This window comes from uncultured Aquimonas sp., from assembly GCF_937888285.1.
Classification (GTDB): domain Bacteria; phylum Pseudomonadota; class Gammaproteobacteria; order Xanthomonadales; family Xanthomonadaceae; genus Aquimonas.
On the sequence record NZ_CALART010000093.1, the window covers coordinates 1 to 46,600 of the forward strand.

A 46,600-nucleotide genomic window follows, 5' to 3' on the forward strand; every position below is an offset into this window, starting at 1 on the left:
CAAGACCACTGGATCCCCGCCTGCGCGGGGATGACGAATGCCGGTGTCTTCGGAAACCGCTGGCCCGCGCCACGGAGCTGAGAGGGTGGCGGCGTGCAGCCGCACGCAGTGTCGCGCCTGCGGTTGCGCCTGCCTCGGCATCGCGCGCTTCCGCTGTTGCCGTCGCCCCCGCGCAGGCGGGGGCCCAGGAGATGCTCGAGGCAGTCGCTGGAGCACTGGATCCCCGCTTTCGCGGGGATGACGAATACCAGCGTCCTCGGGAGTCGCTGGCCCGCGCCACGGGGCTGAGCGGGTTCCAGCGCGCCGACGTGCGCGCTGTCGCGCCTGCGGTCGGACGCGCGCTGGCGGCGCGTGCTCACGCTTCGCGCTCGCGCATGCGCTGGCTCCAGCGCTGCAGCGGTGGGCCCAGGCGCGTCTGCAGGCGCGGGATTCGGGCCAGGGCTTCGTGCAGGGTGTCGGCGTCTTCGCTGCGCCAGGCGCGCAGCAGCAGACCCAAGCCCACGAACAGCGCGGCGTACAGCACGCCGGCGGCGAAGCGCAGCCAGGGGTCGGCGGTGTGCAGGGCGATCGCGACCGCCGGCAGCGCGGCCAGCACGCCGGCCAGGGCCAGCCGCGACAGCTCGCGCCAGGGCAGGCGCAGGCCAAGCGCGATGCGCGTGCCCAGCACCAGCACGGCCATCAGCAGCAGGCGCGAGGCGGCGTGCGCGGCCAGTGCGCCCATCAGCCCGTAGATGGGAATCCACCACAGGGCCAGGCCGAGCGTGAGCAGGATCGAGCTGCTGGCGATCAGGGCGCGCAGGCGCTGGTGGTCGGTGGTCGACAGCAGGGCACCGAAGGCGCCCTCGCTCAAGGTGAGGCCGCCGATCACCACCATCCAGCGGAACACCTCGGCGACCGGGGCATAGGCGCTGCCGTAGAGCAGCTGCACGGCGAGGTCCGCGGCGAGTGCGGCGCTGCCCGCGAGCAGCAGACCGAAGAACAGGAAGATGCGCACCGCATTGCCGAGCACGCGGCCCACCTGCTCAAGCCCGTGCGCGCCGTAGGCGTGGGCCATCATCGGCATCAGCACGCTGGACAGGCCGGACGAGAGCAGGTCGACGCCGCCGCGGGTCAGCGCAGCGGCGATGGCGAAATAGCCGACCGCCGCGGAACCGGTGAACAGGTTGAGCAGGTAGGTTTCGACCGACTTGTTGCCGAGCGCAGCGGCGATCACCAGGGCGATGGTCCAGTACAGATGCGGGCGCAGGCGCGCCAGCAGCTCGGGCTGCGGGGCGTGGTGCATGCCGCGCACCTCGGCCCGGCGCGCGCCGATCACGCCCAGCACGCCGAAGGCCAGGCTGGTGGCGGTGAACACCAGCAGATAGGCCAGCAGCGAGGCGCCGCGCCAGAACAGCAGGGCCACCGCCAGCGCATTCAGCAGGCCGAGCGCCACGGTGATGCCGGCTTCCAGATCAAAGCGGCCATGCCCCTTGGCCATCGAGATGTAGAAGATGAAGATCGACTTGCCGCTCATGCTGATGAGCGCCAGCGCGGTGAACAGCAGCAGCTGCTCCTGCTGCCAGCCGCTGCGCTCGACGAAAGGCAGGGTCGCGGCATAGCCAAGCGCGACCGCGCCCAGGCACAGCAACTGGCGCCGCCACAGCCAGCCCTGCACGCGCATCGCGCCTTCGCGATCGGCGCGGCCCAGCGATTCCGAAACGAAGCGGATGCCGGTGGTGGTGAGGCCGTTGTTGGCGATGATGCCGAGCATGCCGGACAGCCAAACCAGGTATGCGTAGTGACCGAAGCTCGCGGGGCCGAGGTCGCGCGCGATCAGGGCGCTGACCACGAGGCCCAGCGCGTACACGGCATAGGTCGAGCCGGTCATCATCAGCGCCCCGCGCAGGGCGGCGACGCGGCCGAAGGCGCCGCTCATGCCTGCAGCCTCGCGCACGTCTGCGCCGCCGCGGGCACGCGCGCGCTGTGGAACAATCGCCGCCCGCAGGCGATCGGCCTGCGCCGGCCTGCGAGTGTCTGCGAATGCGCTGCAATGCGTCTGTGGCTCCGCGTCTGCTGCATGTGGTCGATGGGCTCGATACGGGTGGCTTGGAGCGCTTCGTCTGCGACCTGGCGCTGAGCCAGCACGCGGCCGGGCAGTCGGTGGCGGTGTTCAGCCTGAACCGCACGGACGGCTTTCGCGCCGAACTGCAAGCCGGCGGCGTCGAGGTGATCCAGGGCGACAAGCGCGGTGGCTTCGACCGCGCGCTGATCCTGCGGCTGCGCGCGCTGGTGCGCGAGCGCGGCATCGAGCTCGTTCATACGCACAACTTCGTGCCCAACTACTACGCCGCGCTGGCCGTGCTCGGCCTGCGCTGCGCGCTGCTCAACACCTGCCACAACATGGGCACGCGGCTGCGCGAGCGTCGTCTGCGCTGGCTGTTCCGGCTGAGCCTGCTGCGCACCGCACGCATCGCCACCGTGGGTGAAGCAGCGCGCGCGCATCTGGTCGGCGCCGGCCTGCTGCCGGCGGCGCGCACCGTGGCGCTGGACAACGGCATTCCGGTGCAGCGCTTCGCCCGCGGTGAGCGCGCCCGCGCAGCGGCGCGTGAGGTGTTGGGCCTGCCGCTGGATGCGCCGATGCTGGGCTGCGTCGGTCGGCTTGTTGCGCTGAAGAACCATGCGCTTCTGATCGACGTGCTGCCGGATCTTCGCGCGCGCTTCGCCGGTCTGCAGCTGGTGCTGATCGGCGACGGCCCGCTGCGGGCGGAGCTTGAAGAGCAGGTGCGGACGCTGGGTGTTGGCGACTGCGTGAATTTCGCCGGTGACCGCAGCGATGTCGCCCAGCTGCTGTGTGGCTTCGATGTATTCGTGCAGCCCTCGCGCACGGAAGGCCTGTCGATCGCCCTGCTGGAAGCGAGCGCCGCCGGCTGCGCGATCGTCGCCAGCCGCGTGGGTGGCAACCCGGAGATCGTCGCCGAGAGCGAGCGCGGGCGACTGTTCGAGAGCGAGGATGCCGCGGGCCTGCAGGCGGTGCTGGCCGAGCTGCTGTCGGATGCGGCGCAGCGCCGTCGCCTGGGCGATGCCGCGCGCGCCTGGGCCGAGCGCGAAGTCGGCATCGAGCGCGCTCGCGAGCGCTATGCCGCGCTGTATGCGCAGGCGCTTGAAGGCTGAGGGTTGGCGGGAGGTGTGGAGGCGGATGCGCTGACGCGCAGCCGCGGAGTACTTCACTGGGTGCCCGCCCTCGCGGGCACGACGGGCTGAGGGCGCTTCAGGTGCCCGCGACTGCGCAGGCTTTCTTGGAGACGCCTGAGTCGATCCATTTGCGCTCTCTGTAGGAGCCTGCTTGCAGGCGACCGCAGCCTGCGCCCTGCACCCACCCTGCGGGTCGCCAGCAAGCTCGCTCCTACAGACAGCCGGGAGTCGGGAGTCGGGAGTCGGGATTCGTTGGGCGTGCTGCGACGGCTGCGAGACGCTGACGCCGCTCTTTGTAGGAGCCTGCTTGCAGGCGACCGCAGCCTGCGCCCTGCACACACCCTGCGGGTCGCGAGCAAGCTCGCTCCTACATAGAGCCGGGAGTTGGGAGTCGGGATTCGGGATTCGTTGGGCATCGGCGAGCGCGACGCCCCCGCTTGTCGCCCCCGCGCAGGCGGGGGCCCAGGGTGCTGGCCTCGGTGTTGCCTTGTCTTCAAGGCGGCTCACGGTTGTAGCCCAAGGTCGCGACGCAAGGCTTCGCGCAGGGATTCGGAGGTGCTGAAGCCGAGAGCAGGCAGCGCGCTGCGGTAGTCGAAGGCGGTGAACGCGGAGCGCACCTGGAACGGCGTGGGGAAGCTCGCCAGCGGGCCGCGGTGCAGACGGCCCAGGCGCTGAAGCAAACCGCCGAGGCGCGACATCAGAGCCGGACGGATGGGCAGCAGGCGCGGCGCGCGTTTGGCTTCGCGCAGCAGCGCGACGAACTCGCGGCCGCTCAGCATCGGCGCATCCAGCAGGTTGAAGCACTCGCCCTCGAAGCGCGCCGCGCGCTCGATGAAGGCCAGCGCCTGGGCGGCGTGGCGCAGATGGATCATCGGCAGCGGCAAGTCCAGACCGGGCGCCAGCCAGAGGCCGCCCGGCAGCGGCAGCGCAAGTCGACCGGGCAGGCCCAGCGCATCGGGCCCGACCAGGATGCCCGGGCGCGCGATGCAGAGGCTCAGCTGATCGCGGCGCGCGTGATGGAAGACCAGCGCCTCCTGCGCGCACTTGAGATGGGTGTAGGCGTCGCGCTTCCACGGTTCGGGCTCGATTGGCGTGGCTTCATCGACCACGCTGCCGGGCGCGCACTGCGCGGTGGCGTAGACGGCCAGTGAGCTCACGTGCAGCAGGCGCGGCGGCGCGCTGCAGGCGGCGAGCGCATCGAGCACGCAGGTCGTCGAGCCGAGCGTGGCGCGGGCCATGTCTTCGGGGCGGCCGCGCTTGGCGGCGGCCAGCAGGAAGACGGTGGGCGCACCGTCGAACCGCGCGCGCAGGGCTTCGGCATCGTCGAGCGCGTAGCGCTCGATTGCATAGCGCGCGGGGTCGATGCCATCAAGCATCGCGATCAGCGGCGCGGCATCGCTGCTCGGGCGCAGCTGCAGGCGCAGCGGAGCGGCGTCATCGCGCTGAGTCTCCAGCAGGGCGCGCGCCAGATGGCGACCCAGCAGGCCGGAGGCGCCGAGGATCAGGCTGCCGCGCGCGGGTGATGCTGCGACCTCGAGGCTCATGCCGCGCCTCCGTCGTGCGCCGCCCAGGGCATGGGCTCAGGCGCGTCGAAGCGGCTTTCGATCTCGACCACGGCCGGGCCGTCAAGCGCGTTGGAAATCGCCAGCGCGACTTCGGTGATGTGCAGGCAGAAGTGCGCCGACAGCCGCGGTGCGCCGCCCTCGCGGATCGCCCGCGCCAGATCGACCGGACCGAGGCAGAAGTCGACCTTGCGACGACCCTTCGAGGCCGCGATGGCGGCCGCGTCGCCCAGCAGCTTCAGGCGCTGCGCGAAGGGTGCTTCACGCGAGCGGCCCAGCAGTTCGATGCGACCACGCCGACGCACGGGCGAGGTCGGCTTCCAGCAGTCCTCGACCCACAGCGCGCCCTCTTCGCCCGTGATCAGCAGGCGGTGGTCGTGCGGGGCGACGATGCTGCAGGTCAGGCGCGAGACGGCGCCGCCCTCGTGTTCAAGCGCTGCGACCGAGAAGTCCGCGGCCTGGCGCGCCAGCGGTACGTCCATGTTCTTTTCTTGAACGAGTCGCGAAGCGAACGCGGTGACGCGCCTGACCGGGCCAAGCATGGCCACCAGCCAGGTCAGCGCATAGCCGGCGTGCTCCAGGGTGTTGCCGACTTCGAGCTCGTCGACATGCGGCCAGGGCGCGCCGCTGGCGCCGATCCAGCGTCGATAGGCCATGCGGTGCAGCAGGCCGTCGTCCATCTCGGCATAGGCGAGATAGGGCCGACCGATGCGGCCGTCGCGCAGGGCTTTCCACAGCGTCTGCGCGGGCCGGCCGAGCAGGCGGCTGGGCGCACCCGAGAGCAGCAGGCCGCGCGCTTCGGCCAGCGCCACCAGCGCGCGCGCGTCGTCCACGCGCATCGCCAGCGGCTTCTCGGAATAGACGTGCTTGCCGGCCTCAAGACAGGCGCGGCTGACGGCGTAGTGCGCGTGCGGGTTGGTCAGGTTGAGAACGAGCTCGACGCCCGGGTCGGCCAGCAGGCTGGCCAGATCAGGAAAGACCTCGACGCCGTGCCGACGGGTGAACGCAAAGCTGCGTCCGGGGTCGCAGTCGAACACGCCGCGGAGATGCAGCTGCGCGTGTTTGCGCAGGGTTTCGAGGTAGAGATCGGCGACGAAGCCGCAGCCGATGATCGCGATGCCGACCGCCGCCTGCGTGCTCATCGGGGCTTCCAGATGTCCTGTGCCGGCCGGCGCAGGATGTCGATGAAGCCGCGCACCACGCAGAGCTGCATCTGCACGAAGCCGCTGACCAGGCCGGCCAGCGGCAGGCGCTTCAGCGCGGGCACGGCGGGTGTGAGCAGGCCCAGCGCCCAGGCGCCGAGATGCGGCAGCAGCAGCAGGGCCCAGACGTCGCTGTAGCGCGCCAGCATCAGGTGCGAGACCAGGGCGAGCGCGAGCAGCAGCGGCCCGGCGAGACGCAGCAGCTTGTGCCCGACGAAGCGCAGGAACAGCGGATTGGCGACCGGGTTCAGCAGCCGCGGCTCGAGCGCCAGCAGCTGGAAGTTGCCGGCCAGCGTGCGCACCTTGCGCCGACTTTCCTGCTCAAGCTCGGCGCTGGGCCGGTCCCAGGCGATGGCGCCGGCCTCGAACAGCACGCGCTCGCCGGCCATCGCGCGGCGCATCGGAATCAGCACGTCGTCGAGGAGGGTCTGCGGCGGGATCGGCGTGTAGTCGGCGCGGCGCATGACGTAGAGCGCGCCGCTGACGCCGATTACGGAACCGGTGGCCGACTCCAGGCCGCGCACGCGCTTCTCGTAGCGCCAGTAGGCATCGACCGTGTGGCCAAAGCCCTGGGTGCCTTCAGCCTCGAAGGCAAGCTCGCCGCCGACCACACCGACGCCGGGCTGCAGCAGGCGCGCGACCAGCAGACGCGCAGCGCTGGGCTCGATGCGCTGGCGCACATCGCAGAACAGCAGGGCTTCACCCTCGGCCGCGGCCACGGCGTCGTTGAGGCAGGCGGCCTTGCCGCGGCGCTGGGCGAAAGCCAGCACGCGAAGGCGCGGGTCCTCGATCGCGCGCGCGGCGGCTTCAGTGCCGTCGCTGCTGCCGTCGCAGGCCAGCACCACCTGCAGGCGGTCGGCGGGATAGTCCAGGCTGAGAACATTGCGCAGCTTGCGCGCGATCGCGGCCTCTTCGTTGTGGGCGATCAGGATCACGCTGAGCCGCGGCCACTGGCGCGGCTCGGGTGCGGGTGAGGCAGGCTCGGCGCCGCGGGCGCGCAGCCACAGCAGCAGCGGATAGCCGAGCCAGGTCAGCGCGACCAGGCCGGCGCTCGCGAACAGCAGCGCTTTCCAGAGCATCAGGCGGTCTCTTCGACGCGGCGCGGCGCGTAGGCCGGGCGCGCGATGCGGTAGTCGCGGTACTGGCCGGGGTTGCCGGCCTCACCGGCCTCGGCCGCCTTGACGATGTTGTACATCTCGCGCGCCGAGACGTAGTGCAGCTGCCAGCGCTCGCCGTCGTTGTACTCGCGCTCCAGGTGGGCGAAGGCCTCGCGCATCGGCGCGCCGAGCAGGGTGTCGAGATCGCATTCCTGGGTGCCGTGGGTGTGGATCTTGACGAAGATCCATTCCGGCCGGCCTTCGACGTGGACGCCGGTGCGCACCCAGTGGTCGATGCGCGCGGGCTCGGGCGGGCTGACCGCGCGGATGTCCGAGTTCTCGATGCGCGGCAAGAGGCCGAACTTGCGGCGCCGGAAGTTCAGGCCCAGCACGCCCTGGATCAGCATCAGGTCGCCCCAGGGCTTGCCGCCGACGCGCACGCGCTGGCCGCGGTCGTGTGACTTCGGCTGCTGCGGGTCGTCCTTGGCGTAGTAGATGCGGTTGATGGTGCTGGGCTGGGTCGGATCAGGCGCCGAGGGAAAGGTGAAGTCGGCGTAGCAGCCCTCTTCGCGCAGGATGATCAGCTCGTTGTTGATGCCGCAGCCGCGGCCCTCGGGGTGGCTGTTGTCCAGCGCCCAGTTGCCGTGGATGAAGGCCCACTGCGGCTGGCCGGTCGATGGATCGACCGGCAGCGCGTCGTGGCGCTCGACCAGCTGGCGGGTGAAGCGGCGCAGGGTCTCGCGCAGGTTGGCCTCGGTGTCGTTGTCGTGGTGCAGGTGCACCTCGATCTCGCCCAGCCCGAGGCGACACATCTCGACCAGGGCGTCGAGATGTTCGGGGCGGTATTCCTCTTCCGGGTAGAAGAAGGTGTGCACCGGCGGGCGGCCATCGGCGTCACGATGGCCCTCGCAGACCTTGGGGTAGTCGCGGCGCCAGCGCGCCACCCGCGCGCATTCGCTGGCGTAGTCGGCGCGGCCCCACTTCGGCTCGTAGTGGTCGACGAAGCAGAACATCAGGTGGCGGGTCGCGCCCTTCGGCGCAGGCGCGCGCCAGTCCTGCCGCAGCCAGGCGCTGAGCCAGCCCAGCACGTGCTTGCGATGGGCGAGGTAGAGCACCGCGCCGAAGCCGGCAAAGCCGGTCAGCAGCAGCAGGGCGAACAGCAGGGTGAGGCTCATGGGGTCCTCGCTGCGGCAGTGGCCGCGGGCGCTGGGAGTGGGGAGGTGTCGTTCATCCGGTGAAGCGTTCCAGCACGATGAAAGCGTAGACGGCGACGATGCTGCCGAAGGCGGCGACGCCGCTCATCAGCTGCCAGCGTGGCGCCGGCCAGTAGTGGGCTTGCATCCCGGCCGTTGCCGCCTGGCGCGCCGCCCAGGCCGCCGCGATGCACAGGCCGAGCAGCAGATACAGCAGGGGCTGATAGGTGCGCGACAGGAACCAGGCGCAGGCCAGGAAGCCCAGCAGGGCCACGCGCAGGGCTTCGGCCATGCGCGCCTGCGCCGAGCCGGGCTCCGCCAGCTGGGTGACCTGCGACAGCTCGCGCCAGGCCAGCACCAGCAGGGCCACCCAGGGCAGCAGCCCGAACAGGCCCAGCTCGGCGAAGCAGAGCACAAAGCTGTTGTGCGCGGTCAGCGGATGGTGGTCGGTGAAGGCCCCATAGCCGACGCCGAACATCGGGTTCTCGCGGAACATCTGCAGGCCGTCGTACCAGGCGTCGATGCGCTGGCCGGCCGACTGCTCCTGGGTCGAGAACTCGCGCCCCCCGGCGAGACCCAGGCCCATGGCGGCGACCAGTCCCACCGTGCCGAGGATTGCGGTGCGCACATTGCCCAGCCAGCGGCGCAGGCCGAGCAGCACCAGCACGGCGACGCCGAGCACCGCGCCGCGCGAGTGGGTGAGGTAGATCGAGTACAGCATCAGCGCCATCGGCAGGCCGACGATCACGGCATTGCGGATCAGCCGGCGCGGCCGCCAGGCGAGTGCGAGCAGGGGCAGGCACATCACCAGGGCCTGGCTGAAGTCGTTGGGGTCGTTGAGGATGCCGAGCCCGCGCACGCGCCACAGGTTCTGGCCGCTGTCGTCCTCGGCCGGCACGCCGGTGTAGCCCGCCGCCAGCAGGTCGGCCTCGCTCCCGGTGCCCTGGCGAAGCACGAAGTCCTCGGCGCGGTAGCCGGTCTCGAAGGCGTTCACGGTGAACGCTGCCAGCACCAGCATGCACAGGGTCACGGTGGCGAGGGTCCACTGCAGGCGACGCAGGCTGGTGAGGTTCATCGCCGCCAGCAGCAGCAGGAGGACCGAGGCGCTGAAGTCGGAGATCGCCTCGACGGCACCCCCGGCCCAGCCATTGGCGATGCGCGACAGCGCGATCGCGACGATGAAGGCCAGCAGCAGGCCGGCGTGCACCGGCCGTAGGGCGATGCGACGCTGCATCAGGGTCGAGAACACCGCCGCCGCGAAGGCCAGCAGCCACAGCACCAGCATCGGCCGCGCTTCCGCCAGGCCCGGCGCGAACAGCTCGACCGGGCGCAGGAAGGTGAAGGCCACATAGAGCAGGAACAGGGCGAAGGCCATGGGCGGCGGGTCCGACCCTCAGCCGCGACGCGGGGCGAAGGCCGACGCGGCGACCACAGCGGGCGCGCGCGGCCCGGGGCTGGATGCAAGCCGCGGTCGAGTCAGCATCACGTTTCAAACCCCTGTTCTGTGCTTTGCATCGCATTTTCTTTGCAATAGACTGCGATGGCAATCACGATTATCGACGAATCCAAGCCCGATGACCACGAACCCCGTCGCCTCGCCCGCGGCCGTCCAGCGCGTGCTCTACCACCACCGCACCCAGGGCAAGGCCGTGGAGGGCGTGCATATCCGCGGCATCACCGACGCCCTGCGCGCCGAGGGGATCGCCGTGGACATCATCAGCCTGCCCGGCGCCGACCCCTATTCCAGCCCCAAGGCGATGTCGCCGACCCAGCAGGCGCGCAGCTACATGCGCTGGGTGGCCAAGCTGCCGGAGCCGCTGTTCGAGCTGGCCGAGCTCGGCTACAACGCGGTCGCCGGCTGGCGCCTGCTGGCCTATCTGCGGCGCCAGCGCGATGTCGGCCTGATCTACGAGCGCTATTCGCTGTTCATGTGCATCACCGTGCTGATCGCGCGGCTGAAGCGGATCCCGCTGATTCTGGAGGTCAACGATTCGGCGACGGTGCATCGGGTGCGGCCGCTCTTCTTCCAGCGCCTGGCGATGTGGATCGAGCGCTGGGTATTCCGGCGCGCCGACGGCCTGGTCTTCGTGTCCTCGATCTTCCGCGACCGCGCGCGCGCGGCCCACGGCGAGATCGCGCCGGCGATCGTCACTCCGAATGCCGCCAACATCGACAAGTTCAGCTTCACCCAGGCCCAGCGCGACGAAACCCGGCAGCGCTATGGCCTGGAGGGCAGCGTGGTCTGCGGCTATCTCGGCGCCTTCGTGCCCTGGCATGCGATCGACGCCTTCGTGCACCGCATCGCCGACCACCTGGCCGGCGATGCGCAGCTCAAGCTGCTGCTGGTCGGCGACGGCGCGACCTTTCCGGCGCTGAAGGCATTTGTGGAGCAGCGCGGCCTGTCGGATCGGGTGATCCTGACCGGACGCGTGCCGCACGACGCGGTGCCCGGCCTGCTGGCAGCGATGGACATGGCCATCCTGCCCAGCGCCGGCGACTACACCTCGCCGGTGAAGCTGTTCGAGTTCATGGCCTGCGCGATCGCGCCGATCGCGCCGGACTTCGAGCCGATCAAGGAAGTGCTGGTCGAGGACCACACCGGCTGGATGTTCAAGGCCGGCGATCTCGATGCGGCGGTGCAGGCGGTGCTGGAACGCAGCCGCGATCGCGAGGGCCTGCAGCGGGTCGGCCAGGCCGCGCGCGCCTATGTCGCGGCTGAGCGGCAGTGGCGGCACAACATTCTGCAGCTGCTGGAGTTCCGTGGGGCGCTGCTGGCCGGGGAGCAGGCGGCGGCGAGCGCTTGAGCGGTTCGCAGGTCTGACGGGGCGGGCGTTGGCGCGCGACGGGCAGATTCGGTCGGGCGGGGGGCGGGGCGTCGCAGGTTCCGGGGATTCCGCAAGAGTCCTGGTGCGCCACAGGCGCACCCTACTCAAGATGTTTCCGCATCTCGCGAGGGCGTGGTGCGCCACAGGCGCACCCTACTTCACAACATTTGTCGCGGCAGTGGAGCTGCGCTCGCGACGGGACGTTCATTGGCCGCCGCACGACGCGGGACACCCGCGTAGGGTGCGCGTGTCGCGCACCATCGCTCGCCCGTCGGTGCGCCTGCGGCGCACCGACGCCCGCGCATGACCCCCGATCAGCGCGCGGCCGTGGCCAACAGCTCTCGACATACGCCCAACGTATCCATCGCCACATCGTCCCAGCTGCGCCTCAGGCGCGCTGCCATGCCTGCGTGGTCCCAGTCGCGGCCAAGCGCGTCGCGCAGCGCCGCTTCCAGCGCCGCAGCGTTGCGCGGCGGCACCAGCAGGCCGCTGTCGGCATCGACGATCTCGCCGGTGCCGCCGACCGTGGTCGCCACCACCGGACGACCGCAGGCGATCGCCTCGACCACCACGTTGGGATAGCCCTCCGACCAGCTCGGCAGGGTCAGCAGGTCGCAGGCGCCGATCCAGCGCGCCACGCCCTCGGGCTCGAAGGCGCCGGGCAGGTGCACGGCCTTGCGCAGCCCTCGGGCCTCGATCAGGGCGTCAAGCTCGGCGCGCATCACTCCATCGCCGACCAGCACGAGCTGCCGGCGCGGGTCTTCTCGATGCAGGGCTTCGAAGGCGGCGAACAGCTCGCGCATGCCCTTGGCCTCGACGAAGCGGCCGACGTAGAGAATCAGCTTCGCCTGTGGTTCGAGCCCGAGTTCGGCCCGCAGCGCGGCCTGCGCGCGCGGATGGAAGACGCCGGTATCGAAGCCGTTGATCACCGCGCGCGTGCGCTGCGGGTCGGCGCCGTAGTCGGCAATGGCGGTTTCGCGCATGGCGCGGCTGACGGTGAGCAGGCGGTCGCAGCCGCGCACCACGCGGCGGGTCAGCCAGCGGTTCAGGCCGGAGCGCACGTGGATGTCCGAGCCGCGCGCGCCGAGCACGCAGGGCAGGCCGAGCGCACGCGCCGCCGCCAGCGCGCCGGCGCCTTCCGGATACAGCCAGTAGCCAAGCACGAGGTCGGCATCGAAACGCTGGATGCGTGGCTTGAGCGCGCGCCCGCAGACCCAGCCGTTGCTCAGGCGCGAGAGGCCCGGCAGCGCCGGATAGGTCAGGGCTTCGAGATCGATGCCAGGCAGGCGGTAGTCGCTGCCGACCACGCCTTCCAGAAAGCTGCGCGGCTTCAGGCCCGGCAGGCGCGGGTAGTCGGCCTGGGCGAAGAACACCCGGACTTCGGCCAGCTTGGACAGCGCGCGCGCGGTTTCGTGGATGTAGCGACCGCGGGTGGGATCGTGGGGAACCGGCAGGATCGGCGTGACCAGGGCGATGCGGGGCATGGGCGCTCGGCGTCGAAACGGACAGGGCCCGGCGTTGGCCGGGCCCTGCATGTTAAACCGTGAACGGGTTCGCGGTTTATGGGTCGAGAGCGGCTGCCTCAGAGGCCTTCAAAGCCGTGGCCGAAGATCCGCCCGGTCTGTGCGGCGTTCTGCGCCTGCCAGCGACCGAGCAGATCGACGAAGGCCTCGGCGACCTGGGTGCTAGCGGGCTGGCCGGAATGGCTGGCGGTATTGACGCCGTGGCAGCCGTCGCAGGCGCGCACTTCGCCCGGCTGCACGGTGAGCCAATAGCGCTCACGCACCACTGGTTGGCCATTGGGTGCGGTGGTCTGCCAGACCAGGGCGCGGCCGGCAGGGACGAAGGCGGCCACCGAGCCATCGGCGGCGATCCGCACGCTGCCGCCAGGCGCGCCCGGCGCCGGCGGGTTCTGCGCCAGCGCCTCGGCCTCGTGCATGGGCACCGCCAGCACCCGGCGCCCGGGACGCGGGCTGCTGCTGCCCAGGGTCAGGCCGCGGATCTGGTCGGCCTGCAGGAACTGCATGTGGCTGATCGTGTAGACGGTGCCGCTGGCGTTCGGCGGGTTCTGGTGGGTGCTGCCGTCGACGCGGAGATTGAAGGGCTGCTGGCGATCCGCGCGATCGCGGGTGGTGACATCGCGCATCACCACCACGCCGAGATTGCGCTCGCGAAGGAAGTCGCGGAAGGCCTGCAGGTCGACGCCCGCCTGGGCGATGGCGGTCTGCTCGGGGGCTTCCAGGGTCTCGGTCGTCAGCGGTGGCGCGGGGCGCGCCCGCACTTCGACCGCGCCCAGCTCCCACATCGGGCCTTCATAGGTGACCCGCACATCCGGATCCCAGTATTCGACGCGGCGGACGATGCCGGTGCTGCCCAGCAGGGGCGTGGCCGCGGCCGCGAGGCTGCCGTTGCTGGCCACGCTCAGCCGGGTCAGGCGGTACTTGTGGCTGGGGTTGGGGTTGGCCCGCGTGCCGAGCTCGCGGGCCAGCCCGGTGGTGGCCGTGTGCGAGGCGATCACGCTGCCGTCCGACAGCGGCAGCGGATTGCGGTAGTGGCCGCTGTGGTTGGCCGTGCTGACCGTGCCGCCGGTGTCGGGATGGGTCACTGACTGCAGCTGGATCTGGTCGGGGTTGGCGCCCATCGCGCCGTTGAAGCGGAGGATCTGGCCACCGCTCAGGGTGCCGAACTCGGGGGCATTCAGCGCATAGAAGCGCCCCGGCTGGGTCGGGTCTTCGGCCAGGTGCAGCAGGTTCAGCAGGCGATAGCTGTTGCCGCCCGAAGGGATGAAGTCGCGCAGGTTGGCGTCATTGGTGAAGCTGCGCTGGAAGTAGCTGTGCAGCTCGTGGCGGCCGACATGGTTCAGGGTCAGCGCAGCGGTGCCGTCCTGGTTCACCTGCCAGGGAAAGAAGTGGTTGAAGCGCAGGCCCTCGACCTGCGAGCCGGACACGGCGATGCGCGGCTCCGGGAAGTGCTCGGTACGCTCGGTGGTGCGCACCGAACCCACGGCCTCCGAGCTGTAGTTGAAGGCGCCGTAGGGGTTGGAGCTGCCTTCGTTCTGCTGGTCACGCTGCAGATGGTCCCAGCGCGAGAACACCACGCGGCCGGAAGAGTCGACCAGCGGATCGAAGGAGCCCGAGGGCGAGTGCTCCAGCATCTTCAGCTCGCCGCTGGGGCTGAGCTTCCACAGCCCGCTGACAGTCGGGGTGGACTCGTATTCGTCGAGCTGCGGGTACAGATGACGCTCGCCGCTGCGCGGACGGTCCGAGGCGAAAATGATCGCGCCGTCCGAGCCATAGGTCGGCTGGATGTTGTTGAAGTTCTGCGGCTGCTCGGCAACCCGGGTGATGACAGCCGTCTGGCCCTGACCGAGGCCGGTGACCTCGTAGAGCTGCCAGTAGAAGTTGTCGGCGGCGTACTGTTGAGCGGGCGCGCCGACCACCATGCTGAAGACCGCCTTGGTGCCCGACCAGTGCACGGCCGGATCGCGCACGGCGATCGAGTTCGCGCCCTGGAAGCTCGCCGCGGTGCCGAAGCCGGCCTCGCGGGTCAGGTTGCGCAGGCTGCCGTCGGGGTAGCGGATGTACAGATCACCGCCGCGCCCGGTCAGGGCGATGCTGGCGCGGTGGTTGCCGAATACCGAGCCGATCGCCGCGAAGTCGGCCGAGATCGGCATCTGGGTGACGAACAGGATCGGATGCGGCGTGGTCTGCGGGCTGGTCTGGGCGCGCACCGGTGACGGCGCGGCCAGGGCCGAGGCCAGGACGAGGGCGATGCTGCTGAAAAAGGCGGGGAGACGGGTCATGGGCTTGGCACCATTGTTTACAGGGCCAGACTACGGACCCGCCCGACGCCCTTTCGCGGGGCAGTTGGCACAATCGCGAAACAATTCGGTGATGCATTGCGCAGCTTGAAAAATCCGTTTTGCGACGCTTAGTTGCGATCACATGCTGAGTGAGAACTGGAACACGTGGGGCGCGGTCGGCGCGGCCGTTCGCCGAGCCTCGGCGAATCTGGCCCGAGGGTCCGCCAAACCACGGGCTGGCATCGGATCATTTTTGTGGACTGGCGCACATTTTCGTCGCCCGACTGGTATCTTTGCGCCCCTTCGGAGCCCTGCTCCCGGAGCCCTCCATGGTCCGTCCGATCCCACCATCCGCAGGCGCGAATGCCGCGCCGATCCAGAACTCCGGCTCGCTGGTCGCCGCTGCCGGCGCATGCGCCCGCGTGAAAAGGCCCGCGGCATGAGCGCGATCGCGTTCGCGCCCGTCCGGATCCACGGCCTCGACACCTGGCTGGCCGGGCTGCACGCCGCGGCCACGCCGGGCAAGCCCACCGTGCTGGTGGTGCCGCCCTTTCCCCACGAGTGGCAGCGCGGCTACCGGCTGTTCGCCTTGCTGTCGCAGGCACTGGCCGGGCACGGCATCGGCAGCCTGCGCTTCGATGCCAGCGGCTGCGGCGACTCCTGCGGCGACGATGAAGCCTTCAGCCTGGACCAGCTGCAGGCGGATCTGCAGCTGGCCCTGGACTGGCTGCGCGCCTTGGGCGCCGGCCCAATCGTGTTGCTGGGCGTGCGCGCGGGCGCGCTGGCCGCTTCTGCGGTCGCGCAGCGGCAGGGCATGGACTGGATCGGTTGGCAGCCGGTCGCCGTAGGCAGCGACTACCTCGCAGCGCTTGAAGCGCGCGAGGCCCGCGAGCTGCGCAACCGCAGGCGCTTTGGCGCCCGACTGCCGCTTGGCGAGGTCGATCCGCACTGCCTGCTCGGGCATCGTCTGCATCCGGGCCTGCGCGGGCAGCTGCGCTCGGCGCGGGTGGGCCAGCCCGCGCGCTTCAGCGTGGACGCCGAGCTGCCCGCCGCACTCGCCTCGTGGGTTGAGGAGATCGACCTGGCGACGCCGTTTCCACTGCCGCAGGTGCGTGCGCTGGCGGCCGAGCTGGCGCCGCGCCTGGAGGCCCGCGCATGAGCGAGTCGCTGCTTGAGCTGGGTGCGGGTCGCTTCGGCGTACTGCAGGCGCCAGCGTCCCCCGGCGCCGTCGTCTTCGTGCTGCTGAACGCCGGCGCCGTGCACCGTCAGGGCCCCTTCCGGCTCTACGTGCAGCTGGCGCGCCGGCTGGCGGCGAGCGGGTTCGCCAGCTTCCGCTTCGATCAACCCGGCATTGGCGATGCCGTGCTGGCGGGCGAGCAGCCGCAGCTGGACGGTCTGGCCGCTGTGCTGGACCGGCTGGCGGCGCGCACCGGCTGCCGGCGCTTCGTGGTGGGCGGCATCTGCAGCGCCGCGGATGCGGCCTGGCAGCTCGCCCTGCAGGACACCCGGGTGTGCGGGCTGCTGCTGCTGGATGCGGTCGCCTATGCGCCGGGCTGGTATCGGCTCGGCCGCTGGCTGCGGCGACGCTCGCCCTCGGCCATGCTGAGCGCGCTGCTTCGCCGCCTGCGGCCGCAGCGCCATGCCTTGGCGGGCGCGCCCGCGGCCGTCGAGGCGGACTATCGGAACTGGCCGAAGCCGGAGGAAGCGGGGCCGCAGCTGGCCGGGTTCTGCGCGCGCGGGGTCGAAACGCTTGCCCTGTACACCGGCGGCATTGCGCACTACTTCCTGCATCGACGACAGTTCGCGGCCACTTTCGGACCGGCCGCGCAGGATCGCCATGTGCGCTTCGACTACTGGCCCGAAGTCGATCACCTGTTCTATCGGCCGGCGGATCGCGAGCGCCTGATCGAACACATCTGCGGCTGGGCGCGCGAGCGCTTCGCCGGCGACGCGAACGGCCCCCAGCAAGGATCCCCATGAGTCACAGCCCCATCCTGGTCACCGGCGGCGCCGGCTACGTCGGCAGCCATGTGGTGCTGCAGCTGGTCGAGGCCGGCGAGCAGGTCGTCGTGCTCGACAACCTCAGCACCGGCTTCCGCGAGGCGGTGCTCGGCGCGGAGCTCATCGTCGGCGAGGTCGGCGACCGCGACGCAGTCGAGGCGCTGCTGCGCGCGCGCGGCATCCGCACGGTGCTGCACTTCGCCGCACGCACAATCGTGCCCGAATCGGTCGCCGACCCGCTGCGCTACTACGGCAACAACACCTGCGCCACGCGCAATCTGCTGGACGCCTGTGCACGTTCAGGCGTGGAGCATTTCGTGTTCTCGTCGACTGCGGCGGTCTATGGCATCCCGGCCAGCGGCCGCGCCCGCGAGGATGCACCCACCGCGCCGATCAATCCCTACGGCACCAGCAAGCTGATGAGCGAGTGGATGCTGCGCGACCTGTCGGCGGCGAGCGCGCTGCGGCATGTGGCCCTGCGCTACTTCAACGTCGCCGGCTGCGATCCGCAGGGCAGGATCGGCCAGTCGACCGAGCGTGCCACCCTGCTGGTCAAGGTGGCGGCCGAAGCCGCGGTCGGCGCGCGTCCGGCGGTGCAGGTGTTCGGCACCGACTATCCGACGATCGACGGCACCGGCGTGCGCGACTACATCCACGTGGTCGACCTCGCCGCGGCGCATCTGGCCGCCCTGCGCTACCTGCGCGAAGGCGGCGCCTCGGTGACCTTGAATGCGGGCTACGGCCACGGCTACAGCGTGCGCGAGGTGCTGGCGTCGATGTCGCGTGCGGCCGGGACGGCCGTGCCGCAGGTCGATCAGCCGCGTCGTGCAGGGGACCCGCCGGAGCTGGTGGCGGACTGCGCGCGGATCGGCGAGGTGCTGGGCTGGCGGCCAGCGCTGGATGACCTGGATGCGATCTGTGCCAGCGCCCTGGCCTGGGAGCGGCGACTGCATGCCCGGCGCGGATGAGGCCTCGGCGGCCTGGCCACTGGCCCTGTTCGTCGGGCTCAGCCTGCTTGGCCTGATCGGCCTGCTGCTGCCGCTGCCCGAGAGCAGCGCTGGTGTGCGGCTGGCGCTGAACCTCGCCCACCTGCCGCTGTTCGCGCTGTGGAGCGGCCTGCTGCTGCGCCTGCATCTGCAGCTGCGCGGCCCTGACCGGGCGCTGGCGGTGTGCACCGCGATCGCCCTGCTGGTGGCGGTAGGCAGCGAGGCCGCGCAGGCGCTGCAGCCGAGTCGCGAGGTCGATCTGCGCGATGTGTTCAGCAATCTGGCCGGCGTCGGGCTGGGTCTGGCAATCGTGCGATGGCGCTGGCGCGCGCGGTTCGCGGCGGGCTGAACTGGGCTCAGAATGGCGGGCCTTGGAGGCATTTCTCATTGACCGGGCGCATGCGCCCGCAGCGGAGCTGATCCCATGTGTGGAATCGTTGGTGCCGTGGCCGAGCGCGATATCGGTGCGATCCTGATCGCCGGCCTGCATGCGCTGGAATACCGCGGCTATGACTCGGCCGGCTTGGCCGTGCTCGAACAGGGCCAGCTGCAGCGTCGTCGCGCCAAGGGCAAGGTGCGTGATCTCGAACAGCTGCTGGCCGAACAGCCGGTGGCGGCGAGGATCGGCATTGCCCACACCCGCTGGGCCACCCACGGCGTGCCCAGCACCCACAACGCGCACCCGCATGTGTCGGCGGATCGCGTCTCGGTGGTGCATAACGGCATCATCGAGAACCACGCCGAACTGCGCGCCGAGCTGCAGGCGGCCGGCTATGTGTTCACCTCGGAAACCGACACCGAGGTCATCGCTCATCTGGTCGAATCACTGCTGAAGCAGGGCCAGGACCTGCGCGCCGCCGTCGTCACGGCGACCCAGCGCCTGCATGGCGCCTATGCGATCGCGGTGCTGTCCAGCGACGAGCCGGGGCGCCTGATCGGTGCACGCCGCGGCAGTCCGCTGGTGGTCGGCATCGGCATCGGCGAGCACTTCCTGGGCTCGGACGTGCAGGCCCTGCTGCGGGTCACCAACCGCTTCGTCTACCTGCAGGAAGGCGACATCGTCGAGATCCGCCGCGACGGCTATGCGGTGTTCGACGCCAGCGGCATCGCGGTCGAACGCGAGGAGCGGGTGACGGATCTGTCGGCCGATGCGGTCGAGCGCGGCGAGTACCGCCACTACATGCTGAAGGAGATCCACGAGCAGCCGGAAGCGGTGGCGCGCACGCTCGAAGGCAGGATCAGCGGCGAGCGCATCCTGCCGAACGTGTTCGGCGTCGATGCAGAGCCGCTGCTGGCCAAGGTGAAGCAGCTGCACATCGTCGCCTGCGGCACCAGCTACCACGCCGGCATGGTCGCCAAGTACTGGATCGAAGCGCTGGCCGGCCTGCCCTGCTCGGTCGAGGTCGCGAGCGAGTACCGCTATCGCACCACCGTCGTGCCCGAAGGCACGCTGTTCGTCGCCATCTCGCAGTCGGGCGAAACCGCCGATACCCTGGCGGCGCTGCGCTCGGGACGCGAGACCTCACGCTACCTGGGCGCGCTTGCCGTCTGCAACATGCCGGAGTCCTCGCTGGTACGCGAGTCCGATCTGGTGCTGATGACCCGTGCCGGCCCCGAGATCGGCGTTGCTTCGACCAAGGCTTTCACCACCCAGCTGGCCGCGCTCGCCCTGCTGACCCTGGAGCTGGGTCGCCTGAACGGCATGGCCGAGCAGAAGTACGCGCGGTTGGTGAACCAGCTGGCCTCGCTGCCGCGTCTGGTCGCCGAAGCGCTCAAGCTGGAGCCGCAGGTGCACGCGCTGGCCGAGCGTTTCGTCGACAAGCAGCACGCGCTGTTCCTCGGTCGCGGTGCCAGCTATCCGATCGCCATCGAGGGTGCGCTGAAGCTGAAGGAGATTTCCTACATCCACGCCGAGGCCTATCCGGCCGGCGAGCTGAAGCACGGCCCGCTGGCCCTGGTCGACGAGCACATGCCGGTGATTGCGGTGGCGCCGAACAACCAGCTGCTGGAAAAGCTCAAGTCCAATCTTGAGGAGGTTCGCGCACGCGGCGGCGAGCTGTTCGTCATCGCCGACAACGAGGTCGAGGTGCCCTTGGCGCCCGAGCGCGGTGCGGTGCTGAAGCTGGAGTCCGGCGGCAACCTGATCGGACCGGCGGTGTTCAACATCCCGCTGCAGCTGCTGGCCTACCACGTCGCCGTGCTCAAGGGCACCGATGTCGACCAGCCGCGCAACCTCGCAAAGTCGGTCACGGTGGAATGAGCCGCATGTCTACGGTGCTCAGCGTCAACCTCAACAAGATCGCGGTGCTGCGCAATTCGCGCGGCGGCAGCGAGCCCTCGATGCTGCGCGCCGCGCAGACCGTGGTGGATGCGGGCGGGCTGGGCATCACCCTGCACCCGCGCCCGGATTGCCGCCACGTGAGGCCGCAGGACGTGCTCGACATCGCCGCTTGGCGGCCGGAGGGCGTGGAGCTGAACCTCGAAGGCAATCCCTTCGCTGGCGCGCGTCCGGGCTACCCCGGCTTCATCGAACTGGTCGAGGCCGCGCGCCCGCAGCAGGTGACTCTGGTACCCGACGATGACGGCCAGATCACCTCGGACCACGGGTTCGACCTGGTGCGCGATGCGCCGGTGCTGGCGCCGATCGTCGCCCGGCTGCACGCGCTCGGCGCCCGCGTCAGCGCCTTTGTCGATCCGGGCAGCGCCGGTGCTGCTGCTGGTGCGGCGATCGGCCTGGATCGCATCGAGGTCTACACCGGCCCCTATGCCCAAGCCTTTGCAGCGAGCAGCGCGGATACCGCCCTCGACGACTGCGCGCTGACGGCGTCGGATGCGCAGACGGCCGGGCTGGGCGTCAATGCCGGACACGACCTGAGCCAGGCCAATCTGGGCCTGTTCGTTTCACGCGTGCCGGGTGTGGCCGAAGTGTCGATCGGACACGCACTGATCGGCGAAGCCCTGTACGCGGGGCTGGACGCCACGGTGCGAGCCTATCTGCGGATCTTGGCGGAAGCTTCTTTCCGCTGAGTGCCTCCGGCGATCCTGCACGGTTACGGGTGCAGCGCCTGCGGGTCAGCGGGCGCTGCACACCGGCGTTTCCGGGTTCAGTGCGTCTGCAGCTCGAACCGCTCCAGTCCGTGACCGCGTGCCAGCGCCAGCACCTCGGTCATCCGCGCGTAGGCGGCTTCTGGTGCCACGTCGATCTGCAGCACGGGCGGCTGCTCGCGCAGGGCCTCCATCTGCAGGATGCGATCCAGGGCTGCGAGGCTCATGGGACTGCCGTCCAGCTGCAGACTGCCGGCGGCGTCGATGCGCAGCGCCAGCTGGGACAGTTCGAGGTCTGGCTTCGGGGGCGTACCGGCGAGCGGCAGCTCGATCTGTCGCACCACCACCGGCGCTGCCACCAGGAAGATGATGAGCAGAACCAGCATCACGTCCACCAGCGGGGTGATGTTGATCTCGGCGTTGTCCGAGCGTGCAGAAGCATCCGCATTCATGAAGGCCATGGTTGCTCTCCCACCTGGGCCATCCCTTGCCTGCTGGCCGGCCTCCGAGGCCGATGACGGCACACGCCGCTGGTTCGAGACTGCGCCGGAACTCAGCGCGTCTGCAAGCGCACCGGGCGCTTATGAACAGATCGGCGCGCTGCGCTTGAGCGCTTTCTGCACCCATCACCGCTGGTGTTCGTGCTGCGCGCATGGGTGGGGCTGAACTGGAGCGCATGGCCCGCGGCTTGGCGCCCGCGGGTTCTGGCAAAGACGGCTTGCGCCGGATGCGGCAGTAACGTGGCGACCTGACGCTTGGACACTCCGCCGCCGGAAAGCACAAGGCCGCCCGAGGGCGGCCTTGCAGGTTCAGCGGGGCCCCAAGGACGCTTACAGCGTCTCGACGAAGCCGATCTTCTTCATGTCCGCGTTTTTGGCCGTGGACAGGACTTCGGTCAGCACGTGGTATTGCACTTCCTGGTTGGCTTCGATCTCAAGCAGGGGCTGCGGATCACGGCTGGCTTCCACGCGCAGCGAGGGCAGCAGGGCGGCCTTCGGCATGGGCGAGTTGTCCCAGAACAGGCCACCGTCAGCATCGATGCGCAGGCGAATCGGCATCGGCGGATCGACGATTTCCTCGGGCTGCTTGTTGCTCTGCTGCGGCAGATCGATCTCGATCTCACGCGTCAGCATCGGCGCCGTCACCAGGAAGATGATCAGCAGCACCAGCATCACGTCGACCAGCGGCGTGACGTTGATGTCCGCCATCGCACCGCCGCCACCGCCAGTTGTAAATGCCATGGTGGATTCCTCTTAGCGTTCCGGGGTGATGACGAAGCCGACCTTGGCCATGCCGACGTCCTTGGCGATCTTGACGACGTCCGAGACCACGCGGTAGCGGGTGGTCCGGTCGGCGCGGATCTCCACGCGCGGCTGCGGCTTCTTCTGCGCTTCGACGGCCAGCTGCGATTCCAGCAGGCTGCGCTGGATCGGCTGGTCGTTCCAGTACATCTCGCCGTTGTCCTTGATCGCGATGGTGATGGGCTGGCCCGGGACCAGCGCGGCCTCGGGCACTTCCAGCCTGTTCTCCGGCAGCTTCACCTGGATCTTGTGGGACATCAGGGGCGCCGTGATCATGAAGATGATCAGCAGCACCAACATCACGTCGACCAGCGGCGTGACGTTGATTTCCGCCATCGGCCCGCCCTGCTGCTCGTTACCGCTGCTGAAGGCCATTGCTCAAAACTCCCGGTTCAACCGACGGCTCAACGCTTGGACGAACCTTCGCCGACGCGCGAGCCGGTGGCGAAGAAGTCGTGCAGGTCATGGGCGAAGGCGTCGAACGCCGCGTTGGTGGTGCGGTTCGCACGGTTGAAGAAGTTGTAGGCCATCACCGCCGGAATCGCGACGACCAGACCCAGCGCGGTCTTCAGCAGCGCCTCACCGACGGGACCTGCAACGGCGTCCAGCGATGCGGAGCCGGAGGCACCGATCTTGATCAGGGCCTTGTAGATACCCCAGGTGGTACCGAGCAGGCCGATGAAGGGCGCGGCCGAGCCGGTGGTGGCAAGGATGGTCATGCCGTTCTCGAGCTTCGAGCTCTCGCGTGTGACGGCCTGGCGCAGGGCGCGGTCGATGAACTCGGAGCGCGACAGCGTCTCGGCAAGGCGCGAACCCTCGTTCTTCTGGTGATGGGCAGCGGCGACCGCGCAGTCCAGGGCGATCTTGGAGAACGGCTCGTTGGCCGGCTGCTCTTCCATGAAGCGGATGGCCTCCTGGGCGTTGCTGGTTTCCCAGAACGTACGGATGACGTGGTTGGCACGCGCCTTGATGACCTGGTTCTGGATGGTCTTGACGACCGTGTAGTACCAGCAGGCGATCGACATCAGCACCAGGGTGACGACCACGACCCAGGTGACGGCAAACTCGCCAGGGTTGGCCACCATGTTGTTCAGCAGGCTGGAGATACCCATCTCCTTCAGCGCTGCTGCATTCGTATCCGCGACGACGCCACCGATGACCTGATCCATCGGCGCCGGCGTGGCAGCCTGGGTAGCAGCTGCGGCTGCCGGCGTGTTAGAGGCTTCTTGGAGCATTTCCTTACCCTTTTGCTAGTGAGGCGTCAGTCGTTGAGGGAGAACTTGATCGGGACGATGACCCAGCTCTGCACCGGGACACCTTCCTTCATACCTGGGTTGAATACCCACTCACGTACCGCTTGGATGGCGGCCTGATCCAGCAGACGCGAGCGGCTGGACTTTTCCACTTCCACCTGGACAGGGCGGCCATCCGTACCCACCAGGACGCGGAGCAGCACTTCACCCTCTTCGCGACGGCGCATGGCCTGCGGCGGATAGCGCGGCGGACGCATGCGGCGGTAGGAGCTGTCTTCCGTCGCACCGTAGCTCGGTGCAGGAGCGGCAGGTGCGGGCGGAGCCGGGGGCGGCGCCGGGATCGACATCGGGGTCGCTTCTTCCAGAATCACCGGCGGCGGTGCTTCAGGCGGCGGCGGTGTCGGTCGCGGCCTCTCGATGATCTTCGGCGGCGGGCGCTTGGGCGGTTCCGGCGGCGGCGGCGGCGGCGGCGGCGGCGGCGGCGGCGGCTCGATGAAGGTGACTTCAACGATCTCCGGAGCCTCTTCCTCCATCTGCGGAGGCGCCACGGGCACCAGCATCAGCACCAGCGCCGCGGCGTGCACACCCACGGCGGCCGCGAGGCCGGTGATGCGGAGCCAGCTGAGCTTGCGGCCCTCGGTTTCCAGGTTTTCTTGCTTGTCTGTCATGCGCAGTGTCGTGGTCGGAGGTCAATCCATCCGCGCTGCCAATCTGCCTGCCTAGACAAGCTGAACGACACGGGAACGGCATAGCTTATACCAACAGATCGGCCGTGCCTAAGGCCGATCAGGTGAACGAATTTCAACGATTGACTTGGCGCAGGTAGGCTTCGGCCATCGCCTTGGTTTCCGGATGCTTGGCAGCCTCGCGGTAGGCGGCGATGGCGGCGGGCTGGTTGTTCAGCCCGAACTCGGCGGCACCCAGGATCACATAGGCATCGCCCGGTCGGCGGACACCCTTGCTGATGGCGCGGTTCGCTGCCGCCTTGGTCTCGGGCCAGCGCTCGAGCTCGGCCAGCGCGCGGGCGTGGTTCAGCGCCATCTCGCCGTCGGTGGCAAACTCGTCGGCCTTGCCGAAAGCGTCGGCGGCCTGGGCGATGTTTTCCGAGAAGTAGTAAGCCTCGCCAAGCCCTCGATAGACTTCGAGCGACGGCTGCACCTTGCCTTCGCTGACGGCACGCGAGATCAGCTCGGCGGCCTTGAGGTCCTGCTCGGCGTAGCGATACATCTTGGACAGTTCGACGTAATCACGTTCTTCGACCAGCACACCGCTGCTGATGCCGGCCTCCATGGTTTCGATGGCCTTGTCCACCTGCTCCGCATTGACGTAGATGGCCGACAGGTTGCGGATCAATCCCACATTGCGGGGGTCGCGCTCCAGCAGCCCGGCCGCAATCTCCGCAGCTTCAGAGACACGGCCCAGCTCGAACAGGCTGCCCATCAGCATCTGTGAAACCGCTGATTCCGGCGTCTCCTGCAGAGACAGGGCCTTGCGCAGGTCGGCGACAGCGTCCTCGTACCGCTCCAGGCGGTAGTACGCATTGCCGCGCAGCGCGTAAACCTTGGCGTCTTCCGACCTGGTTTCATCCAGCCAACGGGTGAAGGTTGCGGCAGCGTCCGCGTACAGCTCTTCCTGGAACTGCAGCTGGCCGATGTTCTGCATCACCTGGTAGTACTGGTTGTTCTTGTAGCCGCCCGCCTCAAGTGCTGCCTGGAAATACGTGATGGCGGCGGGGTAGTTGTCGCGGTCGAGCTCGATCTGCGCAAGGATCTGGTTGACCAGCGAGATCTCGTAGATACCGGCGCCGGCATTGCCAAGCAGAGCCTTCGCCGCTTCTTCGGTCTCGGCGTCCTTGCCCTCCTCCTGCGAAAGATCGAACACGCGCTTCATTTGACGCTGGGTGCGCTGCGCCGGCTTCAGCGTGGGCTCGGTGCGGGTGGCGTTGGGATACAGGATTTCTTCCGCGGCCTGCTGTCCGCGACGCTGCGCGTCGGCGGTGGCCATGAGCCCGAACCCGAGGGCGAGTACGAGGCTGGTCTTCGCAAAGAAGAGGGTGGTGCGCATCGGTGGATTCCTGGGGAAGGTCGGCGGCTGGCATTGCCGCAGTCGGCCTGCAAGCCTAACCGCAGACTCCGCGGTGACTCAAGGAGCGCTGCCGCAGTTGCGCCTTGTGAAATCAAGGGCCTTGTTAAACGTTTCCACCATGCGAATACGCACGGAACAATTCTTGGGCTTTGCAGCGTAGCCGTTGCCTGAGGTCAGGTGGTGGCAAAGTGCGCGCGGGAGAATGCGACCCGCTCTGCGGGATCCGTGCTCAAGCCACCGTGGTCGCGCAGGGCTTCGATCATGCGCAGGCGATGCAGCAGCCCATTGCCATTGGCGATCTGGATGGCCAGGCCGGGGCGCGCATTGAGCTCCAGGATCATCGGTCCCTTGTTCTTGTCGAGAACGAAATCGACGCCGATGTAGCCAAGCTGGGAAAGCTCATAGCAGCGCGAAGACATCTCCAGCAGCTCCGCCCAGCGCGGGATCTCGAGTCCGACGATGCTGTGCTCGGTGTCGGGATGCTCCTTGACCGGCTCGGTGCCCCAGACACCCCTGCGGGTCAGCCCCGTGGGGATGTCGATGCCGACGCCGATGGCGCCCTGGTGCAGATTGGCCTTGCCATCGGACAGCCGTGTAGGCAGGCGGATCATTGCCATCACCGGGTAGCCGAGGAACACGATGATGCGGACGTCGGGCACACCCTTGTAGCTGACCTGGTCGAAGATCGGGTCGAACTGCACGCAGTACTCGACCAGCAGGTGGTCGGGATGCCCTCCGAGCGAGAACAGTCCTGACAGACCATTGGACAGGTGGTGTTCGAATTCCTCCCTGTTCATGAGCTGACCATTGGAACGGCGGTACTTGTCACCGCGGCGTCCGCTGATCACCAGGATGCCATCGCCACCCGAACCGTGGGCGGGCTTCACCACGAACTGCTCGCGGTGTTCGATCTTCTTGTGCAGCTCGTGGATCTCGTGCTCCTCGCGGACAACCGCGTAAAGCTCGGGAACCGGCAGGCCGGCCTCGATGGCGAGCTGCTTGGTGATGAGCTTGTCGTCCACCCGCGGATAGAAGCGCCGCTTGTTGTAGGCGAGGATGAATTCGGCGTTGCGCTGGCCGAGGCCCATCAGGCCGATGCTGCGCAGGCGACGTGCGACCGAGAACAGGTTGAGCATGGCTCAGGCCTTGCCCGCGTCGGCGCTGGCAGCCTTTTCCTTCGCCTCCAGCTCGCGGGCGAGCGCACGGAAGCGGAACAACTCACTCAGGCGATAGCCCGAGTAGCGCCCCAGCACCAGGGTCAGCGCCAGCAGGATCAGCAGGGCTTCCGGGAACACGAAGATGAAATGCTCCAGGGGCTCCCAGCTCATCGCCAGGTAAGCTAGGCAGGCCACGACGAGCGAGCCGATGCCCTCCTTGAGGGCATAGCCCGGGCCCCGCTCCTCCCAGGCGACCGACATGCGCTCGATGGTCATGGCCATGATGACCATCGGGAACAGGGCGACCGACAGGCCCACCTCGATGCCGAGGCGATTGGCGAGGATCGAGACCGCTGCCATCAACAGCACGACCAAGATCAGCACCGAAGTCAGTCGGGGCACCAGCAGCAGCCGCAGGCGCTCCATGTAGAAACGCACCAGGAGTCCGGCGCCCACCACCACCACGAACAGGGTGACGCCCGCCAGCAGCTGGGTTTCGCGGAAGGCGATCGCGATCAGTACCGGCATGAAGGTGCCGAAGGTCTTGATGCCGATGATGTTGCGCAGCAGAAGCATCAGGAAGGCGCCGATCGGCACCATCAGCAGCACTTTGTAAACCGACTGGGTCTGCAGCGGCAGGCTGAGCAGCGAGTAGTTCACCAGATCGGCGTTCTGGACTTCCAGCCGGCGTTCCGCGATGGCGATCGCGTCGGCGAGGTTGCGGCTGACCGAGAAGGTCAGCTCGGGGCGCCCGGCGTCCTCGATCTGCAGCAGCGGTGACCTCGAACCGGTCCACAGGAACAAGTTGTCGGGCCAGCCGTCGACCGCGGTTTCCAGGTCGATCGTGGTCCAGGCCTTGCCGTCATGGACCTGCAGCCAGGGCCTGATCTGCGCATTGCCCTGGCTCTCGCCCAGCATCAGGCCGCGCACGATGCGCGCGGGGATCTGCCGCATGGCCAGCAGCTGGGTGATGTACTCGGCGCGCGCGTCGGCGTCGGCCAGACCCTCGACCAGCAGGGCAACCTCTTCGCTGGGCGCGGCCACGTTCATCTGCCGGACCAGCTCCTTGGCATAGGTCGGCACGTTCGACGAGCCCAGGCGCACGTTGTCCAGCAGGGTCTGGGCCGCGGTCGCAAAGGGTTCTTCCAGGGTCGGTGGTGCGGCCAGGCGCGGCGCGGCCTCGACGGCGTCCGCCTGCTTGCTGCGGACGACCGTGGCCCGGTAGTACAGCGCTTGGCGGCCGGCGGCGCGCCGGATCGACCACTGCACTTCGCGCCCTTCCCTGCGCGGCTCCTCGAGCTTGGAGTAGTTGCGGGCGACGTATCGCTCGTCGAGGATCGTGAAGCCCGGCGTGTTCGATGGCAGCTGCAGCACCACCGTGTTGGCCGGCTTGCGCGGCTGGTACTGGATGCGGGCTTGGACCGTCCAGACCTCGACCTCGGCGGCCGGCTGCAGCGGGAAGTCGAGGAACTTCCATTTGTAGTAGATCGCGCCGCCGCCGATCAGGCACAGAGCCAGGGCCAGCAGGTACAGGTGGGCTTTCTTCATGGGTTGGGCGCGCTTGCGGGAGGCGGTGCGGCCACGATGGCCGCGTTCAGCGGCAGTATAGCCAGCCAGCGGGCGGCATCACGGTGCGATCGGTGGCGGCGCGCAGTGCGCGCCGCCCCGGTTCCGGTTCAGATGTCGAGATTGGCGACTTTGAGCGCGTTGTCTTCGATGAAGTCGCGGCGGGGCTCGACCACATCGCCCATCAGGGTGGCGAAGATCTGGTCCGCGGCGACAGCGTCCTCGATTCGGACGCGCAGCAGGCGACGCGTTTCGGGGTTGACCGTGGTCTCCCACAGCTGGTCCGGGTTCATTTCGCCCAAACCCTTGAAGCGCTGGATGGTGCGACCGCGCTTGGCTTCCTCGAACAGCCAGGCGTGCACGTCGGCAAAGCGGGCGACCGGCTGGCTGCGGCTGCCGCGACTGATGCGGGCGCCGTCCTGCAGCAGGTCATGCATCTCGCGTGCGGCGTCCACCACCGGCTTCAGTTCGCCGGACTCGAACATCGGCACCGGCCAGAGCTGCTCCAACGAGAGGCCATGGTGCTGGCGCTGGACGCGGAGCGCAGCGGCCTGTTCACCCTCGGCCGCGACCCACTGCAGGCGGTAGCGGGGCTTGCCGAGGCCCGTACGCGCCAGCTTTTGGTGCGCCGCAGCAATCCAGGCTTCCGCACGCGCCGGGTCTGCGGCCAGCTGCGATGTCAGCGGCGGCAACTCCAGCAGGGCTTCGAGAATGGCTGCATCGTGCCGGTGGCTCAGACGACGGATCGCATCCTGGGCGTGCCCGAACAGGGTCAGCAGATGCTCCAGCGCCGCGGCACTGATCGGCGGCTGGTCGACGCCACAGACCAGCTCGGCGCCTTCGACGGCATGGCTGATCAGGTAGGCGTTCAGGGCGATGTCGTCCTTCAGGTAGAGCTCCTGCTTGCCCTGCTTGAGCTTGTACAGCGGCGGCAGGCCGATATAGATGTGTCCGCGCTCGATCAGCTCGGGCATCTGCCGGTAGAAGAAAGTCAGCAGCAGGGTTCGGATGTGCGAGCCGTCAACGTCGGCGTCGGTCATGATGATGATGCGGTGGTAGCGCAGCTTGTCGGGGTTGAATTCCTCCCGGCCAATGCCGCAGCCCAGCGCAGTGATCAGGGTGCCGACCTCGGCCGAGCCGAGCATCTTGTCGAAGCGCGCTTTCTCGACGTTCAGGATCTTGCCGCGCAGCGGCAGGATGGCCTGGGTGCGACGGTTGCGACCCTGCTTGGCCGAGCCGCCGGCCGAGTCGCCCTCGACGAGGAACAGCTCAGAGAGGGCAGGATCCTTCTCCTGGCAGTCGGCCAGCTTGCCTGGCAAGCCGGCGATGTCGAGCGCACCCTTGCGGCGGGTGAGATCACGGGCCTTGCGCGCGGCTTCACGGGCGCGGGCGGCGTCCACCACCTTGGCGGCGATCGCGCGTGCGTCCTGCGGATGCTCCTGCAGGAACTCCTCGAAGCGCTTGGAGACCACGCTCTCGACCGCGGTCTTGACCTCGGAGGACACCAGCTTTTCCTTGGTTTGCGAGGAAAAGCTCGGGTCGGGCACCTTGACCGAAAGCACCGCGACCATGCCTTCGCGCATGTCGTCACCGCTCATGCCGACCTTGGCCTGCTTCAACAGGCCCGACTGCTCGATGTAGGCGCCGAGGGTGCGGGTCAGGGCCGCGCGGAACCCGGCCAGATGGGTACCGCCGTCTTTCTGCGGGATGTTGTTGGTGAAGCAGAACATCGTTTCCTGGTAGGCATCGGTCCACTGGACCGCCACCTCGACGACGATGCCGTTCTCCTCACCGGACAGCGGAATGACCGCCGGATGCAGCGGAGTCTTCAGCTGGGCCAGATGCTCGACAAAGCTGAGGATGCCGCCTTCGTAGCGGAACTGGTCACGCTTGTCGCTGCGCTCATCCGTGAGGTCGATGCGCACGCCGGAGTTCAGGAAGGACAGCTCGCGCAGGCGCTTGGCCAGGATGTCGTAGTGGAACTCGACGTCGGAGAAGATCTCCTTGCTGGGCATGAAGCGGACTTCGGTGCCGCGACGGGTCGACGGCGCCACCTGCTTCAAGGGGTACAGGGGCTCGCCCAGCCGATACTCCTGCAGATGCTCGAAGCCGTCGCGCCAGATGCGCAGGCTCAGGTGCTCGGACAGCGCGTTGACCACCGAAACGCCGACACCGTGCAGGCCGCCCGAGACCTTGTAGCTGTTGTCGTCGAACTTACCGCCCGCGTGCAGCACGGTCATGATGACTTCGGCGGCCGAACGCTGCTCTTCGTGGTGGATGTCGACCGGAATGCCGCGCCCGTTGTCCTGGACGCTGACGCTTCCATCCGCGTGGATGATGACGGTGACTGTGTCGCAGTGCCCTGCCAGGGCCTCGTCGATGGAGTTGTCCACCACCTCGAAAACCATGTGGTGCAGCCCCGTGCCGTCATGCACGTCGCCGATGTACATGCCGGGACGCTTGCGCACGGCCTCCAGGCCACGCAGTACGGTGATTCGACTGGAATCGTAGTCGTTCGGAGTCTGGTCGCTCATGGAATCCCTGCTTGGCGGGGCGCGAGCCGCTCTCCAACGGTGTCGGAGCGGCCTGCGCAGGGCGCGAATTATAGCAGGGGGGTGATCTTGCCCTGTTCCACGTGGAACAGGGCGTCACGAGGGTCATCTGCCCAACCGGGGCGCTCCACCCCGGTCACGATCGCCTGGACCCCGCGCTCACGCAAGTACGCCAGGACGGCCCCGGCGCGAAGGGCATCCAACTCGCTGCAGAGATCGTCCAGCAGCAGCAGCGGGTAGCTGCCATGCATCTCGCCATACAGATCGCTCAAGCCGATGAGCAGCGAGAGAGCGAGGATCTTTGATTGCCCACGCGACAGGAACTCGCGGGCGTCCACGCCCTGGATCCGCAAACTGACGTCGGCGCGGTGTGGGCCGACGCTGGTGAAGCCCTGCGTCATGTCCCGCTCGCGCGCCGCATGGAGAGCCTCCACCAGCGTGGCGTGCGCCCTGCCCCAGCCACGTCGATACTCCAGGGTGACGCCCCCAACCTCCTCAGACAGCCACGAGAGCACTTGCGCCGAGCGTCCGAGCCAACGTTCGGCAAGCCGAGATCGCGCGCGGTCCAGGCGCTCGCCAGCGGTACCCAACAAGGCGTCGAACGCATCCAGCTGTTGCAGGTCGCGTATGCGCAGGGCCTCGTTGCGCTGCCTCAGGATGCGCTGCCACTCCGACCACAGCGCCGATGGCATGCGTTCCACGTGGAACACGCCCCAATCCATCAAGCGACGCCGCCGCTCCGAAGGCCCGGACACGATCAGGTGTGAACCGGGCTCGAAACACAGTGTGGGCGCGCGCGCTGCAATCTCCGCTGCACGCACCTCGCGAGCGCCTTCGACCCGGTACTCCCATCCACCGCGACGCTGACGCGCGCTCCCGAGCCGCAACGGCACCCCGCTACGGTCAACCCATTCCGTGGCGATATGGCCCTCATCGCAACCGTGCCGAAGCACCGAATCGAACTGCGCGGCGCGAAAAGATCGCGCATGCCCGAGCGCGAACAGCCCCTCCAGCACCGTGGTCTTGCCGGACCCATTGCTGCCCACCAGCCAGCTGATACCGGTTGCTGGAAAAAAATCAGCCTCGGCGAGCACTCGAAGCCCGCCAAGGCTGACGTGACGCAGCAACATCGCGATCCCTTACAGGCGCATCGGCATCACCACGTGGCGGTTGCGCCCGTGGCTGGGCTCGCGAACGAGGGCGCTGGACCCGGAATCACGGAACAGCAGCAAAGCGTCGTCCTCGGTCAGCGCGCCCAAGGCTTCCAACAGATAACTAGCGTTGAATCCGATCGACAGGCCACTGATGGACGTGTCCGCCTCCACCTCTTCCACCGCTTCTTCCTGTTCGGGGTTGTGTGCCGACACGCGAACGACCTGGGGATCGACCTCAATCCGCACACCGCGATACTTCTCGTTGGACAGGATCACCGCACGCTGCAGCGCTGCGCGCAGGCTGTCGCGATTGACCTTCACTTCCTTGTCGGCACCGAGCGGTATGACCGCCTCATAATCCGGAAAGCGGCCGTCGATCAGCTTCGAGCTGAACGACACGTCGTCTCGGCGCACGCGTAAATGGGCTCGACCGACCTCCAGTTCGATCTCCCGGTCGCTGTTCTCCAGCAGGCGCATCAGCTCCAGCACACCTTTGCGCGGCACGATCATCTGCCGACGCACCTGCGGACCGGCCACCAGGTCCGTCTCGCTCAATGCCAACCGGTGGCCGTCCGTGGCGACGCAGCGCAACTGCGTGCCCTCGGCGTCCAGCAGCAGCCCGTTCAGATAAAACCGCACGTCCTGCTGCGCCATCGCGAACGCGGTGGCATCAAAGGTCTTCTTGAGCGCGCCTTCGCTCACCCGCAAGCGCTCGACGACCTCGGCTTCGTCCGTCGAGGGGTACTCATCCGCGCTCAGCCCGGCCAGCGTGTACCGGCTGCGTCCCGCGCTCACATTGATGCGATCGCCGCTTGAGCCCACGTTGACCATCACGCCGTCAGGCAGCGCTCGAACGATCTCGAAGAACTTGCGGGCCGGAATCGTCGTGGCACCCGGTTCGCCGTCGCTGCAGGCCACACGCGCAACCAGCTCGACTTCAAGATCAGTTGCCGTCAATGACAGCGTGCCCTGCTCCAGGGACACCAACAGGTTCGACAGCACCGGCATGGTTTGCCGTTTCTCGACCACGCTGACCACCTGCTGGAGAGGCTTCAGCAACACTTCGCGCGTCAGACTGAACCGCATACATCAACCCTCATGTTCTTAAAGCTTTTAAGAGACTGTTGGTGATGATGGTCTACCCCGAAACCCGGGATAAGCCACGCAAGCCCATGACAGTCAACGGTTTTTCCTGGTCTGAAGGTCTGTGGGTGAGTCCCGGCCCGGCTGTGGAACGGCTGTGGATAAAAATGCCGCCCGCAAACTGTCCCAACCCCATACCCCGCTTATCCACAGCTTACCAACTTGCCATGCCGCTACAGACGGGCCTCATTCGGTCAGCCGCCGCACCAGCTTGTCCCAGTCCTCACGAGCCTTCGGATCGTCGCCCACCAGACCACGCACCACCTTGCAGGCATGCATCACGGTCGTGTGGTCGCGGCCGCCGAAGGCATCCCCGATCTCCGGCAGGCTGTGCTCCGTCAGCTCCTTGGCCAGCGCCATGGCCATCTGACGCGGCCGGGCCAGCGAGCGCGTGCGGCGCTTGGAGAGCAGGTCGGACACCCGCAGCTGGTAATAGTCGGCCACCATCTTCTGGATGTTGCTGAGCGAGATCACCGCCTGCTGCGCTCGCAGCAGGTCGCGCAGCGCCTCGTGGGCGAACTCTTCGGTGATGGGTCGGCCCATGAAGTTCGCGCGTGCCGCCAGCGTGTTCAGGGCACCTTCGAGGTCGCGTACGTTGGAACGCATGCGTCGGGCGATCAGGAAAGCCACGTTCTCGGGCAGCGGCACGCCCTTCTGCGCCGCCTTGGCCAACAGGATCGCCGAGCGTGTCTCGAAGTCCGGTGGCTCGATCGCCACCGACAATCCCCAGCCCAGGCGCGACTTCAGCCGTGGCTCGAGATTGTCGACCTCCTTGGGGTAGCGATCGCAGGTAAGGATGATCTGCTGCTTGAGCTCGAACAGGGCATTGAAGGTGTGGAAGAACTCCTCCTGCGTGCGGTCCTTGCCGGCGAAGAACTGGATGTCGTCGATCAGCAGCGCGTGCACCGAATGGAACTGCCGCTTGAACTGCTCCATGGCCTTGTCCGCCAGCGCCCGCATCATCGCCGCGAAGAACTGCTCCGACCGCAGGTAGAGCACGCGCATGCCCGGGTTGCGCGCGAGCATGTAGTTGCCGGCCGCATGCATCAGATGGGTCTTGCCAAGACCGGTACCGCCGTACAGCAGCAGCGGGTTGTAGGCCTTGCCGGGCTCGTTCGCGACCTGCATGGCGGCGGCGCGACCAAGCTGGTTCGAGCTGCCTTCGATGAAGGTGTCGAAGGTGTAGCTGGAGTCGAGATTGCTGGCGATGGGCTTCACCTGCCCGCCACCGCTCGTGGCCCGCATCGACGGCCCGGTCGCCGCAGCACTGCTCTGTCGCGCCTCGGCCGCCACATCGCGACTGCGCGGGGTGCCGAGCTCCAGGCTGACGTCGAGCGAGGCGAGCTCTGAGTAGTGCCGCAACAGCTCGATGATGCGCGGCAGATACGCGTCGCGCACCGTTTCGACCACGAAGGCATTGGGTGCGAACAGGCGCACGCCACCCTCATGGGCTTCAGCGTGCAGGGGTTTGATCCAAGTGTAGAAACTCTCGGCCGGGAGCTCGGCTTCGAGGCGTTCAAGACAGCGCAACCAGGGCGACATGCAGCTTCCCGAGTGGAGCCGACCGGCTGCGCCACGCCGCGTCAGGCGCCGCGCGATCCAGTCAGGCAGGGGATGAGTGGGAGCTCGGCGCCCCGGAGCGGAAACCCGTGGGAGATCAGGGCAGACACGTGCCGCGACGCGATCCCGGGCCGCGGACGGCAGGACCGGGCCGGGGCGGAGCGGCATGCGCGCTGTGATTCCTCGACAGGCACCCAACCCCGGGTGACCGGGCGGCCTGCCAGTCTACGCCGCACCGCAGACAGTGCCAACCGCAGCGGGCTTGACAGCCAGGAAGCTGAGCCCGTATCCTCCGCGGTCTTTCTGCCCAGACATCAAGGCCGCTGTCATGAAGCGCACCTTCCAGCCCAGCAACCTCAAGCGCGCCCGCACCCACGGTTTCCGTGCCCGTATGGCGACCGCCGACGGCCGCAAGATCCTGTCGGCCCGCCGCGCCAAGGGTCGCAAGCGCCTCTGCCCGTAAGCGCAGTCGCGACCGCCGCCGGCGACCCTGACGCCGCGGCGTACATCGATTCCGCTACCCGGCGGTGGTCGGTTTCTGCAGGCCTGGCTCACGCCGGGCCTGTTGCATTTCCGGGCGAGGCGTGGCCATGACCCTGATTCCACCTCCCGCGCCCTGCCGGCTCAGGCCATCGGCGCGCATGCGCCTGCCGCGCGACTTCAGCCGCTGTCTCGATTCGGGTCAGCGCATGGGTGGCGCGTTCTACCGCTGCACCGTCCTGCTTGACCCGGCAGCGGACTCCGCGAGGCTCGGCTTTGCCATCTCGCGCAAGGTCGACAAACGCGCGGTGGTGCGCAACCGTCTGAAGCGGATCGCACGCGAATGCTTCCGCCATCTTCGTGCACGTCTGCCGGCGGGCGACTACGTGCTGATGGGCAAGCGCGAAGCTGCCGCTGCCCGACCCGATCAGCTGCGGCGTGACCTGGAGCGTCTGCTCGCCCGCGCGGCTGCGTTGAAGGCCCCAGTCGCGCACGTCACAATGGCGGCTGTCTCCGCGCCCGGTGCCGACACGCCCGATGCTCCGGCCAGCGCCGAATCCCCTCCCCTGACGACTGCCGGGCCCGACTCCCGCCACGGCAACGACCGAGTGTCCGAATGAACCAAGCGCGCACCTTCCTGTTGATTGCCTGGCTGATGGTCGGCTACCTGGCTTGGGACACCTGGCAACAGGACTACAGCCGTCCGCGCGCCGAGCCGGCGCCGCAGGCGGAGCTGTCGACACCGCCGTCGACCGGCGACCTGCCCGAGTTCCAACCCGAGCGCAGCAGCACCAGTCCGAGCGGCAGCGCGCCCACGCCGGCCGTTGCCTCCAGCGGCCGCCGCCTGGGCGTGCGCACCGATGTACTCGACCTGCAGATCGACACCCAGGGCGGCAGCGTCGTCCAGGCCGACCTGCTTGCTTACGCACAGGAGCCCAAGCCGGGCTCGCCGCCGGTGCGCCTGATGAGCACCCAGGGCCAGCGCTATTTCATTGGCCAGTCCGGCTATGTGGGCAATCGCGCTGAACTGCCGAACCACCTCAGTGCCTTCACCGCCGAAGGCGACAGCTTCGAGCTTGGCAGCCAGGACCGCCTTGAAGTGCCGCTGCGCTGGACCTCGGCCGATGGCCTCAGCCTCGTGCGCACCTTCGTGTTCGAGCGCGGCAGCTATGTGGTCACGGTCAGCGATCGCTTCGAGAACCAGACCGGCCAGCCGGTCGAGCTGAGCGCCTACCGCCAGCTGGTGCGCGTGACCCCGCCGGCACTGCCGGGTTCGAGTTTCACCAACCCCGCGGCCTACAGCTTTGTCGGCGCGGCCTGGTACAGCCCGCAGAGCAAGTTCGAGAAGCGCGCGTTCGGCGATTTCAGCGATGGCCCGACCGAAGCCAAGGCCAGTACCGGTTGGATCGCAATGCTGGAGCACTACTTCTTCGCCGCCTGGATTCCCGAAGCGGATGAAGCGCAGACCTTCAGCACAGCCACCGAGGATGGCGGCCGCCATCGCATCCGTACCCTGGGCCCGGCCTTCGATGTTGCGCCCGGTGCTCAGGTCGAAAGCAGCGCGCGCTTCTATGCCGGCCCGAAGCTGCAGGACCAGCTGGAAGGCATTGCTCCGGGCCTCAAGCTGACCATGGACTACGGCATCTTCACGATGCTCGCCCAGCCCATGGCCTGGCTGCTTGGTGTCCTCCACGACATCACCGGCAACTGGGGCTGGGCCATCGTCCTGCTGGTGGTCATCCTGAAGCTCGCCCTGTTCAAGCTGTCGGAAGCGCAATACAAGAGCTTCGCCAAGATGCGCGCCGTGCAGCCGCGCATCGAAGCCCTCAAGGAGCGCTATGGCGAGGACCGCCAGAAATTCCAGACGGCGATGATGGAGCTGTACAAGAAAGAGAAGATCAATCCGATGGGCGGCTGCCTGCCCATCCTGATCCAGATCCCGATCTTCATCTCGCTGTACTGGGTGCTCATCGAAGCGGTCGAGCTGCGCCATGCGCCGTGGATCCTGTGGATCAACAACCTCACCGCGCCCGACCCCTACTTCATCCTGCCGGTGCTGAACCTGCTGACCATGTGGGCCACGCAGAAGCTGTCGCCGACTCCGGGCATGGACCCGATGCAGAAGCGCATCATGCAGATCATGCCGATCGCCTTCGGCGTGATGTTCGCCTTCTTCCCGGCGGGCCTGGTGCTGTACTGGACCACCAACGGTGCGCTGGGCCTGCTGCAGCAGTGGATCATCCTGCGTCGCCACGGCGGTACGACCGCGCCGAAGGCCGCCTGAGCCCGCGGACCCGCAGTCGGAACTCGCGATTGAAGCAGCGGCCGCGGCGCGAAAGCACGCGGCCGCTGCCGTATCCGGAGGGAGGAACCGGGCCATGCCGAATGCTACTGAAGAGCCCTCCAACGCCGTCACCCGCGGCGGATCCTTGAGCGGGCACACCGACACCATCGTCGCCATCGCCACCGCTGCGGGCCCGGCAGGCGTCGGCGTGGTGCGGCTCTCCGGGCCGCAGTCGATCGCCATCGCGCGACGCCTGAGCGGCATCGAACCCAAGCCGCGCCACGCCCACTACGTGCGTTTCAGCGATGTGGCAGACGAGGTGATCGACGACGGCCTGCTGATCGCCTTCATCGCGCCCGCGTCCTACACCGGCGAGGACGTGGTCGAGCTGCAGGCCCACGGCAGCCCCGCCCTGCTGCGCCTGCTGGTGGCGCGCTGCGTGGAGCTCGGCGCACGTCAGGCCCGGCCCGGCGAGTTCACCGAGCGCGCCTTCCTGAACGAACGCCTCGACCTGACCCAGGCCGAGGCAGTCGCCGATCTCATCCACGCCACATCCGAAGCCGCTGCCCGCGCCGCGCGGCGCGCGCTCGACGGCGAGTTCAGCCGCCGCGTCGACACTCTCACCGAGGCCCTGATCGCCTTGCGAATCTACGTCGAGGCCGCGATCGACTTCCCCGAGGAAGAGATCGACTTCCTCGCCGGGCCCGAACTCAAAGCGCGCCTGCGGCAGGTGCGTGAACTGATGCAGGCGCTGTTGCGCGAGGCCCGCCGCGGCCAGCGTCTGCGCGACGGCCTGCACGTGGTCATCGCCGGGCCACCGAACGCTGGCAAGAGCTCCCTGTTGAATGCGCTGTCGGGCAGCGACCGCGCCATCGTCACCGATATCGCCGGCACCACCCGCGACCTGCTGCGTGAGGCGGTGCTGATCGACGGTATCGAACTCACCCTGGTCGACACCGCCGGCCTGCGGGAGGGCGCCGATGTCGTCGAAGCCGAAGGCATGCGCCGTGCGCGCGCAGAATTCACCCGCGCCGATCTCGCCCTAGCCGTCGTCGAATGCGGTTCCGAGTGCGAACAGATCCCCGGCCTGCGCGGCGAGCTCTCCACCTTGCCGCGCGTGTTCTGGCTGCACAACAAGTGCGAGCTGGCCGGAGAGCCCGCGCGCTACGAGGCGCAGCACGACGGCGAGCACTTCTGGCTGTCGGCGCGCGAAGGCCTGGGTCTCGACGCGCTGCGCGAGGCCCTCAAGCAGGCGGCGGGCCTGGGCGACGCCGCGGAAGGCGCCATCAGCGCTCGCGCCCGCCATGTCGGGGCCCTGCAGCGCGCCGGCACCCAGCTCGAAAGCGCCGCCGATCGCCTCGCCGAAGGCAGCGGCGAACTCGCCGCCGAAGACCTGCGCGCCGCGCAGGAGTCCCTGGCTGAGATCACAGGACGCCTCAGCGCCGACGATCTGCTCGGCCGCATCTTCGGCAGCTTCTGCATCGGAAAGTGATCTGGGGTCCGCTGGCGTCCGTGGAGGTCCTCAGACGACCGGGGCACGCAGCAAAATCATAGCGTTACGATCCCTGCTCATCTTTCGAGTCCTAGGACATCGGATTAAATTGGGCCCACCAGCGGGCCCACAGAATCGGTGAGGCCCATCTCCAACACCTCTGGTGGGCCCAGCACACATGAAACAACGCACCGATCTGTACTTCCGCAAGGCGGCGGCTCGCCCCGAGCGCTATGAACTCTCCGACCGCGACGGCCTCGTCATGGAAGTGCACCCGTCGGGCCGAAAGACCTGGCGCTATCGCTATCGACTGAACGGCAAGCGCGAGAAGGTAACCCTCGGCCCCTACCCGACGATCTCGCTGGAGGATGCCCGGGATCTACGTCGTCAGGCGGAGAGGATGGTGGTCGCCGGGAATAGTCCGGCGAAACAGAAGAAGGCACAGCTGCAAGGGGAAGCGAGCGACGCGGAGAAGTTGGATACAGTCGAGAAGCTCGCCATGCATTGGATCGAGTCGGATCTGAAGACCAACAACTCGAAGCCGAGACAGGACATCACCTACGTCGAGCGCGACATCGTGCCCGTGATCGGCAAGAGAGCGCCGCAAACGATCACAACGAAGGACGTGTGGATGTGCGTCGAACCGGTTCGGCTGCGTGGCCACGGCCAAGCTGCGCGACGCGTACTCAGCGTGCTCAAGCGGATCTTCGCGCACGGCATACAGGCGGGCGTTCTCCAGAACAATCCTGCGGCTGTAATGCGCCCCGTCAAGGTCGCGCCAACCAGCTCTCGTGCGAGGAAGCTGTCGGAGCTGGAGATCCGACAGCTTGACCATGCCATTGAATCGTCGCGCCTCGCCACACCGATGCGCATCGCGATCCGGCTGCTGCTGCTTGTGCCCTCGCGCAAGGGAGAACTGGTTCGCGCGCGTTGGGACGAGATCGACTTCGACCTCGGCACCTGGACCATTCCCGAGGCCAACGCAAAGATGAAGAAGGCGCTGGTTCAGAAACTCCCGCACCAGGCCCTGAAGCTGCTGAGGGACCTGCAGGTGATGGCAAGCGGATCCGACTGGGTGCTCCCGTCGCCGAAGGGTCGGGGAAGGAAGCCGCTGTCGACTACCGCCCTCAATGCGGCCCTTCGCACCGTCGAAGGCTTGCCCGGCGGCATGGTGCTGCACGACCTTCGCCGCACCGTGCGCACCGGGCTCCGCGAGCTTGGGGTGGCGGACGCCGACGCTGAGCTCTGCTTGAACCACCGCAAGACTGGCGTGGCGGGCATCTATGACAAGGCAGAGCGTCTGGAAGCGCGTTACGAAGCGCTCTGCAAGTGGGCCGACTCCGTCGACCGGGCCCTGGGTCGCACGAACGTCACGCCGATTCGCTCTCCTGGGCGAAAGTCGTCGGCCGCGTAATGTTGTCTACGACAGAAGCAGGGGAGAGGCCTGAGCGTCTCGACATCGGCGCGTCCGAGGTAGCGCCGGGTCCGAATGCAAAGCGGCACCATGAGGCGGTTGAGACCTGCAGCCTCCTGGCCGCGAACTACTGCTCGTCATGACGGCCGCATCCTTGATCATCGCAATTGCGCTGGCGAAGCTCCTGCTCGGCATCCTTGTGGCAAGGCAGGGCAACGCAACTGGTACATCGCCATCGTCAAGAGCGGACACTGACGACGAGGAGGGCCTTACGCACCTTCTTCGAGGCCAGCAGTTCGACGACCTTCCCACCGGCAACTTGCCTTCGGAGGACTACTCGACAGCAGCAGGGTCACGGCAAGCTTTCGGGGACTTCCGCGACCTCGACGACTAATGCCATGACTAGGCGTCGAGCGATGCGAAGCTCAGGTGCTACGCTGCGCTGAACACGAAGACTGGCCGATCCTTCTCCAGGCCCTCCAGCTTCACTGCTCCCTTGCGCGCTATCCACGGATAGCGAGCTTCAATCTGTCGGCGCTGCGATGACCAGCGCTCTTCCGCAGCCGTGTGATGCCGATGCAGCGATCTCGAAAAAAGGTCGATAGTTGCGAAACCGGCGATCTGACGCCTCGACACTGCGTCCATGTACGCGGCCCGTACTGCCGCGAGGGCGGCGAGCGCTCCCAACATCCAGAACACGCGGGGTAGCTTCGCGAGGTCGTCGGGTGCCGTCAGCATTCGATCCAGGTCCTCGAACAGAGATCGCTGTCGGGGCGAGAGAGGTGCTCGGATCTTCTGTGCAACGCGCTCCGCTCTCTCCGTAGATGCAGCGACAAGTTCTTCCAGCGCACGCTCCGCACGCGACGTGGCTCGGATGCACAGCACAATCTCGTGCAATCTTTCGACGTGCTCGGCCGTCACCTGCCAGTCTCCGTACGCATGCAATGCCACCGGACACGTTGCCGGTACGACCACCGTGGATCGAAGTGATGCCCCCTCTCGTTGGATCATCCAGAATCCTTGCATCCAGCCTGACTCACCAATCAGCCCCCATCTTCCGATGATGCCTGGGCAGCTAAATTGAACAAGAAAGGTTCACTCTCCTCGGACGCCACCGTGATCTCGAAGTCACTCATTTGTCGCATCGCCGATGTACTACGCTCCTTCCTGCGCGCCCTTCGCGTAAACAAGCCAAACCTCCTACCGGTCATGCCGTGGTACGGCGTTCTGCCGAGACAGGCAAAGCGATTGCCAGCGCGCATCCCCACCAAGCGCCAACATCGCTCGAATGACTGACACCGTCGCGATTGCGTAGCAGCAGGGTCCTGCCGCCGATTGTTCTATCGTTTCCACCGGGGAGCCGAGGAGACGGCAGCCGAAGAGCGCTGTTCTGAAATGGATGGATGGGCGGATGCATCGTAAGTGGCCGAGCGAGGCCTTAGACGCGCAGCTCTCTCCGTTCGACCAGCTTCGCAGGGAGCCCTAGTGGGAGCAAGATGATGGCGGCGCAAGCAACGTTGGTCGAAGCCCAGGCACAGCTGGACGCCTTCACGCATTGGCTCGGTGCCGAGCGCTTGGAGGCGGCACAGGCTCCCCTGCGCGGTGCAGATCTCGGTCCCTTGAGGTACACACGCCAACTGCAGAGGCAGTGGGTGACGCGCGACGTGCTGAAGTATCTAGAGGCCCGTACTCGCGGCGCCGTGAACGAAGCACTGGTGTTGCAGCACCTCATGCCGCTGTGTCGGCTGGCATCAGCTGTGTTGCGGTTCGAGCGCGTTGGTGCGACGCCTGTACCGGGCCGTTATCGCGATCTCCTACTTGGAGAGGCCTGCGCTGACTATGCCCATGAACTGCTTACGGCTGCCCACCATGACTGGTGCGGCTATCAGGTGCGGTGGCTTCAGGAGGGGGTCCCCGGCGGTGAGTTCGCGCTGCGCGTGGCAGGCGACCCGGACGAGGTCTTTGTTGAATGCAAGCGATTGGCGGCTGATCTGGTCGAGGTGCTCAAGACAGATGAGGTCGTGGCCCTCGCTGAGACCTTGGAACGAGAGCTGCAAGCGCGAGGCTGGTGCGGTACTGTGCGGCTGGATCTGGGACCGCGTCATCTCGGTCGGCCGTCGCTGATCGCTGCAGTCGAGCACCTTGCTACTACCTTCAAGGCCGAGCGTGGTGAAGCTCAGTCTGGCGACATCACCGCGCACTTCGACCTGCGGCCTGTCGAGACCGTGCTTCCCTACCAAGAGCTCCTGGCGCTCGCCGCTTCGCGTGATCCTGTCCATCGGGTTATTACGGGGCGGCGACAAGGCGCGCAGGTAGCACGGCCCCGGGTTTTTGAGTTCTCGGGCCCGAAGCGAGATGGCGCATGGTTTGCGCGCAAGATCGAGTCTGTCGTCATCGAAGAAGCGGCTGATCGGCAGTTGTCTTCAATGGCTCCTGGGGTGGTTTGCCTGGAGCTGCCGATGTTTCGGGACGTCGATCCCGTCGAGACCCTGGAGATCGTCTCGCCCGTGATCGACATGCTTTTCGCACGCGAACATGTCATCGGCTTCTTCGGTGTGCTCGACCTGACCACCACCATGCACGGCGATTTCGCACGTGCGAATGCACCTGGTCGTGTGATCTGGAACGAGGGCTCTCGGTTCCAAGCGGCTCAAGCGCGATGGCGACAACTCATGGACGCGCAGGGTTGAGGCGCGTCCAATTCCTGACGTTGATACGGAATGGAGAACTCGATGCCTTGGGAGCTGACGATAGATGGGGATCTCGCCGCGTTGCGCTGGGTCGCTCGCGGCACCAGCGAAGTCAGTCCGCGAGTGGTGGAAGTCGAGACCCTCCACCGATTGGAGTGGGATGGCCTTGATAAACTCGGCCCGGAGCTTCACGACGAGGTCGTGGCTGTCGCGCTGCAGCACCTTTCTGCTCTCGACGGCGTCGCGTCAGTGCTGCTATGCCGACATTCGCAGTTCCACCTGATCGACGTTGCCTTCAGGCGCCCGGATGGTGGTCGAATCGTCTTCTGCTCAGTGCAGGATGCTCTCGCGATCAGCGTCTCCGTTGACGCGGAGTTGACCGTGACGGGCGCTGATGGCCAAACCAAACGAGCGACAACCCACGATCCGATCCACAGGCTCATTGCGCTGGCGGAAATCGACGAGACCGTTGCGAAGGTCCTGCGTTTGTCGAGAAGTGACCTGCAGGATTGGCCTGCACTCTATCGACTCTACGAGGTGCTGCTGGCCGCGGAGGGCGGACCAGCCAAGCTAGCATCTTTGGGCGGGGTGACTCGCCAGCAGCTGCAGAGTTTCGCCGCCACTGCGAACTCACCGGCGCTGACCGGAGATGCATCCCGTCATGGAGTACAGAGTGGCTCGCCACCTTCAAGGGCTATCTCCATGCCAGAGGCCGTGCAGTTGCTCAGGCACCTCTGCCGTTCCTGGCTGCTTTCGCGGGTCTCGCCTTGATGCCGGCGCGCTAGTTGCTGTTACACGCAACCAATGCGCGCGTGGCGTTCTGACAATCGTGCTCGGTAGCAGCCCCATCACGGTGCCGCGGGAATCCAATCATGCAGGCCGCCTCCCTGCGGGCCGCCCTGACCGCCCTGACCGCCCGGGCCAGAGGGTGTGGAAGCGGTCCTGAAGACGAGCTCCTCTGCCAGATGGAGTGCCCGCACCGACTCATCGCGGAGATGCACCCAACGCCTCCACTGGCTCCGGAGGTGCTTGGCACGCTCCTCGGTACTCCTCACGAGCTCCAGTTCGAAAGGAAGTGCTCGTGCGAGCAGCAGCCGGAGATCGGCGTTCCCATCGGCGGACAGGCGAAGGTACTTATACGCCGGCCTGTGCGTCACGCGGTTCCGGTGGACCTCCTGCCAGGAAAGCTCGAGACCACCACCCCGCACCCGAGTGAACAAGTTGAGTGGAGCATAGATCTTCTTCGCCCGCCTTCCGACCACGGTGCGCGCATCGATCTCGAACTGTGCTTGCATGCGCAAGGTCTCTCTCGTCGCGCGGAACGCAGCCACCAGTTCCGAAGCTTGGCCTTGCAGCGCGCCCATTGCGCTCTCTGCCGCATCCAGCGCCGTGTAGGCGTGGCGCTGCATCTCCCCGCTCCAGCTACCGAGCAACTCCAAATCCGAGATCATCTCCGCCTCCTTCCATGATGGGGTGTCTGTCGCCTCTGCCGGTACGTCTAACTGTCGGGAGTTGGCTCGGCGATCCAGTAAGGACGCAGGCCGGGCGACAGCCACACGGTAACGTCGGCTCGGCCTCACTGATCAGCGAATTGGGCCCACTTGTGAGCACCATTCGGCCAAGAGCACCGGACTCAGATTGGTCGAGATTCGAGATGGCCGGTGGATCGCGAAGTTCGCTCGTCCGCTCAGTTACTTGATGCATGAGAGTGCCAAGCGCGCCGCAGCCAATGGTCGAGATTCGAGCCACTGAGCTCCCTGCGCTCGCAAGCCGAGCTCAATCTCGACCATCGGAACGAGCCAACAGCCTGCGGCCCCTGATCTGCCTTGCTTTGGGGGTCCTGAGAATCTCGACCATCGGCTCGGCTGGGCCGATTCCTGCACCGTGGAGGCCGTGAACCACGGCCCGCCAGCTGCAGACTGGCTGACCCGCGCGGGCCGTCGGGTATCCTTCGGGGCATTGCGCGCACTCTGACCGGCATCCGCGTCGTCGGCCGACGCTGCGCGCTCACCATGGAGAGAGCGCATGCCCCGCACCAAAGGCGCGGCCACCAAGAAGGGTGGCAAGTCGAAATCTGCTGTCGCGCCGAGCGTCGAGCTGACGCGTGAGCTGTTCCAGGCCGCCGTCGCGCTGCGCCGGACAATCGAGCCGGCCGACTACAAGCGCTACGTGCTGCCGATCATCTTCCTGCGCTTCCTGTCGCTGCGGTACGAGCATCGGCGGGCGGAGCTGGCGAAGATGATTGGTGAACCGGAGAGCCCGATCTACGGCGACGCCGCGGCGTTGAATGACCCCGACGAGTACCGGGCCAAGAACGTCTTCGTGGTGCCTGAGGAGGCGCGCTGGAGCCGCATCGTCGACATGGCGCGGCAGGATGACATCAAGCTGCGCCTCGACAACGTGCTCGAAGCGGTCGAAAACGCCTACCCGGAGAAGTTGCGTGGCCTGCTGCCGCGCATCTACGCCAACTCCAACATGGATGCCGAGGACCTGCGCGGGCTGATCGCGCTGTTCTCCAAGGACGTGTTCGAGAAGGACCACGGCGGGGAGGACCTGCTCGGCCGCATCTACGAGTACTTCATCGGCGAGTTCGCCAGCAGCGAGGGCAAGCGCGGCGGCGAGTACTTCACCCCGGCATCGATCGTGCGCACCCTGGTCGCGATGCTCGAACCGGTTGAGGGCAAGGTCTTCGACCCTTGCTGCGGTTCCGGCGGCATGTTCGTGCAGTCCGACGCCTTCACCAAGCACAGCCACCGGCTGTCGTTCCACGGCCAGGAGAGCAAGGAGTTCACGCTGCGCCTGTGCCGGATGAACCTGTTCATCCACGGCCTCGACGGCAACATCAAGCTGGGCAGCTCCTACAGCAACGACCAGCACGAGAGTCTGCGTGCCGACTACATCCTCGCCAACCCGCCGTTCAACGATGGCGCCAAGGGAGCCGACGGCTGGGGCGCGCGCCTGATCGCCGCCAACGATCCGCGCCTCTCACCGTTCGGCGAGCCTTTGGTGCTCAGCCCGCGCAATGCCAACACCATGTGGATGCTCCACTTCTTGCACCACTTGGCTCCGGGCGGCACGGCGGGATTCGTCATGGCCTCCGGCGAGCTCTCGAACGCGGAGGGTGCTCGACTAGCTTTACGCACGGCGTTGGTGGACAACAACGTGGTGGATTGCATCGTGCAGCTATCTGGTCAGCTATTCGCCAACACCCCGATCCCATGCGCTCTGTGGTTCCTATCAAAAAATCGGTCTGGAGAATTTGGCTGTCGTGATCGACGGGGTGAAGTGCTGTTCATCGACGGCCGAAAGCTCGGAAGTCTTATTCCCGGGTCGCGCAAACAGAAGCAGCTGTCGGATGAGGAGATCGAGCGAATTGCGTCCGTATACCGTCAGTTCAAGCGGCATGGCGTTCCTGAAGAGGAGAGAGGGTTCTCTCGGGTTACCTCTTTCGAAGAGATTCGCGCGAACCGATACGCACTAACTTCAGCTCGATATGTTGGCTCCGCTGAGGATGTGGAGGGTGAAGAGGAATGTCTTGCCACCCAGTTCCCTTGGACCCGCTCATCCCGGATTTGTGTAAGTCCG

The 46,600-nt window shown here is 67.4% G+C and carries 38 protein-coding genes; 16 read left to right on the forward strand and 22 right to left on the reverse strand.

The genetic code is table 11. The features are described from left to right. Positions 1-355 precede the first annotated feature (355 nt). Positions 356-1,915 (reverse strand): oligosaccharide flippase family protein, encoded by a 1,560-nt coding sequence (locus tag Q0654_RS17170; RefSeq protein WP_298856147.1) that lies wholly within the window; start codon positions 1,913-1,915, stop codon positions 356-358. A 122-nt stretch (positions 1,916-2,037) separates the two neighbouring features. On the opposite strand from Q0654_RS17170, the gene Q0654_RS17175 reads away from it, so the two are divergent. Then, positions 2,038-3,150 (forward strand): glycosyltransferase, encoded by a 1,113-nt coding sequence (locus tag Q0654_RS17175; protein ID WP_298856149.1) that lies wholly within the window; start codon positions 2,038-2,040, stop codon positions 3,148-3,150. 524 nt (positions 3,151-3,674) lie between these two features. Here the strand turns inward: Q0654_RS17175 and Q0654_RS17180 are convergent. Genes Q0654_RS17180 through Q0654_RS17200 form a run of 5 tightly spaced genes read right to left on the reverse strand, consistent with a single transcriptional unit; the run spans position 3,675 to position 9,600 of the window. Beyond that, positions 3,675-4,715: an NAD-dependent epimerase/dehydratase family protein gene (locus Q0654_RS17180; protein ID WP_298856151.1), complete on the reverse strand. Its 1,041-nt coding sequence runs from the start codon at positions 4,713-4,715 to the stop codon at positions 3,675-3,677. Continuing rightward, complete coding sequence (locus Q0654_RS17185) at positions 4,712-5,875, reverse strand: Gfo/Idh/MocA family oxidoreductase (protein WP_298856153.1); 1,164 nt, start codon at positions 5,873-5,875, stop codon at positions 4,712-4,714. The genes Q0654_RS17180 and Q0654_RS17185 overlap by 4 nt, the downstream gene beginning before the upstream one ends. After that, entirely contained in the window at positions 5,872-7,014 is a 1,143-nt protein-coding gene (locus tag Q0654_RS17190; RefSeq protein ID WP_298856154.1) for a glycosyltransferase family 2 protein, read from the reverse strand. Before Q0654_RS17190 ends, Q0654_RS17185 begins: the two co-directional genes overlap by 4 nt. Then, complete coding sequence (locus Q0654_RS17195) at positions 7,014-8,207, reverse strand: hypothetical protein (protein ID WP_298856156.1); 1,194 nt, start codon at positions 8,205-8,207, stop codon at positions 7,014-7,016. The genes Q0654_RS17190 and Q0654_RS17195 overlap by 1 nt, the downstream gene beginning before the upstream one ends. A 52-nt stretch (positions 8,208-8,259) precedes the next feature. Beyond that, positions 8,260-9,600: an O-antigen ligase family protein gene (locus tag Q0654_RS17200; protein ID WP_298856158.1), complete on the reverse strand. Its 1,341-nt coding sequence runs from the start codon at positions 9,598-9,600 to the stop codon at positions 8,260-8,262. A 199-nt stretch (positions 9,601-9,799) separates the two neighbouring features. Between Q0654_RS17200 and Q0654_RS17205 the strand changes: the two genes are divergently transcribed. Beyond that, the gene (locus tag Q0654_RS17205; RefSeq protein WP_298856160.1) at positions 9,800-11,029 is read left to right on the forward strand and encodes a glycosyltransferase family 4 protein; all 1,230 of its coding nucleotides are present in this window, start codon (positions 9,800-9,802) and stop codon (positions 11,027-11,029) included. Between the two features lie 335 nt (positions 11,030-11,364). On the opposite strand, the gene Q0654_RS17210 is transcribed toward Q0654_RS17205, so the two are convergent. Then, a complete protein-coding gene (locus Q0654_RS17210) occupies positions 11,365-12,534 on the reverse strand; it encodes a glycosyltransferase (protein WP_298856162.1) in 1,170 nt (389 codons plus the stop codon). Positions 12,535-12,632: 98 nt separating this feature from the next. After that, on the reverse strand, positions 12,633-14,852 hold the full coding sequence (locus Q0654_RS17215) for a hypothetical protein (RefSeq protein ID WP_298856163.1): 2,220 nt from the start codon (positions 14,850-14,852) through the stop codon (positions 12,633-12,635). 439 nt (positions 14,853-15,291) lie between these two features. On the opposite strand from Q0654_RS17215, the gene Q0654_RS17220 reads away from it, so the two are divergent. The 6 genes from Q0654_RS17220 (at position 15,292) to Q0654_RS17245 (ending at position 20,866) form a co-directional block, all read left to right on the forward strand. After that, entirely contained in the window at positions 15,292-16,011 is a 720-nt protein-coding gene (locus Q0654_RS17220) for a hypothetical protein (protein WP_298856165.1), read from the forward strand. After that, the gene (locus Q0654_RS17225) at positions 16,008-16,832 is read left to right on the forward strand and encodes a hypothetical protein (protein WP_298856167.1); all 825 of its coding nucleotides are present in this window, start codon (positions 16,008-16,010) and stop codon (positions 16,830-16,832) included. Before Q0654_RS17220 ends, Q0654_RS17225 begins: the two co-directional genes overlap by 4 nt. Further along, entirely contained in the window at positions 16,829-17,821 is a 993-nt protein-coding gene (gene galE / locus Q0654_RS17230; protein ID WP_298856168.1) for a UDP-glucose 4-epimerase GalE, read from the forward strand. Before Q0654_RS17225 ends, galE begins: the two co-directional genes overlap by 4 nt. After that, positions 17,805-18,188, forward strand: a complete 384-nt coding sequence (locus Q0654_RS17235) for a VanZ family protein (protein WP_298856170.1) — start codon at positions 17,805-17,807, stop codon at positions 18,186-18,188. The genes galE and Q0654_RS17235 overlap by 17 nt, the downstream gene beginning before the upstream one ends. 75 nt (positions 18,189-18,263) lie before the next feature. Continuing rightward, the gene (gene glmS, locus Q0654_RS17240) at positions 18,264-20,099 is read left to right on the forward strand and encodes a glutamine--fructose-6-phosphate transaminase (isomerizing) (protein ID WP_298856172.1); all 1,836 of its coding nucleotides are present in this window, start codon (positions 18,264-18,266) and stop codon (positions 20,097-20,099) included. Between the two features lie 5 nt (positions 20,100-20,104). Then, positions 20,105-20,866, forward strand: coding sequence for a pyridoxine 5'-phosphate synthase (locus tag Q0654_RS17245; RefSeq protein ID WP_298856174.1), 762 nt, complete (start codon positions 20,105-20,107; stop codon positions 20,864-20,866). Between the two features lie 77 nt (positions 20,867-20,943). On the opposite strand, the gene Q0654_RS17250 is transcribed toward Q0654_RS17245, so the two are convergent. The 12 genes from Q0654_RS17250 to dnaA all read right to left on the reverse strand — a co-directional run bounded on the left by Q0654_RS17250 (position 20,944) and on the right by dnaA (position 34,637). After that, positions 20,944-21,345, reverse strand: coding sequence for a biopolymer transporter ExbD (locus Q0654_RS17250; protein WP_298856177.1), 402 nt, complete (start codon positions 21,343-21,345; stop codon positions 20,944-20,946). A 369-nt stretch (positions 21,346-21,714) separates the two neighbouring features. After that, a complete protein-coding gene (locus tag Q0654_RS17255) occupies positions 21,715-22,125 on the reverse strand; it encodes a biopolymer transporter ExbD (protein WP_298856179.1) in 411 nt (136 codons plus the stop codon). 12 nt (positions 22,126-22,137) lie between these two features. Then, entirely contained in the window at positions 22,138-22,560 is a 423-nt protein-coding gene (locus tag Q0654_RS17260; RefSeq protein ID WP_298856181.1) for a biopolymer transporter ExbD, read from the reverse strand. Between the two features lie 29 nt (positions 22,561-22,589). Next, complete coding sequence (locus Q0654_RS17265; RefSeq protein WP_298856184.1) at positions 22,590-23,354, reverse strand: MotA/TolQ/ExbB proton channel family protein; 765 nt, start codon at positions 23,352-23,354, stop codon at positions 22,590-22,592. Between the two features lie 92 nt (positions 23,355-23,446). Continuing rightward, positions 23,447-24,106 carry an energy transducer TonB gene (locus tag Q0654_RS17270; protein ID WP_298856186.1) on the reverse strand — a complete coding sequence of 220 codons (660 nt, stop codon included), beginning with the start codon at positions 24,104-24,106 and terminating at the stop codon, positions 23,447-23,449. A 133-nt stretch (positions 24,107-24,239) separates the two neighbouring features. After that, complete coding sequence (locus Q0654_RS17275; RefSeq protein WP_298856188.1) at positions 24,240-25,502, reverse strand: tetratricopeptide repeat protein; 1,263 nt, start codon at positions 25,500-25,502, stop codon at positions 24,240-24,242. 194 nt (positions 25,503-25,696) lie between these two features. Then, complete coding sequence (locus tag Q0654_RS17280; protein WP_298856190.1) at positions 25,697-26,659, reverse strand: alpha-L-glutamate ligase-like protein; 963 nt, start codon at positions 26,657-26,659, stop codon at positions 25,697-25,699. Positions 26,660-26,662: 3 nt separating this feature from the next. Next, on the reverse strand, positions 26,663-28,228 hold the full coding sequence (locus Q0654_RS17285; RefSeq protein ID WP_298856192.1) for an inactive transglutaminase family protein: 1,566 nt from the start codon (positions 28,226-28,228) through the stop codon (positions 26,663-26,665). Positions 28,229-28,356: 128 nt separating this feature from the next. Beyond that, the gene (gene gyrB, locus Q0654_RS17290; RefSeq protein ID WP_298856194.1) at positions 28,357-30,780 is read right to left on the reverse strand and encodes a DNA topoisomerase (ATP-hydrolyzing) subunit B; all 2,424 of its coding nucleotides are present in this window, start codon (positions 30,778-30,780) and stop codon (positions 28,357-28,359) included. 68 nt (positions 30,781-30,848) lie between these two features. Further along, positions 30,849-31,928 carry a DNA replication and repair protein RecF gene (recF, locus tag Q0654_RS17295; protein ID WP_298856197.1) on the reverse strand — a complete coding sequence of 360 codons (1,080 nt, stop codon included), beginning with the start codon at positions 31,926-31,928 and terminating at the stop codon, positions 30,849-30,851. Between the two features lie 9 nt (positions 31,929-31,937). Next, on the reverse strand, positions 31,938-33,038 hold the full coding sequence (gene dnaN, locus Q0654_RS17300; RefSeq protein ID WP_298856200.1) for a DNA polymerase III subunit beta: 1,101 nt from the start codon (positions 33,036-33,038) through the stop codon (positions 31,938-31,940). Between the two features lie 243 nt (positions 33,039-33,281). Then, a complete protein-coding gene (gene dnaA / locus Q0654_RS17305; protein ID WP_298856202.1) occupies positions 33,282-34,637 on the reverse strand; it encodes a chromosomal replication initiator protein DnaA in 1,356 nt (451 codons plus the stop codon). A 346-nt stretch (positions 34,638-34,983) separates the two neighbouring features. Between dnaA and rpmH the strand changes: the two genes are divergently transcribed. From rpmH to Q0654_RS17330, 5 genes are all read left to right on the forward strand, one after another. After that, a complete protein-coding gene (gene rpmH / locus Q0654_RS17310) occupies positions 34,984-35,118 on the forward strand; it encodes a 50S ribosomal protein L34 (protein ID WP_298856205.1) in 135 nt (44 codons plus the stop codon). A 127-nt stretch (positions 35,119-35,245) separates the two neighbouring features. Then, a complete protein-coding gene (rnpA, locus tag Q0654_RS17315; protein ID WP_298856206.1) occupies positions 35,246-35,755 on the forward strand; it encodes a ribonuclease P protein component in 510 nt (169 codons plus the stop codon). Then, positions 35,752-37,419: a membrane protein insertase YidC gene (yidC, locus tag Q0654_RS17320; protein WP_298856209.1), complete on the forward strand. Its 1,668-nt coding sequence runs from the start codon at positions 35,752-35,754 to the stop codon at positions 37,417-37,419. The genes rnpA and yidC overlap by 4 nt, the downstream gene beginning before the upstream one ends. A gap of 145 nt (positions 37,420-37,564) precedes the next feature. Then, on the forward strand, positions 37,565-38,911 hold the full coding sequence (gene mnmE, locus Q0654_RS17325) for a tRNA uridine-5-carboxymethylaminomethyl(34) synthesis GTPase MnmE (protein ID WP_298856225.1): 1,347 nt from the start codon (positions 37,565-37,567) through the stop codon (positions 38,909-38,911). A gap of 178 nt (positions 38,912-39,089) precedes the next feature. Next, positions 39,090-40,325 (forward strand): integrase arm-type DNA-binding domain-containing protein, encoded by a 1,236-nt coding sequence (locus Q0654_RS17330; protein ID WP_298856213.1) that lies wholly within the window; start codon positions 39,090-39,092, stop codon positions 40,323-40,325. 432 nt (positions 40,326-40,757) lie between these two features. Here the strand turns inward: Q0654_RS17330 and Q0654_RS17335 are convergent, their stop codons facing one another. Continuing rightward, a complete protein-coding gene (locus tag Q0654_RS17335) occupies positions 40,758-41,063 on the reverse strand; it encodes a hypothetical protein (RefSeq protein ID WP_298856215.1) in 306 nt (101 codons plus the stop codon). Positions 41,064-41,824: 761 nt separating this feature from the next. On the opposite strand from Q0654_RS17335, the gene Q0654_RS17340 reads away from it, so the two are divergent. Both Q0654_RS17340 and Q0654_RS17345 read left to right on the forward strand, forming a co-directional pair. Continuing rightward, a complete protein-coding gene (locus Q0654_RS17340; RefSeq protein ID WP_298856218.1) occupies positions 41,825-43,015 on the forward strand; it encodes a hypothetical protein in 1,191 nt (396 codons plus the stop codon). A 42-nt stretch (positions 43,016-43,057) separates the two neighbouring features. Beyond that, the gene (locus Q0654_RS17345; RefSeq protein WP_298856220.1) at positions 43,058-43,786 is read left to right on the forward strand and encodes a hypothetical protein; all 729 of its coding nucleotides are present in this window, start codon (positions 43,058-43,060) and stop codon (positions 43,784-43,786) included. 77 nt (positions 43,787-43,863) lie between these two features. On the opposite strand, the gene mobI is transcribed toward Q0654_RS17345, so the two are convergent. Next, positions 43,864-44,466: a conjugative transfer protein MobI(A/C) gene (mobI, locus tag Q0654_RS17350; RefSeq protein ID WP_298856222.1), complete on the reverse strand. Its 603-nt coding sequence runs from the start codon at positions 44,464-44,466 to the stop codon at positions 43,864-43,866. A 574-nt stretch (positions 44,467-45,040) separates the two neighbouring features. On the opposite strand from mobI, the gene Q0654_RS17355 reads away from it, so the two are divergent. Further along, positions 45,041-46,600 (forward strand): class I SAM-dependent DNA methyltransferase (locus tag Q0654_RS17355; RefSeq protein ID WP_298856223.1); only part of this gene is annotated, 1,560 nt, incomplete at its 3' end.

Bases quoted from the DNA above. Each gene is read 5' to 3' on its own strand.
- Q0654_RS17255 (WP_298856179.1), bottom strand. From the start codon at position 22,125: ATGGCATTTACAACTGGCGGTGGCGGCGGTGCGATGGCGGACATCAAC.
- rpmH (WP_298856205.1), top strand. From the start codon at position 34,984: ATGAAGCGCACCTTCCAGCCCAGCAACCTCAAGCGCGCCCGCACCCAC.
- Q0654_RS17250 (WP_298856177.1), bottom strand. From the start codon at position 21,345: ATGGCCTTCATGAATGCGGATGCTTCTGCACGCTCGGACAACGCCGAG.
- Q0654_RS17280 (WP_298856190.1), bottom strand. From the start codon at position 26,659: ATGCTCAACCTGTTCTCGGTCGCACGTCGCCTGCGCAGCATCGGCCTG.
- Q0654_RS17210 (WP_298856162.1), bottom strand. From the start codon at position 12,534: ATGCCCCGCATCGCCCTGGTCACGCCGATCCTGCCGGTTCCCCACGAT.
- gyrB (WP_298856194.1), bottom strand. From the start codon at position 30,780: ATGAGCGACCAGACTCCGAACGACTACGATTCCAGTCGAATCACCGTA.
- Q0654_RS17225 (WP_298856167.1), top strand. From the start codon at position 16,008: ATGAGCGAGTCGCTGCTTGAGCTGGGTGCGGGTCGCTTCGGCGTACTG.
- Q0654_RS17215 (WP_298856163.1), bottom strand. From the start codon at position 14,852: ATGACCCGTCTCCCCGCCTTTTTCAGCAGCATCGCCCTCGTCCTGGCC.
- dnaA (WP_298856202.1), bottom strand. From the start codon at position 34,637: ATGTCGCCCTGGTTGCGCTGTCTTGAACGCCTCGAAGCCGAGCTCCCG.
- galE (WP_298856168.1), top strand. From the start codon at position 16,829: ATGAGTCACAGCCCCATCCTGGTCACCGGCGGCGCCGGCTACGTCGGC.
- Q0654_RS17180 (WP_298856151.1), bottom strand. From the start codon at position 4,715: ATGAGCCTCGAGGTCGCAGCATCACCCGCGCGCGGCAGCCTGATCCTC.
- Q0654_RS17190 (WP_298856154.1), bottom strand. From the start codon at position 7,014: ATGCTCTGGAAAGCGCTGCTGTTCGCGAGCGCCGGCCTGGTCGCGCTG.
- glmS (WP_298856172.1), top strand. From the start codon at position 18,264: ATGTGTGGAATCGTTGGTGCCGTGGCCGAGCGCGATATCGGTGCGATC.
- rnpA (WP_298856206.1), top strand. From the start codon at position 35,246: ATGACCCTGATTCCACCTCCCGCGCCCTGCCGGCTCAGGCCATCGGCG.
- yidC (WP_298856209.1), top strand. From the start codon at position 35,752: ATGAACCAAGCGCGCACCTTCCTGTTGATTGCCTGGCTGATGGTCGGC.
- Q0654_RS17340 (WP_298856218.1), top strand. From the start codon at position 41,825: ATGGCGGCGCAAGCAACGTTGGTCGAAGCCCAGGCACAGCTGGACGCC.
- Q0654_RS17205 (WP_298856160.1), top strand. From the start codon at position 9,800: ATGACCACGAACCCCGTCGCCTCGCCCGCGGCCGTCCAGCGCGTGCTC.
- Q0654_RS17195 (WP_298856156.1), bottom strand. From the start codon at position 8,207: ATGAGCCTCACCCTGCTGTTCGCCCTGCTGCTGCTGACCGGCTTTGCC.
- Q0654_RS17335 (WP_298856215.1), bottom strand. From the start codon at position 41,063: ATGCTGACGGCACCCGACGACCTCGCGAAGCTACCCCGCGTGTTCTGG.
- Q0654_RS17170 (WP_298856147.1), bottom strand. From the start codon at position 1,915: ATGAGCGGCGCCTTCGGCCGCGTCGCCGCCCTGCGCGGGGCGCTGATG.
- Q0654_RS17275 (WP_298856188.1), bottom strand. From the start codon at position 25,502: ATGCGCACCACCCTCTTCTTTGCGAAGACCAGCCTCGTACTCGCCCTC.
- recF (WP_298856197.1), bottom strand. From the start codon at position 31,928: ATGTTGCTGCGTCACGTCAGCCTTGGCGGGCTTCGAGTGCTCGCCGAG.
- mobI (WP_298856222.1), bottom strand. From the start codon at position 44,466: ATGATCTCGGATTTGGAGTTGCTCGGTAGCTGGAGCGGGGAGATGCAG.
- Q0654_RS17185 (WP_298856153.1), bottom strand. From the start codon at position 5,875: ATGAGCACGCAGGCGGCGGTCGGCATCGCGATCATCGGCTGCGGCTTC.
- Q0654_RS17330 (WP_298856213.1), top strand. From the start codon at position 39,090: ATGAAACAACGCACCGATCTGTACTTCCGCAAGGCGGCGGCTCGCCCC.
- Q0654_RS17265 (WP_298856184.1), bottom strand. From the start codon at position 23,354: ATGGATCAGGTCATCGGTGGCGTCGTCGCGGATACGAATGCAGCAGCG.
- Q0654_RS17345 (WP_298856220.1), top strand. From the start codon at position 43,058: ATGCCTTGGGAGCTGACGATAGATGGGGATCTCGCCGCGTTGCGCTGG.
- Q0654_RS17235 (WP_298856170.1), top strand. From the start codon at position 17,805: ATGCCCGGCGCGGATGAGGCCTCGGCGGCCTGGCCACTGGCCCTGTTC.
- Q0654_RS17220 (WP_298856165.1), top strand. From the start codon at position 15,292: ATGAGCGCGATCGCGTTCGCGCCCGTCCGGATCCACGGCCTCGACACC.
- Q0654_RS17200 (WP_298856158.1), bottom strand. From the start codon at position 9,600: ATGGCCTTCGCCCTGTTCCTGCTCTATGTGGCCTTCACCTTCCTGCGC.
- dnaN (WP_298856200.1), bottom strand. From the start codon at position 33,038: ATGCGGTTCAGTCTGACGCGCGAAGTGTTGCTGAAGCCTCTCCAGCAG.
- Q0654_RS17245 (WP_298856174.1), top strand. From the start codon at position 20,105: ATGTCTACGGTGCTCAGCGTCAACCTCAACAAGATCGCGGTGCTGCGC.
- Q0654_RS17270 (WP_298856186.1), bottom strand. From the start codon at position 24,106: ATGACAGACAAGCAAGAAAACCTGGAAACCGAGGGCCGCAAGCTCAGC.
- Q0654_RS17285 (WP_298856192.1), bottom strand. From the start codon at position 28,228: ATGAAGAAAGCCCACCTGTACCTGCTGGCCCTGGCTCTGTGCCTGATC.
- Q0654_RS17260 (WP_298856181.1), bottom strand. From the start codon at position 22,560: ATGGCCTTCAGCAGCGGTAACGAGCAGCAGGGCGGGCCGATGGCGGAA.